The following is a 57671-nucleotide window of genomic DNA, read 5'->3' as shown; positions in this document are numbered from 1 at the left end:
GCATGGCGGTGTCGGCGCGGCGCAGCACGTCCATGCCGTTTTCGTGGCTTTGCAACTGGGCCACGCCCGCGCTGAAGCTCAGGGGCCGGGGCGCGGGCTGGCCGGGGGGCTGCGCAGATGCGGGCAAAGGCGCCTGCTCCAGCAACTGCAGAAGGCGCTGCAGTGCCTGGGCGCCCGCCGTCTCCGGTGTCTGCGGCAGCAGCAGCACGAAGGCCTGGCCTTCGTAGCGGCCCACCACGTCTTCCGGCCGCAGTCCCTGGCGTGCCAGCTGGGCCACATGCACCAGCGCGGCATCGCCCATGGCATGCCCCAGTTCGGCATTGAGGGCCTGCATGCCGTCCATATCGACCAGGGCAACGCTCAGCGGCTGGCCATGGCGCTGTGCGCGTGCCACCTCGCGGTCCAGCGCCTCGCTCACGCCCAGGCGGTTGAGCTGGCCGGTCAGCGGGTCGTGGCGTGCGCGGCGCGCGGCCTCGTCCAGCTCCTGCTGCAGTGTTTCGATGCGGGCCTCGCAGGCATCGACATGGGTGCGCAGCGCCTGCAGCTCCTCCTGGGCCACGCGGCTGCCGGCGGCCATGGTGCGCGTGGCCTCCAGCACCTGCTGCAGCAGCGGGGCTGCGTCTTCCAGGCGCTGGATGCCGTCCAGCTGGCGTGCCGCCTCTTCCATGCGGGCGCCCAGCGTTTCGTTGCTGCTCGTGATCTGCGCCAGGTGCTGGACGAAGCCGCCCAGCATGTCCCTGAGCGCCTGCTGCGCGGCGGCCATGCCGTCCTGCAACTGCAGGCGCCGGTGGATCACGGTCTGCAGCTCGCGCCGTGCATCGGCCAGGGGCGCGGGCGACAGCGGCGGGGTGATGGCCTGCTCGATGGCCGTGAGCTGCTGCACCAGCCAGCTGCCATGCGTGGGGTCCTGGGCCAGGTGCTGCACCAGGGTCTGCAGCAACTCCTGCATCAGCTGCAGGACCTGAAGCTGGTCGGCGATGGAGAACGTCAGCGGGTAGTGCTGGTCGTGCAGGCGCCGCGCCAGGGCCTTGGCATCCACGGGCGGCGACTGCAGTTGCTCCATCAACTGCTGGTGCAGTTGCCCGGTTTTGGCGTCCTGGGTGTCCAGCAGCGTGGACAAGGCCTCGAAGCGCCGCGCCAACTGCTGGGTCAGGTCGTCGGGCAGGGCCTGGACGGGCGGCGGCACGGGCAGTTCCACGGGCCTGGTCTCATGGGTGGGCGGCTGCAGGGCTGCGTTGGCATAGGCGGTGATGACCTGCTGCAGCCCTTGCCAGTCGCTGCGCTCTATGGCGGCACCCAGCTGGTCGCGCAACCGCTTTTGCCCGGGCGTCTGCGCAGGCAGCAGCGCGTGGACGTGGCGCAGCGGGCCCTGGGGAAAGCTGGCGGGGCCGGGCTCGCCGGCCGCCTGTTCATAAAGGCGGGTGTAGTTTTCCGGGGTGGGCGGCAGGCGGTTCAGCGCCAGCTGCCGCAGGGTTTCGCGTGCCAGTTCGGAAGCGGAGCGCTCGGCCATGGGTGGGCAGTTGTTTCAGAATGCAATGCCCTCCAGTGTGGCATGGCCAGCGCCCGGTTCACTGCTCGTTGACCATCACCAGCTTGCCCTGCACCTGGCGCGATCCCATGCGCGCATAGGCGGCGTGCAGCTCGGCCATGGGCATGGTGCGGTCGATCACGGGCTTGATCTTTCCCTGGCCGTACCACTGCGCCAGCTCCTGCATCATGGCCGCGTTGGCCTTGGGCTCGCGCCGGGAGAACTCGCCCCAGAAGACGCCCACCAGCGATGCGCCCTTGAGCAGCGGCAGGTTCAGCGGCAGGGCAGGAATCGGGCCTGCGGCAAAGCCCACGATCAGATAGCGGCCGCGCCAGGCGATGGAGCGGAAGGCCGGCTCGGCGAAGTCGCCGCCCACGGGGTCGTAGACCACGTCGGGGCCCTTGCCGTCGGTGGTTTGCTTGATGGCGGCGCGCAGGTCGCCCTGGCTGTAGTTGATGGTGGCGTCGGCGCCCTGTGCCTTGCACAGCGCGCATTTCTCGTCGGTGGAGGCCGCCGCGATCACACGCGCACCCGCTGCCTTGGCGATCTGGATGGCGGCCGTGCCCACGCCGCCCGCCGCGCCCAGCACCAGCACGGTCTCGCCCGCGCGCAGCTGGCCGCGGTCGATCAGCGCATGGTGCGAGGTGGCATAGGTCATGATGAAGGCCGCAGCATCGACGAAGCTGAAACCGTCTGGCAGCGGCATGCAAAGCGCGGCCGGCGCCAGCGTATGGGTGCCGAAGCCCCCGGTGCCCGACAGGCAGGCCACGCGCTGGCCCACGCTCAGGTGGCTCACGCCTTCGCCCACGGCCTGGACCACGCCCGCGTATTCCGAGCCCGGCACGAACGGCAGCTCAGGCTTCATCTGGTACTTGTTCTGCACGATCAGCAGATCGGGAAAGTTCAGGCTGGCCGCCTTCACTTCGAGCAGTACCTGCCCCGGGCCCGGCGTGGGCGTGGGCAGCTGCGTCCACTGCAGTTGATCGACGCCTGTGGGCGTGGTGCAAAGCCAAGCGTGCATGGTGGTTGTCTCCTGTGATTGAATGCCTGGCCGATGATAGGAGTGTGGTGGGAATGCCTCCTGTCCCTCGGGCGACGAGACGCCCGCCTACAATCGCCCGCAATCCCCGCTGTATCCATGAAGATTCTCATTTGTAACGACGACGGCTACCAGGCGCCCGGCATCCAGGCCTTGTACGAGGCGCTGCGCACGGTGGCAGACGTCGAGGTGGTGGCACCGGAGCACAACAACAGTGCCAAGTCCAACGCCCTGACGCTGAACGCGCCGCTGTATGTGCACCAGGCCCACAACGGCTTTCGCTATGTCAATGGCACGCCGGCGGACTGCGTGCACATCGCCCTGACCGGCCTGCTGGGCTACCGGCCCGACCTGGTGGTCTCGGGCATCAACAACGGCGCCAACATGGGCGACGACACCATCTATTCCGGCACCGTGGGCGCCGCCATGGAGGGCTTTCTGTTCGGCATTCCCTCCATTGCCTTCTCCCAGGTGGACAAGGGCTGGTCCGAGATCGAGGCCGCTGCCGCCGCCGCGCGCCAGCTGGTCATGGACATGCAATCGCAGGAACTGATCGGCCTGTCGCCCTGGCTGCTCAACGTGAACATTCCCAACATGCCCTTGTCCGCGCTCAAGCCCCTCAAGCTGTGCCGGCTGGGCCGCCGCCATGCGGCCGAACGCGTCATCACCCAGGAGAGCCCGCGCGGCGAAATGATGTACTGGATAGGCAGCGCAGGCGCGGCCAAGGATGACTCGGAGGGCACGGACTTCCACGCCACGGCGCACGGCCATGTGTCCGTCACGCCGCTGAAGGTGGACCTGACCGACCACGACAACCTGGGCTACTGGGCACAGACGGCGGCCAGGCTGGCGTCGGCCGGCCAGGGCGTGCAGGCAGCCCAGGGCGGGGCGGTGCAGCCGTGAGCGAGCGCCGTCCCGGAGTTCCCTCGTGGGTGGCGCGCTCGGTGCAAACCCCTGCGCCGACCTCGCGCGCGGCGCCTGCGCGCTCTGCGCTGGCGCCGGCCGGTGCCCGTGCCCCGCAACAGCCTTCGGGCATCGGCCTGGACTCGGCCGCCGTCCGCGCCCGCATGGTGCAGCGGCTGGCTGCCACCGGCATACAGTCGCCGGCCGTGCTGGCCGCCATGGGGTTGGTGGAGCGCCACCGCTTTGTGGACAGTGCCCTGGTCAATCAGGCCTATGAAGACACCAGCCTGCCGATCGGCCTGGGCCAGACGATCTCCAAGCCCAGCGTGGTCGCCCGCATGACCGAGCTGCTGCTGGGCTCGGAGGCCGCGAAGTCGGGGCTGGGCCGTGTGCTGGAAATCGGCACGGGCTGCGGCTACCAGGCGGCGGTGCTGGCGCGCGTGGCACGCGAGGTCTATTCGATCGAGCGCCTGCGCGGCCTGCACGAGAAAGCGCGCAGCAATCTGCGTCCCTGGCGGCTGACCAATGTCCATCTGATCTTTGGAGATGGCATGGAAGGCTATGGCAGCGGCGCGCCGTATGCGGGCATCATCTCGGCCGCTGGCGGCGAGAGCATGCCCTCGGCCTGGTGCGACCAGCTGGCCGTGGGCGGGCGGCTTGTCGCCCCCATGGTGGTTACGGGTGGTAAGCAGGCACTGCTGGTGATTGACAAGAGTTCACACGGGTTTACGCAGTCGATTTTGGAGGCCGTGAACTTTGTCCCCCTAAAATCGGGCATCGCCTAGAAGGGAATAACTTATGTTGGTATCGCGAAGTCTTGGGGCTTGGGGAACGGTGGTGCTGGCCGGCATGGTTCTGGCAGGCTGCACATCCCAAGTGAACAGGGCTCCCGTGGAGGACCGTGGAACGACCACCACCTCCTCCACCTCTTCCTCGCCATCGGCAGCCGTCAAGCCGCTGCCCGGCGTCGAAAACGCCGGCAAGCCCGGCTACTACACGATCAAGCCCGGTGACACGCTGATCCGCATCGGCCTGGAAACCGGCCAGAGCTGGAAGGACATCGCGCGCTGGAACAATCTGGAGAACCCCAACCTGATCGAAGTCGGTCAGGTGGTGCGCGTCGTGCCGCCGACCAGCTCGGACAGCGTCGGCACGCGCCCCTCGTCCACTGCCTCCTCCACGCCCAGCGGCTCGCCCGTGGTGGCGACGCCGCTGCCGCCCGTGGCATCGTCGGGCGGCTCCACTGCAACGCCTGCACCCGCACCGACCCCGGCACCCGCCCCTGCACCCGCAGCCGGCAAGGGCGCCGACGATGTGGACTTCATCTGGCCTGCATCGGGCAGCCTGATCGCCGGCTTTGACGAGGCGCGCAACAAGGGTTACGACATCGCAGGCAAGGCCGGCGATCCCGTGATGGCCGCTGCCGATGGCCGCGTGGTCTATGCCGGCGCCGGCCTGCGTGGCTATGGCAACCTGATCATCCTCAAGCACAACAACACCTACCTCACGGCCTACGCGCACAACCAGACGCTGCTGGTCAAGGAAGACCAGACCGTGCGCAAGGGCCAGAAGATCGCCGAGATGGGCAGCACCGACGCGGACCGCGTGAAGCTGCACTTCGAGGTGCGTCGCCAGGGCAAGCCTGTCGATCCTTCGCGCTACCTGCCTTCGCGCTGATGAGCCGCAGCACCAGGCAAACCGGACAAGCCCCTGCCCCGCAGGGGCTTGTTTCTTCTGCGCCCGGCGAATCGCCGTGGGAGCCGGTCGAGGACGAGGCCGAAGGCGGCGAGGTCGAGGCCGCCGCGGCCGAGCTGCGCGAGATCACCGTGCCCCCGGCCCAGCACGGCCTGCGCGCCGACAAGGTGCTGGCCGAATGCGTGGCCGAGTTCTCCCGCAGCTATCTGCAGCAACTGCTGGCGCAGGGCGCGGTCACGCTCAACGGGCGTGTGCTGGTCAAGCCGGCCACCAAGGTGGCCGCCGGCGACCGGATGGTGCTGGAGATGCGGCCCACGCAGCAGAGCATGGCCTTCCAGCCCGAAGACATGGCGCTGGACGTGGTGTATGAGGACGAGCACCTGCTGGTCGTCAACAAGCCGGCGGGCCTGGTCGTGCACCCGGCCCCGGGCAATTGGACGGGAACCCTGCTCAACGGCCTGCTGGGGCGCGACCCCAAGGCGCGCGAGGTGCCGCGCGCCGGCATCGTCCACCGCCTGGACAAGGACACCAGCGGGCTCATGGTGGTGGCGCGCAGCCGCGCCGCCATGGACGCGCTGGTGTCCATGATCGCCGCGCGCGATGTCAGCCGCCAGTACCTGGCACTGGCCCACAAGGCCTGGGGCCCGCGCAAGCGCCGCGAGGTCGATGCGCCCATCGGCCGTGACCCGCGCAACCGACTGCGCATGGCCGTTGTCGACCTGGCACAGCATGCGGGCAAGACCGCGCGCACCGACATCGACCTGCTTGCCGGCAACGAGGAAGTCAGCCTGGTGCGCTGCACGCTGCACACGGGCCGCACCCACCAGATCCGCGTGCACATGGCATCGCTGGGCCACCCGCTGGTGGCCGATGCCGTCTACGGCGGCAAGGAGGCAGGCGGCATGGCGCGCCAGGCGCTGCATGCCTTCCGGCTGGCCTTCACCCATCCCATGACAGGCCAGGCCCTGGTGCTGCGCGCGCCGCTGCCGCCCGATATGGCACAGGCGCTGGAAAATTGGGGGCTGAGCTACAATCCCGCCGAAAGCCTCTGACCATCTCTCGCATGGCATCCGTGGAGCGCTTGCTTCCTCTTCTTTGATTCGGCGCACCCTGGCTGCCACCTCTGGTGGCACGCGCGCCTTTGTTCCCGAGACGCTGAGCCATGAATACGGTAGATGCCAAGCGGGTCCTGGAAACTGCATTGATCTGTGCGCCGCAGCCTGTCACGCTGCGTGAGCTGCGCTCGCTGTTCGATGACGTGCTGGGCTCCGACACGCTGAAGGACCTGCTGCTGGACCTGCAAAAAGACTGGGCGCAAAAGGGTGTGGAGCTGGTGCAGGTGGCGTCTGGATGGCGCTTCCAGAGCCGGCCCGAGATGCGGGTCTATCTGGACCGGCTGCATCCCGAAAAGCCGCCACGCTACACCCGCGCGACCCTGGAGACGCTGGCGATCATCGCCTACCGCCAGCCAGTGACGCGTGGCGACATCGAGGACATACGCGGCGTGACGGTCAACAGCCTGCTGATCAAGCAACTGGAAGACCGAGGCTGGATCGAGGTGATCGGCCACCGGGAGACCGTGGGCCGGCCGTCGCTGTTTGCCACCACGCGCCAGTTTCTGGACGACCTGGGCCTGCAGTCGCTGGACCAGTTGCCCATGCTCGAGGAGCCCGAATCCCAGCAAAGCCTGTTCAAGGCGCTGGAAGAGTCGGGTGCGCAGGAATTGGTAGCGGACGAGGCCGCGCCAGCCGGTGACGCTCCTCTGCCCGAAGAGCCCCCGGGCGAGACAGATGCCACGGGATCGGACGGGGCAGATGCCGCAATGGCAGCAGATACGGCTCAAGCGGATACAGCAGACCTGGCGGATGCGGCAGACGCAGCGGACGCGGCAGAGACAACAGATACAACGGATACAGCGGATACAACGGATACGGACGGCGCTGCAAAGCAGGCCGAAGAAGGAAAGCCATGACGGGTAGTGATATCTCCAAAGACCAGGACGCCCAGCCGGCGTCCGATGAGGCCGGCGCGCAGCGCAAGGCCCGCCCCGCGCGCTCGCGCGCTCCCAAGGCCGGGTCGCGGCCCGGCGCCAAGCCTGTGCGCAAGCCGCGTCCGGCCGCCGAGGCGGTGCATGCCGAAGACACCGTGCAAGAGCTGGCGCCGGCTGATGCATCAGAGTCAAGCGACTCAGGGTCTGTCGAAGGCTACGGTTTTGCGGACGTCATCTCGGGCGAGCTCGACGCGGCCGAAGAGCGCGACGATGCTGCGCCTGCCAAGCGCGTGCTGCTGCCCCAGGTCGATTCGCCCAAGCTGCACAAGGTGCTGGCCCAGGCCGGGCTGGGATCGCGCCTCGAAATGGAGCAGCTTATTCTGGAAGGCCGCATCTCGGTCAACAACGAGCCTGCCCACGTGGGCCAGCGCATCCAGTTCGGCGACCAGATCAAGGTCAATGGCCAACCCATCCGTTTTCGCATCGACCCGCCGCCGGCGCGTGTCATCGCCTATCACAAGCCCGTGGGCGAGGTCGTCACGCATGACGATCCGCAAAACCGTCCCACGGTGTTCCGCAAGCTGCCTCGCCTGCAGCATGGCAAATGGCAATCGGTGGGCCGCCTGGACCTGAACACCGAAGGCCTGCTGCTGTTCACCAGCTCGGGCGAGCTGGCCAACTCCCTGATGCACCCGCGCTTCGGCCTGGAGCGCGAGTACGCAGCCCGCGTGCTGGGCGCGCTCAGCAAGGAAGAAAAGCAGCGCCTGACCGACGGCGTGCAGCTGGAAGACGGCGTGGCCGCCTTCGGCTCCATCGAGGACGGCGGTGGTGAAGGCGCCAACTGCTGGTACCGCGTGACCATTTCCGAAGGCCGCAACCGCGAAGTGCGCCGCATGTTCGAGGCGGTGGGCCATGCCGTGAGCCGGCTGATCCGCATCCGCTACGGCGCCATGGTGCTGCCGCGCGGCCTCAAGCGCGGCGCCTGGGTGGAGCTGGATCAGGCCGATATCCAGTCCCTGGCTTCGGCAGCCGGCATGCAGGCGCGTGCGCCCGCCGCACCCAAGCCACCGGCCGGAGGCCGCCGTGGTGGCCCGGCCGACCGCAATACCGTTCGCCGCGAAGGCGGCGGCCGCTACTTCGACGGCAATCGCCCGGCGCCCAACGCCATGCTCGACGGCCCGCGTGCCAAGCCTGCCGCCAAGGGCGGCAAGGCTGACGGCGGCCAGGGACAGGGCAAGGGGCAGGGCGGTGCAGGCGGTCGGGGCAAGGGCGGCGGCAGCCAGCAGCCCGATCCGATGCGTACATCGGTGGGCTACATCGGCTCCGACAGCCTGTCGCGTGCACGCCAGAACGCCAAGCGCAAGCCGGGAGGACGCCGCTGAAAGGCGGCCGGGCCGTCCGCCTTCTGGTTCATCCGGAGGTGGTCGGCCCGCCCTGTAAGCCTGCCATTTGGCAGCACCATGTCATCAAGGACTTTGATGGCACAGCTAGAATCAACGGTTTTGTCCAATTGACAAAAATCCATAGTAACCCTGATTAGGAACCATTCAAATGGCCATCGAACGCACTCTTTCCATCATCAAGCCCGACGCCGTTGCCAAGAACGTGATCGGCCAGATCTACGCACGCTTCGAAGGCGCTGGCCTGAAGGTCATCGCTGCCAAGATGGTGCACCTGTCGCGCGGCGAAGCCGAGCAGTTCTACGGCGTCCACAAGGAGCGTCCTTTCTTCAAGGACCTGGTGGACTTCATGATCTCCGGCCCCGTGATGATCCAGGCTCTGGAAGGCGAGAACGCCATCCTGAAGAACCGCGAACTGATGGGCGCCACCGACCCCAAGAAGGCTGAGAAGGGCACGATCCGCGCCGACTTCGCCGACAGCATCGACGCCAACGCCGTGCACGGCTCTGACGCCGCTGAAACTGCAGCCGTGGAAGTGGCTTTCTTCTTCCCCGGCATGAACGTCTACTCGCGCTAATCCCCGCGTCTTCCGCGGCCGTCATGGTCTGTCCGGTGCAGGCCGTGCCTGCCGCGGAAGAGCCGAGAGCGGCGTGGCACCGGCCTGCCGACATGAATACCAATTTGCTAGATTTTGATCTCGACGGACTGGCCGCTTACTGCGAGCAGCTCGGCGAGAAGCGTTTCCGCGCGACGCAGCTGTTCCGCTGGATCCACCAGCGAGGCGCCAGCGACTTCGACCAGATGAGCGATCTGGCCAAGTCCCTGCGCGAAAAGCTCAAGGCGTGTGCCCACATCACGGCCCTGCCGGTTCTGACCGAGCATGTGTCTGCCGATGGAACAGTCAAGTGGCTGTTCGACGTGGGGGGCGGCGATGCCGTCGAAGCCGTTTTCATTCCCGAAGATGACCGGGGCACGCTGTGCGTGTCGTCCCAGGCGGGCTGCGCCGTGGGCTGCCGCTTCTGCTCCACGGGTCACCAGGGCTTCAGCCGCAACCTCAGCACGGGCGAGATCCTGGCCCAGCTGTGGTATGCCGAGCATGCGCTGCGCAAGCGCCTGGGCACGGGCGGCGAGCGCGTCATCTCCAACGTGGTGATGATGGGCATGGGCGAGCCGCTGCAGAACTACACGGCCCTGGTGCCGGCGCTGCGCGCCATGCTCGATGACCATGGCTACGGTCTCTCGCGCCGCCGCGTGACCGTGTCCACATCGGGCGTGGTGCCGATGATCGACCGGCTGTCCCAGGACTGCGCCGTGGCCATGGCCGTGTCGCTGCATGCGCCCAATGACGAGCTGCGCGACCCGCTGGTGCCATTGAACCGCAAGTACCCCATCCACGAGCTGCTCGATGCCTGCGAGCGCTACCTGGAATTCGCGCCCCGTGACTTCATCACGTTCGAATACTGCATGCTCGATGGCGTCAATGACCAGCCTGAGCATGCGCGCCAACTGATAGAGTTGGTCCGCGCGCGTGGCGATGGCCGCAGCTGGTGCAAGTTCAACCTGATTCCGTTCAATCCGTTCCCGGCCTCGGGGCTGCTGCGTTCACCCGCAGCGCGGGTGACGGAGTTCGCCAGCCTGCTGAGCAATGCCGGCATCGTGACCACGGTGCGCAAGACACGTGGCGACGACATCGACGCAGCCTGCGGACAGCTGGCTGGCGATGTCAAGGACCGCACGCGCGCTGCCGAGCGCATGGCCAGGCAGCGCACCATTGTTCTCAAGCAGGTGCCTTGAGAAGACCTGGGGCATGCCTGGCATGCCCCGACGGAACAAAGGACAGTTCATGAAGTCAGTGGCTCGGCGGCTGCGAACGGGGGAAATCGGTACAGGCATGCGCTGGGCGGTGCCCGCGCTGGTTCTTGTCTTGGCGGGCTGCGCGGGCAAGCAGCCCTTGGTGCCTCCGGCGAATTCTGGCTCCGGCAACGCTTCCTCCGTCTCCAATGCCTCGATGGCTTCTGCCGCCGAGGTCGATCCTCGCCGCCGCGCGAGCATCCGCCTGGAGCTGGCGGCTTCCTATTTCCAGGCTGGCCGCATCGATGTGGCCCTGGAGGAGGTGAACCAGGCGCTGGTCTCCGACCCCGCTTCCGCCGATGGCTACGGCCTGCTGGCCCTGATCTACATGCGCAACCAGGACTGGGACCAGGCCGATGCCAGCCTGCGCAAGGCGATGTCGCTGCGACCCCAGGACGGCGACCTGCAGCACAACTACGGCTGGCTGCTGTGCCAGCGCAAGCAATACGTGCAAGCCCAGGAATGGCTGGACAAGGCCCTGGCCCAGCCCGGCTACCTGGAGCGCCCCAAGACCTGGATGGCCAAGGGCCTGTGCCTGCAGCAGGCCGGCCTTCTGGTCGAGGCCCAGCAGGCGCTGCTCAAAGGCTATGAACTCGATCCCGCCAACCCGGTGATCGCCTACCACCTGAGCAACGTGATGCTGCAGGGCGGGGACGCCAAGAGGGCGCAGTTCTACATCCGGCGCCTGAACAGCAGTCCCCAGTCCAATGCGGAAAGCCTGTGGCTGGGCGTCAAGATAGAGAGGGCGCTGCAGCAATCTGCAGCGATGCGGCAGCTGGCTGACCAGCTGCACCAGCGCTTCCCCGAGTCCCGCCAATGGCTGGCCTACGAGCGTGGAGCATTCAATGAGTGAGGTGTTGGCGGTGCATGACGAAGCAGGTACGCAAGGCGAGAATGCCCAAACTTCCATGACGGCGGGCACGCTGCTGCGCCAGGCGCGCGAGGCGGCAGGCCTGTCGCTGGCCGGGCTGGCGGCGGCGCTCAAGGTGCCGGCCCCCAAGCTGGAGGCCCTGGAGGCGGATGACTATGCCGCATTCCAGGACCATGTCTTCATGCGGGCCCTGGCGCAAAGCGTCTGCCGCACGCTGCGCGTGGACTCGGCCTCGGTGCTGGCCCTGTTGCCGCGCACCCAGCTCAAGAGCCTGGCCGACGATCGCGGCAGCATCAATGCCACGTTCAAGGAACGCTCCTTCAAGGTCACAGGAACACCGCTGGGCCGCGAAAACGGTTCGCGCAAGGTGGCCATCATCGTGCTGCTGCTGCTGGCCGCTGCCGCTGCCGTGTACTTCCTGCCCAGGCACGAAGGCGACGCCGAAGAGCCGCAGGCCGGCGCTTCCGATGCCGCAGCCCTGGTGCAGCCTGCAGGGGCTGGGTCCGAGCCCGTGGCGGTCCAGGAGTCCGTTGCGCCTGCTGCGACGGCGCCGGCCGATGTGCCTGATGCATCTGCATCTGCATCTGCATCTGTACCGGCAACTTCAGCTCCTGCAGCGGCAGCCGTTCCGGCCCCTGCGTCCACCACAACGCCTGCTGCCCCTGCTGCTGCGACAGCCCCTGCCGCCGATGCGCCTGCCGATGGCGCAGCAGCGACATCGACAGCCACCGCGGCGCAAACGCCTGGTGGCGTGCTGGTCATGAAGGCCAACGCACAATCGTGGGTACAGGTGAAGGATTCCGGTGGCCGCGTGGTGCTGCAAAAGACGCTGGCGGCCGGTGAATCCATTGGTGCCGAGGGCGCGCTGCCGCTGTCGGTCATCATCGGCAATGCCAGCGGCACCGAGGTGCGTGTGCGTGGCGAATTGCTGGAAGTCGCCAAGACCACCCGCGACAATGTGGCCCGCTTTGAGGTGAAGTGACCGTGCAAGATCTCCCCATCACGCAGCAGCCGATAGCGATTGCCTCGCCGCTGCCGCGCAAGTCCCGCCAGGCCCGTGTGGTCTGGCGCAACAACGTCGTCACCGTGGGCGGCGACGCGCCTGTGCGCGTGCAGTCCATGACTAACACCGATACGGTGGACGCGGTCGAGACGGCCATCCAGGTGCGCCAGCTGGCCCAGGCCGGCTCGGAGATGGTGCGCATCACCGTCAACACGCCCGAGGCGGCCGCCGCCGTGCCCTATATCCGCGAGCAGCTCGACCGCATGGGCGAGTACGTGCCGCTGGTGGGTGACTTCCACTACAACGGCCACCGCCTGCTCACCGAATATCCTGCCTGCGCCGAGGCACTGTCCAAGTACCGCATCAACCCCGGCAACGTCGGCAAGGGCGAGAAGAAGGACAAGCAGTTCGGCCAGATGATCGAGGCGGCGGCCCGCTACGACAAGGCCGTGCGCATCGGCGTCAACTGGGGTTCGCTGGACCAGGAGCTCATGGCGCGCCTGATGGACGAGAACTCGCGCCGCGCCCAGCCCTGGGATACGCGCCAGGTCATGTTCGAGGCGCTGATCTCCTCGGCCGTCGATTCCGCGCGCCTGGCCGAGTCCATGGGGCTGAACGGCGACAACATCATCCTGTCGTGCAAGGTCAGCGGCGTGCAGGACCTGATCTCGGTCTACCGGGCCCTTGCGCAGCGCTGCGACTATGCACTGCACCTGGGCCTGACCGAGGCCGGCATGGGTACCAAGGGCACGGTGGCCTCGGCCGCCGCGCTGTCCGTGCTGCTGCAGGAAGGCATTGGCGACACCATCCGCGTCTCGCTCACGCCCCAGCCCGGCGAGGCCCGCACCCAGGAAGTTGTGGTCGCCTCCGAAATCCTGCAGTCCCTGGGCCTGCGCATCTTCGTGCCCAGCGTCACGGCCTGCCCTGGCTGCGGCCGCACCACCAGCACCACCTTCCAGGAGCTGGCCAAGCAGATCGATGACTACCTGCGTGGCCAGATGCCGCTGTGGCGCATGAAGTATCCCGGTGTCGAGGCGATGAAGGTGGCCGTGATGGGCTGCATCGTCAACGGTCCCGGCGAGAGCAAGCACGCCAACATCGGCATCAGCCTTCCCGGCACGGGCGAGGCACCCGCCGCCCCCGTCTACATCGACGGTGAAAAGGCGCTCACGCTGCGCGGCGAGCGGATTGCCGAGGAATTCCAGGCACTGGTCGAGAACTATGTGGCGCGCACCTATGGCGCCACCGCCGCTGCGCCCGCCTGAGCGGCTGCGCCGGGCATTGCAGTTATTGCAAAATAGATAGCGCACCACGCTTTTCCTCATTGGCTCTCACGCGGAACAGACGTTGAGGGCATGGGGCGAAAAAAGCGGGGTCAGCGCCTGTTTCCGAGCATTCATCGAACGAGAACAACGTGGCCAAACCCGAAAAACTCTCCGCCGTCAAAGGCATGAACGACATTCTTCCCGCCGAGTCCGCTCGCTGGGAATGGCTGGAAGCGCAGGTGCGTGAATTGATGGCGCGCTTTGCCTACCGCAACGTGCGCACGCCCATCGTCGAGCATACGCAGCTGTTCGTTCGTGGCATAGGCGAGGTGACGGACATTGTCGAGAAGGAGATGTACTCCTTCGAGGACAAGCTCAACGGCGAGCGCCTGACGCTGCGCCCTGAAGGCACGGCCAGTCTGGTGCGCGCCACCATCGAGAACAATCTGCTGTACGACGGCGGCAAGCGCATGTGGTACATGGGCCCCATGTTCCGCCACGAGCGCCCGCAGCGCGGCCGTTACCGCCAGTTCCACCAGATCGGCGCCGAGGCCCTGGGTTTTGCCGGCCCCGATGTCGATGCCGAGCTCATCATGCTGGCCGTTTCCCTGTGGAAGCAGCTGGGCCTGACCCAGTGGCGCCTGGAAATCAACAGCCTGGGCCAGCCTGAGGAGCGCCAGGCGCATCGCCAGGCCCTGATCGCCTACCTGGAGCAGCACCAGGACGTGATGGACGAAGAGGCCAAGCGCCGCATGTACAGCAATCCGCTGCGCGTGCTGGACACCAAGAACCCCGCCATGCAGGAAATGGTCAACGGCGCGCCGCGCCTGCTGGACTTCCTGGGCGAGGGCTCGCTGGCCCACTTCGAAGGACTCAAGGCCATCCTGGACGCCAACGGCGTGCCATGGACCGTGAACCCGCGCCTGGTGCGCGGCCTGGACTACTACAACCTGACGGTGTTCGAGTTCATCACCGACATGCTGGGCTCGCAGGGCACCATCTGCGCCGGAGGCCGCTACGACTACCTGATCGAACAGGTGGGCGGCAAGAGCGCGCCTGCCGTGGGCTGGGCGTTGGGCGTGGAGCGCGTGCTGGAACTCGTCAAGGAGCTCGGCACCGACATTCCCGCACCCACGCTGCATGCCTACGCCATCGTCCCCGACGTGGCCGCCATGCCCGTGGCGCTGCGCACCCTGCAGCAGCTGCGCGAGGCCGGTGTGCGCGTGCAGATGCACGCAGCCAGTGCCGAAGGCATGGGCAGCATGAAGTCGCAGTTCAAGAAGGCGGATGCCAGCGGCGCGCATTTCGCGCTGATCTTCGGCTCCGATGAGCTGCAGCAGGGCCTGGTCACCGTCAAGTCGCTGCGCGACGGCGCAGGCCAGCAGGTGCAGCAAGCCCTGGCTGATGCGGCCCAATGGGCTGCCACCCTACAATCGGCGGTTTGACCAGCATCCGCAGCTTTTCAAGCGACCGCTCCAGCGGCGACCTCCATACATAAAGCGACACAGGCGATCCATGGCAAACCATTTCGATCTCGAAGAACAAGAGCAGATAGAGCAGCTCAAGCATTTCTGGAATACCTGGGGCACGTTGATCACCGGCGTGCTCGTGGTCATCTTCGTCGGCTTTGCCGGCTGGAATGGCTACCAGTACTGGGAAAAGCGCCAGGCCACGCAGGCCGCCGCGCTGGCGCATGCCGTTGACGTGGCGCTGGCCGGCAAGGACGCGGCGCGCGCCGGCCAGGCCTTCGCCGATCTCAAGGACAAGTACGCAGGCACCACACAGGCGGCCCAGGCCGGCCTGCTGCTGGCCAAGGCTGCAGTGGACGAAGGCAAGCTCGATGACGCCAAGGCAGCCCTGAGCTGGGTGGCCGACAAGGGCGACGAAGGCTACAAGGCCCTGGCCAAGCTGCGCCTGAGCGCCGTGCTGGAGCAGCAAAAGCAATACGACGAAGCCCTCAAGGCGCTGGAAGGCAGCATGCCCGAATCCTTTGCCGGCATCGTGGCCGACCGCCGTGGCGACATTCTCGCGGCCCAGGGCAAGCAGGCCGAGGCCATCGACGCCTACCAGCGCGCCCATGCCGCCCTGGACAAGGGTATGGACTACGGACGCCTGATCGAATTCAAGCTCAACGCCCTGGGCGCCGAGCCCACCGTGCTGGCACAGGCCAAGACGTCGACTTCGGAGAAGCAACCTTGAAAACCTCGGCTGATCAATTGATGGCGATTTCGCGCCCGCGCGGCGTGGCGCGCTGGATGGCTCTGGGCCTGCTGGCCGGTGCCCTGGGTGGATGCTCCACGGTGTCCTCGTGGTTCAGCAGCGACACCAAGCCCAAGCCCCAGGAGTTGGGTGCCAACCCCGGCCTGCTGGCCGTGCACCAGGCCTGGACGGCCAGGCTCGGTGCCGAAGTGCCACTGGCCACCGACATCCATGTGCAGGGCGATACGCTGCTGATCGCTGCCAAGGATGGCAGCGTCACGGCCCTGGACGCACGCAACGGCAGCCAGCTGTCGCGCTTCACCGTGGGCGAGCCGCTGACCGCAGGCGTGGGCGGTGATGCCGAGCGCCAGGCCGTGGTCACGCGCAGCAACCAGATCATCGTCTACTCGCAAGGCAAGCAGCTGTGGAAGCAGCCGCTGTCCGCAGCGGCCTACACGCCGCCTCTGGTGGCGGGAGGCCGCGTCTTCGTGCTGGCAGCCGACCGTTCGCTGGCCGCATTCGATGCCGCCAACGGCCGCAAGCTGTGGACCGCGCAGCGCCCGGGCGAGCCCCTGGTGCTGCGCCAGCCCGGCGTGCTGATCGCCGTGGGCAACACGCTGGTGGCCGGCCTGTCGGGCCGCATGGTGGGTATCGATCCCGACACCGGCGCCGTGCGCTGGGAGGCTCCGCTGGCCAGCCCGCGTGGCACCAACGACGTGGAGCGCCTGGTGGACCTCGTGGGCCGCGTCAGCCGTGTCGGTGACAGCGTCTGCGCGCGTGCCTTCCAGGCGGCCGTGGGCTGTGTGGATACGCAAAACGCATCGGTGCGCTGGACCCAGCCATCCAAGGGCGCCGATGGCATCGACGGCGATGGTGATTCCGTGTTCGGCGCCGAGAGCAATGGCACCGTCCAGGCCTGGCGCCGCGGCGACGGCTCGCGCGTATGGTCCATCGACCAGCTGCAGCATCGCCGCCTGACGGCGCCGTTGATGCTGGGCCGCTCGGTGGTGTTTGGTGATGACTATGGCGTGGTGCATCTGCTGTCCAAGACGGACGGACAGGCGCTGGCACGATTGAAGACGGACGACTCCGGCGTGGCCTCGCCCCCGGTATCGGCTGCCAATACGCTGGTGGTGGTAAGCCGCAGCGGAACTGTGTACGGCTTCAGGCCGGATTGATAGGTATTTTCGGGAATGAAGCCAGTTATTGCCCTGGTAGGGCGACCCAATGTGGGCAAATCGACGCTGTTCAATCGGCTGACCAAGTCGAGGGATGCAATCGTCGCGGATTTCGCGGGCCTCACGCGTGACCGCCACTATGGACAGGGCCGCCAGGGTAAGCACGAGTACATCGTGATCGATACCGGCGGTTTTGAGCCTGATGCATCCAGCGGCATCTTCAAGGAGATGGCGCGCCAGACGCAGCAGGCTGTGGCCGAGGCGGACGTCGTGGTCTTCGTTGTCGATGCGCGCCTGGGCATGTCCGCCCAGGACCACGACATCGCCAAGTACCTGCGCCGCCTTGGCAAGCCCTGCGTGCTCGTGGCCAACAAGGCCGAAGGCATGAAGGAAGGTGTGCAGCTGACCGAGTTCTACGAACTGGGCCTGGGCGATGTGCTGCCGGTTTCCGCGGCACACGGGCAGGGCGTGCGCGACCTGCTCGACCTGGCCCTGGGCCAGCTCAACCTGCCCGAGCCCGAGGAAGATGATCCGTTCGACGATGTGGCCCAGAAGCCCATCCGCCTCACCGTGGCAGGGCGCCCCAATGTCGGCAAATCCACGCTGATCAACACCTGGCTGGGTGAGGAGCGACTGGTCGCCTTCGACATGCCTGGCACCACGCGCGATGCCATCTCGGTGCCCTTCGAGCGGGCTGGCCAGAAGTTCGAGCTGATCGACACGGCGGGCCTGCGCCGCAAGGGGCGGGTGTTCGAGGCCATCGAGAAGTTCTCCGTGGTCAAGACGCTGCAGGCCATCGAAAGCGCCAACGTCGTGCTGCTGCTCATCGATGCCACGCAGGGCGTGACCGATCAGGATGCGCACATTGCCGGCTACGTGCTGGAAAGCGGCCGTGCCGTGGTGCTTGCCGTGAACAAATGGGATGCGGTGGACGACTACCAGCGCCAGATGCTGGAGCGCTCGATCGAGACGCGCCTGTCCTTCCTCAAGTTCGCCCCCATGCATTTCATCTCGGCGGAAAAGCGCCAGGGCCTGGGTCCGCTGTGGAACTCCATCATCCAGGCGCACAAGGCTGCCACCTGCAAGATGCCCACGCCGGTGCTCACGCGCCTGCTGATGGAGGCCGTGCAGTTCCAGACGCCCAAGAAGACGGGCATCTACCGCCCCAAGATGCGCTATGCGCACCAGGGTGGCATGAACCCTCCGGTCATCGTCATACACGGCAATTCGCTCGAGCATGTGACGGAGGCCTACAAGCGCTTCCTCGAAGGGCGATTCCGGAAGGAGTTCAATTTGGTTGGCACGCCGTTGCGGATCGAGTTGAAAACCTCTCATAATCCTTTTGCCGACAAGGACAAGTAACAAGCCATGGGATTTCGGGAAAACCCTTGTGCGAGCAAGGGCCCCAAAACACTGTGGTAAGGTGTCGGTTTACAACAACACTCTTCGAACACGGAGAATATCGTGAGCAACAAAGGCCAACTCCTCCAAGACCCGTTCCTGAACGCGCTGCGCCGCGAACATGTGCCGGTGTCCATCTACCTCGTCAACGGCATCAAGCTGCAAGGCCAGATCGAATCCTTCGACCAGTACGTGGTCCTGCTTCGCAACACCGTCACGCAGATGGTTTACAAGCACGCCATCTCCACCATTGTTCCCGGCCGCGCCGTGAACTTCTCCACGGCCGAAGCTGCCGGCAGCGACGCCAGCGCTTGAGCTCGCGGCGCCCTGATGCCTCCCCGCACAGCCGGGGAGCTTCCTCACCCTTCGGGAGAGGTTTTTCTTGAGTTCTGAATCTTTTGACCGGTCCACGCCAACGCCAGTGCTGCTGGTGGGCGTGGATTTCGGCTTTCCCCATTTCGATGGCGAGTTGGAAGAGCTGGGCCTGCTGGCCGGCACGGCCGGCCTGCGTCCCGTCGCGCGCCTGACCTGCAAGCGCAAGGTGCCCGATGCGGCGCTGTTCGTGGGCAGCGGCAAGGCCGACGAAATCCGCATGCTGGCCCAGATGCATGGCGCCCAGGAAGTGCTGTTCGACCAGGCCCTGAGCCCGGCCCAGCAGCGCAACCTGGAACGCCATCTGCAGATGCCGGTCAACGACCGCACTTTGCTGATCTTGGAGATCTTCGCCCAGCGCGCGCGCAGCCATGAAGGCAAGCTGCAGGTGGAACTGGCGCGCCTGCAATACGTGGCCACGCGCCTCGTGCGGCGCTGGACCCACCTGGAGCGGCAGATGGGCGGCATCGGCGGCCGTGGCGGCCCTGGCGAGAAGCAGATCGAGCTGGACCGCCGCATGATCGACGAGTCGATCAAGCGCACCAAGGAGCGGCTGCAGAAGGTCAAGAAGCAGCGCGCCACGCAGCGTCGGCGGCGCGAGCGCCATGGCATCTTCAATATCTCGCTGGTTGGCTACACCAACGCCGGCAAGTCCACGCTGTTCAATGCGCTGGTGAAGGCGCGTGCCTATGCGGCCGACCAGTTGTTCGCCACGCTGGACACGACCACGCGCCAGCTGTACCTGAATGAAGCCCAGCAATCGGTGTCCCTGTCGGATACCGTGGGCTTCATCCGCGACCTGCCGCACGGCCTGGTCGATGCATTCCAGGCCACGTTGCAGGAGGCGATCGATGCCGATCTTCTGCTGCATGTGGTCGACGCCTCCAATCCGAATTTCCCGGAACAAATCCAACAAGTCCAGAAAGTTCTGAAGGAAATCGGTGCCCAGGAGGTGCCTCTGGTACTGGTTTTCAACAAATTGGACGCCGTCGATCCGGAGCGGCGTCCAGCACAGTTGCAGGACCAGTACGAGCTTGACGGGCTGCCTGTTTCACGGGTGTTCGTCAGTGCCCGCTCCGGCGAGGGGCTGCCGCAGCTGCGGCAGTTGCTGGCCGAGCATGCGCTGCGCGCGGAGGCGGAACACGCCGACGCGCACGGCGATGATGAGCGGGATCAGGAGGAGGTGGATGGCGCGATGTCCCCTGGGCAGGACGCCGAATACTAGGGGCTAGCGCCCTGATTGGGCAAAATGCCGATTGGGTCCCTGTCTTTACTGAAGAAACCGAGACTTCTCGCATGAATCTTTCACAACGCGCCCATCGCTGGGCGATGCTGCCGCAGCGCCTTCGCGGGATGTTCAACCTGAATGATCCGCGATGGGGACGTGGCGACGACAAGAACGACGATGCTTCGCGCCCCAATGCCGACCGTCCCGCGCCGCCGCCCCCGCCTTCGGAACCCGCACGCGACAACCGCGACAGCCGTGACAACCGTCCCTCGTCGGGCGGCGGCCAGCCGCCTGATCTGGATGAGCTGTGGCGCGACCTCAATCGAAAGCTCTCGGGCCTGTTCGGCGGCAAGCCGGGCGGCGGCCGTGGCCAGCCGCCCATCCGCAATGGCGGTGGCAGCCAGCCGCCGGACATGCGCAGCGCCGGCATGGGCGTGGGCCTGATCGCCGGCATTGCCTTCATCATCTGGATGGGCACGGGCATCTTCATCGTCCAGGAAGGCCAGCAGGCCGTCATCACCCAGTTCGGCAAGTACAAGAGCACCGTGGGCGCCGGCATCAACTGGCGGCTGCCGTACCCGATCCAGCGCCATGAACTGGTGTTCGTGACGCAGATCCGCTCGGCCGACGTGGGGCGCGACACCATCATCAAGAGCACGGGCCTGCGCGAGTCGGCCATGCTCACCGAGGACGAGAACATCGTCGAGATCAAGTTCGCCGTCCAGTACCGTCTGAGCGACGCGCGCGCCTGGCTGTTCGAGAGCAAGAACCCGTCCGAGGCCGTGGTCCAGGCCGCCGAGACGGCAGTGCGCGAAGTCGTCGGCAAGATGAAGATGGACACTGCGCTGGCCGAGGAGCGCGACCAGATCGCCCCGCGCGTGCGCGACCTGATGCAGACCATCCTGGACCGCTACAAGGTGGGCGTGGAAGTCGTGGGCATCAACCTGCAGCAGGGCGGCGTGCGTCCGCCCGAGCAGGTGCAGGCGGCCTTCGACGACGTGCTGCGTGCCGGCCAGGAGCGTGAGCGTGCCAAGAACGAGGCCCAGGCCTACGCCAACGACGTGGTGCCGCGCGCAGCCGGCTCGGCAGCGCGCCTGCTGGAAGAGTCCAACGGCTACAAGGCCCGCATCGTGGCCCAGGCACAGGGTGATGCGCAGCGCTTCAGCTCGGTGTTCACCGAGTACCAGAAGGCTCCCCAGGTCACGCGCGACCGCATGTACCTGGAAACCATGCAGCAGATCTACGGCAACGTGACCAAGGTGCTGGTGGAGTCGCGCCAGGGCTCCAACCTGCTGTACCTGCCGCTGGACAAGATCATGCAAGGCGTGAGCGGCAATGTGCCGGCAGCCGACAGCTCGGCGGCCCCCAGCACCCAGGCGCCTGCGCCTGCCGCCATTCCCGGCCTTTCGAACGATGCGCGCAGCCGCGACAGCAGTCGCAGCCGTGACCGCGAAGCACGCTGAGGAGCAGCCCAAGTGAACCGAGTTGGATTTTTCATCACCAGCATTCTTCTGGCGCTCGCGCTGCTCAGCTCCATGCTGTTCGTCGTCGATCAGCGCCAGTTCGGCGTGGTCTATGCCCTGGGTCAGATCAAGGAAGTGATCACCGAGCCGGGCCTGAACATCAAGATGCCGCCGCCGTTCCAGAACGTGCGCTACATCGACAAGCGCCTACTCACGCTGGACAGCACCGACACCGAGCCCATGCTCACTGCCGAAAAGCAGCGCGTGGTCATCGACTGGTACGTGCGCTGGCGCATCTCCGATCCGTCGGAGTACATCCGCAATGTGGGCCTGGACGAGTCGGCTGGCGCCATGCAGCTCAACCGCGTGGTGCGCAATGCCTTCCAGGAGGAAATCAACCGCCGCACCGTGCGCGAACTGCTGTCCAGCAAGCGCGACGCGCTGATGAACGACGTCAAGCGCGAAGTGCTGGAGACCGTGCGCGGCGCCAAGCCCTGGGGCGTGGACGTGGTCGACGTGCGCATCACGCGCGTCGACTATGCCGAGACCATCACGGAATCGGTCTACCGCCGCATGGAAGCCGAGCGCAAGCGCGTGGCCAACGAGCTGCGCTCCACCGGCGCCGCCGAAGGCGAGAAGATTCGCGCCGAGGCCGATCGCCAGCGCGAGATCACCATCGCCAATGCCTACCGTGACGCCCAGAAGGTCAAGGGCGAGGGCGATGCGGAAGCCGCCCGGACCTACGCCGAAGCCTTTGGCAAGGACCCGCAGTTCGCGCAGTTCTACCGCAGCCTGGAGGCCTACAAGGCCAGCTTTGCCAAGAAGAGCGATGTGCTCGTGCTCGATCCTTCGCAGACCGATTTCTTCAAGGCCTACCGCAGTGGTGGAAGCTCTGGAAAGTAAGCGCGCCTGAGCGGCAATGCCGCCCGGCCCCTGCACGGCGCCCCTGTTGGGGCGCCGTTTTTCTTGGGCCGCCGCTGCCGCCTGGGCACCGAATCGATTCGGAATACCGAACGCCCTCCGCGGGCCTTGGGACACCCCCAATTTGGGCTGGCCCGCAACAGCCGGTAGAATCACGTTTTTAACAGCCTCCCCCTTTTTCCATGTCTGCTTGGGTCCTGCCGGATCACATCGCCGATGTCTTGCCTTCCGAGGCCCGGCACATCGAAGAATTGCGTCGAGGCCTGCTCGATACAGCGCGTGGCTATGGCTATGAACTGGTCATGCCTCCCATGCTGGAGTACCTCGAATCCCTGCTCACCGGCACAGGGGAGGCGCTGGACCTGCAGACCTGCAAGCTCATCGACCAGCTGACGGGCCGCACCATGGGTCTGCGTGCAGACACCACGCAGCAGGTGGCCCGCATCGACGCCCATCTGCTCAACCGCAAGGGCCTCACGCGCCTGTGCTACTGCGGCCCCGTTGTCCATGCCCGCCCTGACCGCCCCCGCGCCACGCGCGAGCCGCTGCAGTTCGGTGCAGAGATCTACGGTCACCAGGGCATGGAAGCCGACCTGGAGGCGCTGCACCTGGCGCTGGACTGCCTGCGCAGCGCAGGCGTCACCAATATCAACGTCGATCTGGCCGATGTGCGCATCGTGCGCAGCCTGCTGGCTGGCGTGATGGTGGACATGCAGGTGCTGCGCGGCGTGCACGCCGCGCTGGCTGCCAAGGATGCGAGCGAGCTCGAGCGTCTCACCCGCGGCTTCCCCGCCGCTTCGCGCGAAGGCCTGATGGCCCTGCTGCAGCTGTACGGCGGCATCGAGGTGCTGGACCGTGCCGAGAAGCTGCTGGCGCGCACCGCAGGCGTGCAGCCGCTGCTCGATCAGCTGCGCTGGCTGGCCCAGCGCCTGGAGGGCGTGAGCGTGAGCTTCGATCTGGCCGATCTGCGCGGCTATGCCTACTACAGCGGCACGCGCTTCGCCATCTATGTGCCGGGTGCCAGCGATGCGCTGGTGCGCGGCGGCCGCTATGACGAGGTGGGTGCGGTCTTTGGCCGCAACCGGCCCGCCGCCGGCTTCAGCCTGGACATCAAGCAGCTCGTCGCCGTCGTGCCCGAGCGCCCGCTCAAGGCTGCCATCCGCGCGCCCTGGGGCGACGATCCCCAGGTTGCGGCTGCCATTGCTGCATTGCGCCGGCAGGGCGAGACCGTGGTCTGCGTGCTGCCAGGGCATGAAAGCGAAGTGGACGAATTCCACTGCGACCGCGAGCTCGTGCAGGTTGCCGGGCAGTGGGCCGTGCAAGCCATCTGACGCATTTGTCAATTTCTTCGGATTTCATCGGATTTGAATATGAAAGCTACCAAAGGTCGCAACGTGGTCGTGGTCGGCACCCAGTGGGGTGACGAAGGCAAGGGCAAGCTGGTGGACTGGCTGACCGAAAGCGCCCAGGGCGTGGTCCGCTTCCAGGGTGGCCACAACGCTGGCCACACGCTGGTCATCAACGGCGTGAAGACCGCACTGCACCTGATCCCCAGCGGCATCATGCGCCCCGGCGTGAAGTGCTATATCGGCAACGGCGTGGTGCTCTCTGCCGCCAAGCTGTTCGAGGAAATCGAAGGTCTGGAGAAGGCCGGCGTGCAGGTGCGTGACCGTCTGCGCGTGTCCGAAGCCTGCCCGCTGATCCTGCCCTTCCACTCGGCGCTGGACGTGGCGCGCGAAGCTGCGCGCGAGCAGGGCGGCACCGAGAAGATCGGCACCACCGGCCGTGGCATCGGCCCCGCCTACGAAGACAAGATTGCCCGCCGCGCACTGCGCGTGCAGGACCTCAAGTACCCCGAGCGCTTCGCCACCAAGCTGCGCGAACTGCTGGCCCTGCACAACCACATCCTGGTCAACGTGCTGGGTTCGAAGAACTTCACCTTCGGTGACGCGCTCAAGCCGTACATCAAGGATGGCGAAGTGCAATTCGACGCGGTGTACGAAGAGGCCATGCGCCATGCCGAGCTGCTCAAGCCCATGATGGCCGACGTCTCCTGCGAGCTGAACGCCGCGCACGCCGAAGGCGCCAACCTGCTGTTCGAAGGCGCGCAGGGCACGCTGCTGGACGTGGACCACGGCACCTATCCCTATGTCACCTCGTCCAACTGCGTCGCCGGCAATGCGGCTGCAGGCTCGGGCGTGGGCCCCGGCATGCTGCACTACATCCTGGGCATCACCAAGGCCTACTGCACCCGCGTGGGCGGCGGCCCTTTCCCCACCGAACTGGATTGGGAAAAGGAAGGCACGCCGGGCTGGCACATGAGCACCGTGGGCGCCGAAAAGGGCGTGACCACCGGCCGCTCGCGCCGCTGCGGCTGGTTCGATGCCGCGCTGCTCAAGCGCAGCGCCCAGGTCAACGGCCTGTCGGGCCTGTGCATTACCAAGCTCGACGTGCTCGACGGCCTGCAGGAACTGCTGCTGTGCGTGGGCTACGAGCTCGATGGCGAGAAGATCGACCTGCTGCCCATGGGCGCCGACGAGATCGCCCGCTGCAAGCCCATCTACGAGTCCATCCCCGGCTGGACCGATTCCACCGTGGGCGTGACCGACTACGACAAGCTGCCGGCCAATGCCCGCCGCTATCTGGAGCGCATCGAGGAAGTGACGGGCGTGCCCATCGCCATGGTTTCGACCAGCCCCGACCGGGATCACACCATCCTGATGCAAAACCCCTACGCTGCCCAGTGAACTGCTGGCGGCTGAACCCCAAGATTGAACCAGGAGCCATTCCATGCTGACGGAAGACGGTCAACACCTGTATGTGAGCTACGACGAATACCACGGACTGATCGAAAAGCTCGCGATCAAAGTGCACCAGTCCGGCTGGGAATTCGACACCATTCTCTGCCTGGCCCGTGGCGGCCTGCGTCCCGGTGACATGCTCAGCCGCATCTTCGACAAGCCGCTGGCCATCATGTCCACCAGCTCCTACCGCGCCGAAGCCGGCACGGTGCAGGGCCATCTGGACATCGCGCGCTTCATCACCACGCCCAAGGGCGAGATCGCCGGCCGCGTGCTGCTGGTCGATGACCTGGCCGATTCGGGCCACACGCTGAACGCCGTGATCGCCATGCTCAAGACCAACTACCCGCCGATCACCGAGCTGCGCAGCGCCGTGATCTGGACCAAGGGCCTGTCGGCCTTCACGCCCGACTACTCGGTGGACTACCTGCCGACCAACCCCTGGATCCACCAGCCCTTCGAGCACTACGACACCTTGCGTCCCGAAAAGCTCATGGAGAAGTGGAAGATCTGATCGCCACTGCGCCTTTGGGCGCATGCCAGCGAAGGGAGCCTGTCGGCTCCCTTTTTCGTTGTGGCGGGTATTTCCATGCGCCGTCGTCATGCCTTGATGCAAGTCATGGATTGGCGCGCTTGCCGCGATATCTCGGGCCAACGTCGCGCAAATGTCGGTTTTTTGCACAGCAGCAAAAGCCGATGCCCCAGAGCGTCCGAGGGGCTGATTGGCGCAGCTACACTGCGCAGATTCTCAGAAGGTGGTGCTTTGTGAAACGTCTTTCCGTCGGGCGCTTGAGCGCGGCTGTGGCTTTGGTTGTGGGCGGCGGTGCGCTGGCCTGGCTGGCCGTGGCATCCCTGCCCGGATCCAAATCGGCCCGCGCGGCCTCGGCCACGTCTGCTGCCGTGCAGGCGCAAGCCGCATCGGCCCAGGCGGCCGCCGTTCCTGCCGCGCCTTCCGTTCCCTCGGCTGCGGCGGCTCCCGCGGCCCCGGTCGCGCGTGTCACGCCGCCCCCGCAGACCCAGGGCCCCACGCCCATCTTTGTGCTCAACTCGCTTGATGCCAACATCAGCATCGTGGACCCGGTCACCTGGCAGGAGACGGCACGCATTCCCACGGGCAAGGAGCCGCATCACCTCTACCTCACGCCGGACGAGAAGTCGCTGGTCGTGGCCAATGCGCTGGGCGACACCCTGACCCTGGTCGATCCGCGCACGGGTGAGGTGCAGCGCGTGATCCGCGACATCATCGACCCCTATCACCTGCGCTTCAGCCCGGACATGAAGTGGTTCGTCACGGCGGCCAACCGCCTCAACCACATCGACATCTACCGCTGGGATGGCCAGAATCCGCAGCTGGTCAAGCGCGTGCCCACGGGCAAGACGCCCAGCCATCTCTGGATCGATGCCAAGAGCACGACCATCTATTCCACCATGCAGGACAGCGATGCCCTGGTGGCCATCGACATCGCCACCCAGACCATCAAGGCCCGCGTGCCCACCGGCCCCATGCCGGCCGATCTCTATGGCAGCCCGGACGGTACCAAGCTGTTCATCGGCCTGACCGGCAGCGATGGCGTGGAAGTGTTCGACATCACCGGCCCCGAGCCGCGCAGCGTGGCCCGCATCAAGACAGCCGCTGGCGCCCACGCCATGCGCGCCGCCGGTGATGGACGCCACCTGTATGTGAGCAACCGCGTGGCCAACACCATCAGCAAGATCGACATGCAGACCAACCAGGTCGTGGCCAACTACCCGGCACCGGGCGGCCCCGACTGCATGGATGTCTCCGCCGATGGCCGCTACCTGCTGGTCAGCTCGCGCTGGGCGCGCAAGCTTTCGGTGATCGATACCGTGGAAAAGAAGGTGGTCCAGCAGGTCAAGGTCGGCAAGTCGCCTCACGGCGTGTGGACACTGGCCCACGCGCAGCGCTGATGGACCGCAGACTCTTTGCGCAATCGCTGGCCGGTGCGGCGGCTTTCGGCCTGCTGCGCCCCGCCTTGGCGGCGGGGCAGGGCACAGGCTGTGCCAAGACCGTGTACCTGACCTTCGACACGGGCCACATGGGCATTGCCGACCTGGTGGCCGAGGTGCTCGGGCGCCACGCGGTGCCAGTGACGTTTTTCGCGGCCAACGAGCCCACCCAGCAAGGCGATGGCAGCCTGGGCGAGACCTGGGCGCCCTGGTGGCGCGCACGCGCTGCCGAAGGCCATGAATTCGCCTCGCACACCTACGACCACATGTACTGGCGCGGTGATCTGCGCGCCTCGAAGAACGGGCCGGTCACGGGTTTTCGCGTGCGCCCCTCGGCAGGGCCGCGCGCCAACGAGAACTTCACGGTCGATGCGGCAGGCTATTGCGACGAGATCCGCCGATCCGCACGGCGGCTGCAGCAGATCACGGGGCGCAAGCCCCTGCCGCTGTTCCGTGCGCCCGGCGGCAAGACCTCGCCCGCGCTGCTGGATGCCGCGCGGCAGGGCGGCTACATGCATGTGGGCTGGGCCAGCGCGGGTTTTCTGGGCGATGAGCTGCCCAGCGACCGCTACCCGAATGCGCAGCTGCTGGCCCAGGCGCTCAAGAACATCCGCAGCGGAGACATCCTGCTGGCCCATCTGGGCATCTGGTCACGCAAGGACCCCTGGGCACCTGCCGTGCTGGAACCTTTGATCACGGGCCTGCTCAAGCAGGGGTTCTGCTTCCGCACGCTGCGGGAGCATCCCGACTATCGGGATTGGGTAGCAAAATTCGCATAGTGTCCGCGCGCGCAGCGCGGCGGGCGATGGGAGCGTGGTGTGGACTGGTGGATTCAGTGGTTCGGTAATGCGCAGCAGCGCCTGTTCGAGGGCGTTGTCCAGCCCCTGCTGTTCGGCCTGGGGCAGGCCAGCCTGCTGGAGGACGCCTATGGCGCCACGGGCTGGCTGCTGGTGGGCCTGCTGCAGATCTTCATCATGGTGGCGGTGATCGCGCCGCTGCAGTACTGGCGGCCCGTCGAGCCCGTCACCGACCGGCGCGCCATCCACGTGGACATCATCTACACCGTGGTCCACCGGCTGGGCCTGTTCCGGCTGGCCCTGTTCTTCACACTGGACCCGCTGTGGGACGATCTCATGGGCCGCCTGCATGTCTGGGGGCTGCCGAGCTTTCACCTCGACGGCGTGTGGCCCGGCGTCACCGATCTGGCCTGGGTCAGCCTGATCATCTACCTGCTGGCCTTCGACTTCCTGGACTACTGGATACACCGCGGCCAGCACAGCATCGGCTGGTGGTGGAAGCTGCATGCGCTGCATCACTCGCAGCGCCAGATGACGGTGTGGAGCGACAACCGCAACCACCTGCTCGACGATGTCATCCGCGACACCATCATCGTGCTCGTGGCGCAGCTCATCGGCGTGGCTCCGGGCCAGTTCGTGGCCATCGTGGCCTTCACCCAGCTCAGCGAGAGCTTCCAGCACGCCAACCTGCGCGTCTGGTTCGGCTCCATTGGCGAGCGGCTGTGGATCAGCCCGCGCTTTCACCGCCGCCACCACGCCATCGGCATCGGCCACGAGCCCATGGCGCCCGTGCGCAACAAGAAGGCGCATGGCAACAACTTCGGCGTGCTGCTGCCCTGGTGGGACATGCTGTTCGGCACCGCCAACTTCGAGCTGCGCTTCGATCCCACCGGCGTGCGCGATCAGGTCCAGCCCAATGCCCAGGGCCAGTTGCGCGACTACGGCCAGGGCTTTTGGGCCCAGCAATGGCGTGGGCTCCTAAGGTTGATGGGTCGCGCTTGAGGCTGGGCTCGGGGTATGCTTGCCGGCATGGGCTTGCTACTCGATTCCTTCTGGCGTGCGACGGCGTATTGCCTGCATAAGCGGGTGATTGCATGGTCGCTTTTTCCCTTGCTGTTCATGGCCATCACGGCCTGGCTGCTGGGCTACTTCTTCTGGGCCGATGCCGTCGTCTGGACGGAAGGGGTCCTGCAAGGCGTGGGCTGGCTGCACAGCGTCTGGTCCTGGATGGGCGTGCAGTCGCTGCCCGAGCTGGTGGCGCCGGTGCTGGTCGTGCTCTCGGTCACGCCGGTGCTGGTCGTGGTCTCGCTGCTGCTGGTGGCACTGTTCATGACGCCGGCCCTGGTCGAACTGGTGGCCCAGCGGCGATTTCCGTCGCTGGAGCGCAGGCAGGGCGCCACCATGGTCGGCAGCCTGATGTGGTCCGCAGGCTCTTCGCTGATTGCCTTGATCGCGCTGCTGGTGTCGGTGCCGCTGTGGTTCGTGCCGCCCCTGGTGGTGGTGATACCGCCGCTGATCTGGGGCTGGCTGACCTACCGCGTCATGGCCTTTGACGCGCTTTCTGCCCATGCCAGCAAGCCCGAGCGCCGCAGCCTGTTCCTGCGCCACCGCCTGGCGCTGATGCTCATGGGCGTGGTCTGCGGTTATCTGGGTGCGGCGCCGGCCATTGTCTGGGCCTCTGGCGTGGTCTTCATCGCGGCCTTCTGGATACTGATTCCGGTGGCCATCTGGATCTATGCGCTGATCTTCGCTTTCTCCTCGCTGTGGTTTGCCCACTTCTGCCTGGCCGCGCTGCAGCGCATGCGCGAGGAGGAACCCGCGCTGCCTGTCGCCCCCATCGTGCCCTATGCTCCCGACGCTCCGCTCGGAGCCGGCGCGGCCTCTCCTCCCTCCATCCCGCAAGAAAAGACCTCATGACCCTTCAAGTAGGCGCACTCATCATCGGAGACGAAATCCTGTCGGGCAAGCGTGCCGACAAGCACCTTCCCAAGCTGATCGAACTGCTGGGCGCGCGTGGCCTGTCCCTGGCCCATGCCGAGTACGTGGGCGACGACAGGGCGCGCATCACCGATGCCCTGCGCCGCGCCTTCGCATCGCAGGCCGTGGTCTTCAGCTTTGGCGGCATAGGTGCCACCCCCGACGACCACACGCGCCAATGCGCAGCCGAAGCCCTGGGCGTGCCGCTGGCGCTGCACCCGGAAGCCGTGGCCCTGATCCGCGAGCGCATGCGCGACGTGGCCGCCGAAGAAGGCAAGCCCTACGAACCCCAGCGCGCCGACAACCTGCACCGGCTGCAGATGGGCAACTTCCCCGAAGGCGCGCGCATCATCCCCAACGTCTACAACAAGATCCCCGGCTTTTCCTGCTCGGGCACAGCGGGCAAAACGGGCGCAGCGGGCACCGTGCACTTCGTGCCCGGCTTCCCGGTCATGGCCTGGCCCATGGTCGAGTGGGTGCTGGAGCAGCGCTACGCCAAGCATTTCCACAGCACGGTGCAGCGCGAGCATTCGGTCATCGTCTACGGCGGCATGGAGGCCACGCTGACGCCGCTGATGGTGGCCATAGAGCGCGACCACCCGGGCGTCAAGGTGTTCAGCCTGCCCAGCGTGGATGATTCCAAGCACGGCCGGCACATAGAACTTGGTGTCAAGGGCGAAGCTGGTGCCGTCACCAAGGCATGGCCCACCCTGCTGGAGGGTTTGCACTCATTTGGTGCAAGTCTTGGCCCTGAATTGGTGCGCAATATCTGATTTACGGGCCGGTCCCTGAATCTGCACCGATTTGGTGAAGATGCCGGGCGGTGGATCGAATGCGGGCAGAGGCCTCAATGTCATCCACAAGCCTGTCCCAAGGCGGCAGAATCACGGGGCTGGCGCGCCAAGCAGGTGCCAGACTGCAGGCATGCACTCAATGAATGCAGCCTGGCACGCAAACTGCTTAAGAGTATTTATCTTTTTTGATCAGCCAGATTGGCAGGAGAGATCTGATGGCAAAGACCGTTGCAGACGTGTTGAACATGGTGAAGGAGAACGAGGTCAAATTCGTGGACCTTCGTTTTACGGACACCCGTGGCAAGGAGCAGCACGTCACGGTGCCGGTGTCGCACTTCGACGAAGACAAGTTCACCTCGGGCCACGCCTTCGACGGCTCGTCGGTGGCAGGCTGGAAGGGCATTGAAGCATCCGACATGCAGCTGATGCCCGATCCCGCTACCGCGAACATCGACCCCTTCTTTGAAGAGACCACGCTGTTCCTGCAGTGCGATGTGATCGAACCCGGTGATGGCAAGGCCTACGACCGCGATCCCCGCTCGGTGGCCAAGCGCGCCGAAGCCTATCTGAAGGCATCGGGCCTGGGCGACACCGCCTACTTCGGACCCGAACCCGAATTCTTCATCTTCGACGGCGTGCGCTGGAACACCGAACCCGGCAGCACCTTCTACGAAATCGAAGAGTACGAGGCCCCCTGGAATTCGGGCGCCAAGTTCGAATCCGGCAACCGCGGCCACCGTCCGCGCAACAAGGGCGGCTACTTCCCCGTGCCCCCCGTGGACAGCACCCAGGATCTGCGCGCCGAAATGGTGCTGCTGCTCGAGCAGCTGGGCATTCCCGTCGAAGTGTTCCACCACGAAGTGGCAGGCGCCGGCCAGAACGAGATCGGCACCCGCTTCAGCACCCTGGTGGAGCGCGCCGACTGGACCCAGGTCATGAAGTACGTGATCTGGAACGTGGCCAACACCTACGGCAAGACTGCCACCTTCATGCCCAAGCCCTATCCGGGCGACAACGGCTCGGGCATGCACGTGCACCAGTCCGTCTGGAAGGATGGCAAGAACCTGTTCGCAGGTGACGGCTATGCAGGCCTGTCCGACTTCGCGCTGTACTACATCGGCGGCATCATCAAGCACGCCCGTGCCCTGAACGCCATCACCAACCCCGGCACCAACAGCTACAAGCGCCTGGTGCCCGGCTTCGAGGCTCCGGTCAAGCTGGCCTACTCGGCCAAGAACCGTTCGGCATCGATCCGCATCCCCTACGTGGCCAACCCCAAGGGCCGCCGCGTCGAGGCACGCTTCCCCGATCCGCTGATGAACCCCTACCTGGGCTTCTCGGCCCTGCTGATGGCAGGTCTGGACGGCGTGGAAAACAAGATCCATCCCGGCGAAGCCGCGACCAAGGATCTGTATCACCTGCCTCCGGAAGAGGACAAGCTGGTGCCCACGGTCTGCCACAGCCTGGACCAGGCCCTGGACGCCCTGGACGCGGACCGCTCGTTCCTGACCAAGGGCGGCGTGTTCTCGGACAGCATGCTCGATGCCTACATCGAGCTGAAGATGGGCGAAGTGACCCGTTACCGCCAGGCCGTGCATCCGGTCGAGTACGACATGTACTTCTCGCTGTAAGGCGAGTCGGCAAAAAAGGCGGCGCAAGCCGCCTTTTTTGCTTTCGGCCAGGACCTGGGTATGCTGGGCGCGGAACCAAAAGGGGTTGGCCCGCTCAAGAAATGACGTCCAGCCCGGAAGATGGAGCGATACTTGCCCGGATAAGCCGGGCCCTTCCGATCTGGCTACCCGAGGGAATGGAATGAAGAAACTGTTTGTGTCACTGCTGCTGCCCCTGCTGTCGGTGGGAGCCTGGTCCCAGGACGTGATCTACCGCTGCGGCAACGAGTACACCAACAACGTCAGCCAGGCCAAGTCCAAGGACTGCAAGCCGGTGGACGGCGGGCATGTGACGGTGATCCATGGCGGCAGCAAGCCGGCGGCCTCGGGCGGCAGCCAGCAGGCACCGCGCACCTCCGCCGCTCCGGCTGCAGGCTCGCCCGCTCCGGCCAAGGTCAACAGCAGCGCCCAGAAGGCCCGCGACTCCGACGCGCGGACCATTCTGGAAAGCGAGCTGGCCCGCGCCCAGGAGAAGCTGACACAGCTGCGTCAGGAGTACAACGATGGCAATCCCCAGCGCACCGCATTGGAGTTGCGCAATCCCCAGGGCTATCTGGAACGTGTCGAGCAGCTCAAGAGCAGCATCTCGCGGCAGGAAGGCGATGTCGCCGGCATCCGCCGTGAGCTGGATCGACTTCCCAAGAACTGACGGGCCCGCGCGGTCCACCGGAGCCCGGCCATGATCCAGGACGACCGGCCGGCGCCCCCGGCTTCCTATCAGGCCCTTGATCTGCTGTGCACGCTGATGACCGTGCTCGACGAGCAGGGTGCCGTGCTTTTCGCCAACGCAGCCCTTGAGAACGCACTGGGCCTGTCGCGCCGCATGCTCGAAGGCAGCGAGCTGGCGGCCTGCTTCACCGAGCCGGCCTTGCTGGACAAGGCCTTGCGTGGCGCCCAGGACAACGACTTCGCGGCCCTGCGCTTCGAGGCCAGCCTGCACCGCGTGGGCGGCGATGCGCTGCCCGTGCACGTCACGGTCTCGCTGGCCGAGCGGCCCGGCCATGTGCTGGTCGAGTTCTGGCCGCTGGAGCAGCAGGCCCGCCAGGACCGCGAGGAGCGGCTGCGCGAGCAGGCCCAGGCACACAAGGAGCTGATCCGCAACCTGGCCCACGAGATCAAGAACCCGCTGGGCGGCATCCGTGGCGCAGCCCAGCTGCTGCAGATGGATCTGGACGCCCCCGAGCTGCGCGAGTACACCGAAGTCATCATCCACGAGGCCGACCGGCTGCAGGCGCTGGTGGACCGGCTGCTGGCGCCGCACCGCCATCCGCATGAAGTGGGCGACGTCAACATCCACGAAGTCTGCGAGCGCGTGCGCTCGCTGGTGCTGGTCGAGCATCCTGCCGGGCTGACCATCACGCGCGACTACGACATCTCCATCCCGGAGTTCCGGGGAGACAGCGCCCAGCTGATCCAGGCCGTGCTCAACATCGTCCAGAACGCCGCGCAGGCGCTGCAGGAGCGCATCGCCGCCGGTGATGCCGAGATCATTTTGCGAACGCGCGTGGCCCGGCAGGTAACTTTTGGTCGCCAGCGCTATCGGTTGGCATTGGAATTGCATGTGATCGACAACGGGCCAGGCGTTCCCGATGCCATCAAGGAGCGGATCTTCTATCCGCTGGTATCGGGAAGGGATGGCGGTTCGGGACTGGGGCTGACGCTGGCGCAGACCTTCGTGCAGCGCCACCAGGGGCTGATCGAATGTGAAAGCCAGCCGGGCCGCACGGATTTCCGCATCCTCATTCCCCTGCCTTGAGGCCCACGGAAGTCAACACTGCAACAAGGGAAGGAAGCACCACCAATGAAACCGATCTGGATCGTGGATGATGACCCTTCCATCCGCTTCGTGCTGGAAAAGGCACTGGGCCGGGAAGGCTGGGCAACGCGCAGCTTCATCCAGGCGCGCGATGTGCTCACGGCACTGTCCGATGTCGATGCCGGCGACCCGGCGCGCCAGCCACCCCAGGTGCTGGTCAGCGACATCCGCATGCCCGGCGGCTCGGGGTTGGAGCTGCTCGAACAGATCCGCGCCCAGCAGCCGGGCCTGCCCGTCATCATCATGACCGCGTACTCCGACCTGGACAGTGCCGTCTCGGCCTTCCAGCGCGGCGCCTTCGAATACCTGCCGAAACCCTTCGACCTGCCCAAGGCCGTGGAACTGATCCGGCGCGCCGTCGAGGAAAGCCTGCGCGAGGACGTGGCCGAGGCCCAGGCCCCGCTGCAGGCCGAGATGCTGGGCCAGGCGCCTGCCATGCAGGACGTGTTCCGCGCCATCGGCCGGCTCAGCCAGAGCCAGGTCACGGTGCTGATCACGGGCGAGTCGGGCTCGGGCAAGGAACTGGTGGCGCGCGCGCTGCACAAGCACTCGCCCGTGGCGGGTGGCCCCTTCGTGGCCATCAACACCGCCGCCATCCCCAAGGACCTGCTGGAGTCCGAACTGTTCGGCCACGAGCGCGGCGCCTTCACGGGCGCCCAGACGCAACGGCGCGGCCGCTTCGAGCAGGCCGAGGGCGGCACGCTCTTTCTTGACGAAATCGGCGACATGCCCTTCGACCTGCAGACACGCCTGCTGCGCGTGCTGTCGGACGGGCACTTCTACCGCGTGGGCGGCCACCAGGCCGTCAAGGCCCATGTGCGCGTCATCGCGGCCACCCACCAGGACTTGGAGCAGCGCGTGCGCAACGGCGCCTTCCGTGAGGATCTGTTCCACCGCCTCAACGTCATCCGCCTGCGTCTGCCCGCGCTGCGCGAGCGCAATGAAGACGTGCCCATGCTGGCACGCCACTTCCTGCAGCAAAGCGCGCGGCAACTGGGCGTGGAGCCCAAGCGCATGGGGGTCGATGCCATGCAGCGGCTGCAGACCTTCGCCTTTCCCGGCAATGTGCGACAGCTGGAGAACATCTGCCACTGGCTTACCGTCATGGCCCCTGCCCAGGTCATCTCGGTCAAGGATCTGCCCCCCGAGGTGCTGGGCGAAGCCGCGCCGCCCGTGGGCGGTGGCAGCGCGCCCGTGCCGGCCGCGCTGCCTCATGGGTCGGCACCGGTGTTGGCGGAAGAGGGCCTTGGCCGACTGGCCGTGCCCGTATCCGCGCTGGCCCCGCCGAATGACGCCGCCCTGGCCACCTCCGACCTGGACTGGGTCCATCTGCTGGGACAACAGGCGCGCCAGCTGCTGGAGCACACCCATGCCCAGGGTCATGGTGAAGTCTGGGACCAGCTGTCCCGCCGCTTCGAGGCGCAACTGATCCGCTCGGCCCTGGCCGTCACCCACGGCCGCCGGGTCGAGGCAGCCCAGCGCCTGGGCATCGGCCGCAACACCATCACCCGCAAGCTGCAGGAGCTGGGCATGGACGAGGACGCCTTCGAGTAAGGCAAGCTTGCGGGTGGCCGACCCTTGCCTTGGCAAGGGTCCGGCTCCTACAGGCCGGCGCCCGGGGTGCTGACGGGCCGGGCCGCCCGGGCTTGGGACAATGGAGTCCTCTTCGCTGGAACGGCCTACGTCCCGACCTATCGTGCCCACAGTCCTCTCCAACCTCTGGCAAAAAGCCAAGCCCGCTCGTCCGGGGCTGATGTACCCATCGACACCACGCACGCTTGGCGAGCCGGTCGATGCGTACTGGCATGACCGATACTTCCTGGAGCCTTACTTCGTTGCGGGGCGCGGCTACGACCAATACCGTCCCGCCTACGCGCTGGGCTGGAAAGCATCACTCGAACCCGAGCACGCGCAGCAGGATTTCGACGATGTCGAATTCGAGCTCGAACAGCGCTGGGAGCAGGTGCGGGGCAGCAGCCTGCTGCACTGGAGCCAGGTGCGCGATGCCGTCGAGGCCTCATGGCTGCAGGCGCGCCAGCGTACGCCCGCACAGCCAGTAGCTGCCAAGCTGGAGTTGCAGAGCACGGCCCTGCTCAATGCCGTGCTGGCCCTGGGTCGCCAGGCCCACGCACGGCTGGGGGAATGCATGAATCCCATGCCCCAGGGGCTGATCGGGCAGGTTCTGGCGCGGCACTTCAATGCCAGCCAGATCCTGGTCGAGGACCTGGAGCGTGCCATCGGCTCCAGCGGCGGCGTGGTCCTGCCCGTGCGGGACAGCCGTGCCGCACTGCGTCGCAACGCTTTCTGGGACGGGCTGCTGGGCAGGGAAGAGGGGTCAGACTACATGCTGGACCAGGCAGAGTCCTGCCAGCAGCAATGGCTGAGCGCCTATGAAGCCGCCGAGCAGTCCAGTCTGCCTGGGCCGCTCAGCGAAGTGCTGCATCGCCAGTCCCTGATGCTGCGCGGGCAGATCGAGGCCATCCACTGGCTGCGCCGGTACATGCTGTAGCCGGCTGGCTGGAATTCAGCCCAAGGTCACGACCACGGGTGCGTGGTCGCTGGGCTGCGGGTTCTTGCGCGGCGCACGGTCCACGCTGCAGGCGGTGACGCTGGGACGCAATGCCTCGCTGACCAGGATGTGGTCGATGCGCAGGCCCCGGTTCTTCTGGAAACCCAGCATTCGGTAGTCCCACCACGAATAGCTCTTCTCGGGCTGGTCGAACATGCGGAAGGCATCGGTCAGGCCCAGCTGCAGCAGCGCCTGGAAATGCGTGCGCTCTTCCACCGTGTGGTGGATCGTGTCCTTCAGGCCGATGGGATCGTAGGAGTCGCGGTCTTCGGGCGCCACGTTGAAGTCGCCCACCAGCACCAGGCGCGGGTGCGCCGCCATCTCGCTTTTCACCCAGTCCTGCAGCGCCTGCAGCCAGCGCATCTTGTAGGCGAACTTGTCGGTGCCCGGCGCCTGCCCATTGACGAAGTAGCCGTTGATCAGGCGCACCGGACCGCCTTCGGCATCGACGGTGGCCGCAATGATGCGGGCCTGCTCGTCATCCAGGCCCGGGATATTGCGCACCACGTCGCGCACGGGCGTGCGCGTCAGCCAGGCCACGCCGTTGTAGGTCTTTTGCCCATGGCTGACCGCGTGGTAGCCGGCCTCCTGCAGCGCCTGCAGCGGAAACTTGTCGTCGGTGAGCTTGAGTTCCTGCAGCGCCAGCGCATCGACAGGATTGGCCTGCAGCCAGGCCAGCACCTGCGGCAGGCGCACGGACAGGGAATTCACGTTCCAGGTGGCGATTTTCATTTTGAAGGGAGTCCTTTTGATTCAATGGCTTGCGGGTGAGAGGCTCTCGATGGGCCACTCCGCAGCGGGTATTTCTGGCGGTGATCCTATCAATCTGCAAAGCCTTGTCGGCGGTGCTGGTTCCGAAACCGCTGCCGTTCGCATTCTTCGATGCCCCGTTGCAACGGCAAGTACCAGGCCCAGCCCGCAGAATACGCAAATGCTTGATCTACTCGTCGTTCACGCCACGCTGCCCGACGGCCGCCAGGACATGTCCATCGCCGTGAAGGGCGAGCGCATCGTCGAGGTCGCGGCCGGTTTTTCGGCGCCTGCCCATCAGGTCATCGATGCGCAGCACCAACTGGTGTCGCCTCCCTTCGTCGATCCGCATTTCCACATGGATGCCACGCTGAGCCACGGCCTGCCGCGCGTCAACCGCAGCGGTACGCTGCTGGAGGGCATTGCGCTGTGGGGCGAGCTCAAGCCGCAGCTCACGGCCGAGGCGCTGATCTCGCGCGCGCTGGAGTATTGCGACTGGGCGGCGGCCAAGGGGCTGCAGGCCATACGCAGCCATGTGGATACCAGCGATGCCCGCCTGCTGGCCGTCGATGCGCTGCTGGAGGTCAAGCGCCAGGTGGCGCCCTATATCGACCTGCAACTGGTGGCATTTCCGCAGGATGGCGTGCTGCGCTCCGCGGGCGGTGTCGCCCATCTTCGGCGTGCGCTGGACAAGGGGATGGACGTGGTCGGAGGCATTCCGCACTTCGAGCGCACCATGGCCGAGGGTGCAGACAGCGTCAGGCTGCTGTGCGAGCTGGCGGCCGAGCGCGGCCTGCTGGTGGACATGCACTGCGACGAGTCCGACGACCCGCTGTCGCGCCATATCGAAACCCTGGCCTTCGAGGCGCAGCGCCTGGGATTGCAGGGCCGCGTCACGGGATCGCACTGCACCTCCATGCACAGCATGGACAACTACTACGTGAGCAAGCTGCTGCCGCTGATCGCCGAAAGCGGCGTGGCCGTGATTGCCAATCCGCTGATCAACATCACGCTGCAGGGCCGCCAGGACAGCTACCCCAAGCGCCGCGGCATGGCGCGTGTGCCAGAGCTGCTGGCCGCAGGCGTCAACGTGGCCTTCGGCCATGACTGCGTGATGGACCCCTGGTACGGCATGGGCTCGGGCGACATGCTGGAGGTGGCCCACATGGGCCTGCATGTGGCGCAGATGACCAGCCAGGACGGCATGCGCGACTGCTTCGATGCCGTGACCACGCGCGCGGCGCGTGTGATGCACCTGGACGGCTATGGCATCGAGCCCGGCTGCGATGCCAGCTTCGTGCTGCTGCAGGCGCGCGATGCGGCCGAGGCGATACGGCTGCGCGCCACGCGCCTGAAGGTGTTCCGCAAGGGCCGGTTGCTGGCCGAGGCGCCTGCTGCCACGGCTGCGCTGCATCTGCCGGGGCGCCCGGCAAGAATCGACTGGCGCCGCTGAACCGGCGCCGGCCTCAGGCGCCGGCCAGGCTGGCCTCGCGCACGATGGTCTGCAGGGCCACCAGATCCCTGACCACCAGGCCCTGGGCTTGCACGCGGATGCAGTTGTCGCGCTCCATGCGCTTGAGCTCCTGGTTCACGCGCTGGCGCGAGGCGCCCAGCAACTGGGCCAGCTCCTCCTGCACCAGTTGCAGGCCTATGCGCAGTTCGCGCGGATCGTCCAGTGCCTGCGTGCCGTAGCTGCGCGACAGGTGCAGCAACTGCTTGGCCAGGCGTGCGCGCAGGGGCAGGGTGTTGAGGTCCTCCACCAGTCCGTAGGTCTGGCGAATGCGGTGGGCCTGCAGGCGCAGCAGGGCGTCGTAGAACTCCACATGCGTTGCCAGGATGGCGTGGAAGCTCTCCTTGTCCACGCACAGCAGCGTGGTGTCGCCGTGGGCATAGGCATCGCGCGTGCGCGGCTCGTCCAGGAAGGTGGACATGGCGCCGAACCAGGCGCCGGGCTCCACATAGGCCAGCGTGGTCTGCCGACCCGACAGGCTGGTCGAGCTCATGCGCACGGCGCCCTGCGCGCAGGCATACCACCTGTGCGGCACGTCGCCGCGTGCATAGATCAGTGCCCCGTCCTTGAGCCGCCTGACCGTGGCCTGGCGCAGGATGTCATGGCGCAGCGAGGGCGAAAGGCTGCAGAACCACTGGCCGGAATTGATGGCCTCGCGCTCGGCGGGGGTGAGCATGGGCTCGTGGGTACTCGTTTGCAAACCGCTTGTCTCCAATCGGCCGCAATTTTAGGGCGTGCGGGCCGTGGGCAAGGCCTGTGCAGGCCTGGGCTGCGGCGCGATCACGGTGCGGAGGTGTTGGAGCGGCCGCCTGCGGGCTGCAGCCGCTCCATGCAGATCAGTGTGACTTGCTGCGTGGCCGGGGTCTGTGCATTGTCAGGGCGGCTGCTGCCAGCATCAGTGCCAGCAGCATCCACTGGCTCCATTGAGAGAGCGTGGGAATGGCGGCAGGGCTGCCACCCGCAGCGGCCGTTACCACGGCGATGCCGCCTGGGTCGCTGATGAAAGCATTCACATCCATGTCGTCATCGCCGCGCTTGCCGTCCTCGATGGTCAGTGTCACGGTTTTCCCCGAGAACTGCGCACCGGTGAAGCGGTACCAGTGCGGCGTGGGATTGTCGGACGTGGCGCCGTACTTCCAGTATTGGGCGCCGGCAGGCAAATCGTTCGGGAAGGTCAGCGTGAGGCTGAGTGTGGACCCCGGCGAGCCATTCATCACGGTGAAATCGAACAGACCGAACGGGAATTGCAGCTGGGCTGGTGGTGCCTCTGCAGGAGACCTGATATGTCCCTGCAGCGGGATGAAGCCCGGCGTTTGCGACGGCCCCGTGCCCAAAGGCGTGAACACCCAGTGGCTTCCTGTCGCGATCTGCGCGGTGGCTGTCGCGCTGCCCGCGGCACCCGTCAGGGAGCTCACGGTGTGAGGCGGCAAGGTGATCTTGAAGGTCTGGTTCACGGGCGTTGCTGCGGCGTACTCCGCATCGCCTGCCTGGCTGGCCTGCAGCGTGCACTCGCCCGTGCGTATCAGCCGCAAAGAGTTGCTGTTGACCACGCAGGTCTGAGGGGTGAGGCTGCTGAAGCTGATGGGCAGGTTGGAGCTGGTGCCGGCGGCGTTTGCCAGCGACAGGGCCTGGGGACTCAGATAGCGCTCGGACGAGAAATCGAAGGTGATGTTCTGCATCGCCTTGCCGACTGCAATCTGTGCCGAGCCGATGGCCTGTGCATGATTGGCATCGGCCGCCTTGGTCGCCGTCACCGTGCAGCTGCCTACGGCCGTGCCGGTGACGGTGTTGTCGAACAGCGAGCATTTGTCTGCGCCTGCTGTCAGAGCCAGCGTGAGCGCACCGCTGCCGCTGCCGCCAGTGACGGTGACCGTGCTGGAGCTGCCTTTGGGAATGCTGGCGGGTGATGCCACCACGGAAAGGGCCACCTGGCTTGCCTGGGACACCGTCACCGAAGTGCTGGCCGTGGCATCTTCATGGTCGGCATCCGCCGCCTTGGTGGCCGTGACCGTGCAGGTTCCGACACCCAGCCCGGTGAGCGTGGAGCCCGTGATGCCGCAGGGGCCGATGACGCTCAAGCCGATGGCGCCTGCGCCCGAGCCGCCCGTGGTGCTCAGTTGCGCAGTGCCACCAAAGATGATGGCTGCCGGACTGGCCTGCACCGACAGCGCTGTCTGTCCTGCCTTGGTCACGATGACGGTGGTGCTGGCGCTGGTGGCCTGGTGGTTGGTGTCTCCAGCCTTGGTGGCCGTGATGGTGCAATTGCCTGCGCCAATGGCGCTCAACTGGTTGCCCGTCACCGCGCAGAACTGGGCACCACCCGTCACGGCGTAGGTGACGGCGCCGCTGCCCGACCCCCCCGTGGTCGCCAGCATTGCCGTGGCGCCGAAGGCCAGCGTCGAAGGCGTGGCCTGCACGCTCAGGGTGGCCTGGGCTGCAGGGGTCACGGTCACCACCGTGGTGGCCAGCGTGTCCTGGTAGTTGGCATCGCCCAGCTTGATGGCGGTCACTGTGCAGGAGCCCGTACCTTCAGCGGTGAGCGTGTTGCCGTTGATGGAGCAAAAGGCGGCTCCATCCGTGATGGAAAAGCCCACGGCACCGGACCCTGTGCCGCCACTGGTTGACAGCGCGGCCGTGCTGAAGGCCACCAGCGTGCTGGGCGTTGCCGTCGCCGTCAGAGCAGGCTGCTGGGCCTTGACCACCGAGATGTCCACGGTGGCCGTGGCGGCCAGGTAGTTGGCGTCTCCAGCCTTGGTTGCCGTCACGGTGCAATCGCCCACGGCCGTGGCTGTGACCGCGTCGCCTGCCACGGAGCAATAGGCCGCGCCTGCGGTTACCGCATAGCTGATGGTGCCTGAGCCAGAGCCGCCGTTGGCGCCCAGCATGGTGGTGCCGGCATAGGGCAGGACCTGGAGGGCTGCACTTGCCGTCAGTGCAGCCTGCGGGCTCTTGTCATTGGTCAGCGAGAACGAGGTGCTGGCCGCACCTGCCTGCGCCGTTACGGTGTAGCTGCCGGCGAACAGGTTGGCCGTGGCACTCAGCGATGCGATGCCCTGGGCATTGGTCGTGACCGAGGTTCTTGTGGCAAAGGTCGTGGATGGCCCCGTTGCGGCAGGCGCGGTGAAGTCCACCATGATGCCGGCAAGCGGCTGGTCGTCGATGTCGGTGACCTTTACCGCCAACGGTGTGGCAAAGGGCTGCTGGATGCGGGTGGACTGTGCAGAGCCGGAGAGCGCAACCATGGCCGCAGGAGGGCCGAAAGGATCGATGCGAAACACCAGGCCATTCGAAAGGCCGGGGTTTGCGCTGAGGGCACCGGCCGCAGGATTGGTCAGGCCGTTGGTGCCCGATGTGGTGGTGGCGCCGCCCACGGAAAGAAGGGTCCTGCCCTGCACATTGGTCGCGGCCAGGCTGCGCATGGCCTCGTTTTCCGAGGTGCCGAGGAACCCGGCATAGTCCCAGCTGTTCGGATTGCTGGTTGCGATGCTGACCAGGAAGCCGTCCTGCTTGCCTCCTGGCGTGGTGGACAGTCCGCTTTGCGCCTTGACGGGAAAGCCTGCGCCATTGCTGGTGCTGCCCGTGGCGAACCAGTTCATGCCGTCGCTGGCCAGCCCTTCCACGCTGTCGTAGCCATTGCCACCCAGGTAGGTGGCGTCCAGCACCCCATCTCCCGATGCATTCAGGCGCAGCACAAAGCCGTCCATGCCGGTGCCGCGCACGGCCTGCGGCCCTAGGCCCTTGCGCAGGCCGCCGTTGTCGGCGGGAAAGTTGTCGGACCCGGTCTCCCCGCCCACGAGCAGTGAGCCGTCATGCATCAGGTTCAGGGCCAGTGCACGGTCCGCACCGGCCCCGGAGCCTGTCAGCAGTGTGAAGTAGTCGAAGGCGCTGCCGTCGGCCAGGATCTTGGCGACGAAGCCGTCTGATCCGTCGATGGCGCGCGAATTGATTTGTGTCCTGAGGCCTGTGGCGCCCGGCAGTCCCGAGACAGAGTCGGTAGCGCCAGCCACATAGGCTGCGCCAGCGTTGTCCACGGCAATGGCATATCCGATGTCGGCGCCGCCATCGCCGCCTATGTATCCCGCGTACTCCAGCGTGCCTCCCGAGGCGTCGACGCGGGCCACGAAGGCGTCCAGCCTTTCGGACTGCGCCGGGCCGGAGCCGTAGTTGACGCTGGGGCCGCCTCGGACGGGGAAGCCATTGCCTGCCGTGAATCCGGTCACATAGGCGCGGCCCAGGTTGTCCAGGGCCAGGGCATTGGCCTGATCATCACCTGTTCCACCAATCAGGCCCGAATACAGAATGCCGGCACCGTCTGGTGTCAGGCGCATGACGAAGGCATCCCTGTCTGTCGTGCTCTTGCTGCGCCGAAAGCCCTGGCTGTCATCCGTGCCGACCATGGGAAAGCCGGTGGATTCCGTGCTGCCTGCCAGGTGGATGCGGTTCTGTATGTCCACGGCCAGGCCGTTGCAGGCGTCGTCTCCCGATCCGCCCACATAGGTCACGCTCAGGGGGATGCCCTTGGCATCGAATCTGACGACGAAGGCATCCTCGCCACCTTTGCTGCTGCCCGCGCGGGGCAGGTCGGACGATTGCGTCACGCCGCACGCATAGGTGTTGCCGTCGCTGTCTCGCACCACGGCGTTGACCTGGTCGGCCGAGTTGCCTCCGACCAGGCCCGAGTAGCCGGTCCAGGCGGGATCTATGACCAGCGGCAGGCCTTTGTCATGGCTGCCCAGCACAAAGCCCACGCGCCAGCTGGTGGCGTCCAACTGCTCCAGGCGGTAGCTGGCTGCCACGTTCACGCGGCCATCGCCCCGGGGCTGGTAGACCAAGGGCGCATCGTCGGTGAAATGCTCGGTGCCAATGCTCCATTGCAGCGCTCCCGAGGGCAGGATGCGTGCATCCGTGGCACCTTCCACGCGCAGCCAGACCAGCGTGGCGTCGGCGCCAGGCGCCAGTTCGAACTGGTACTTGAGGCCACCGGGCTCACCCTGGAAGACGGCATCGATGCCGGGCCAGACACTGCGGTAGCCCAGCGCACCGAAGCTGCGCAGGCCCGTGCGCCATTGCGCGGTTTCGCCGACCAGCCAGTGGTACAGCGTGGGCGAAGGCTGCATGCCCTGCGGCGCCGACATGGTCCCGTTCTCGAAGCTGTAGCGCAGGCGCGAATCCGGGTGCAGGCTCAGGCTCCGGGCCATGCCGGATGCGGCCACCGACCGGCCTTGCACGCTGGTGGCCTGGCCGGGCAGGTCGATGCTCATGCCTTGTGCATCGAAACTGATGCGCTTGCCTGCGGCCATGGCGCGAAAGCCGGCACCGGGTATCTCTATGAAGCGGTTGTCCCTGCCGGAGAATTCGCGTTGGACCAGGGGGGCGGCCTGGACCCCCGTGGTCAAGGCCAACAGGGTCAGGGCCGCAATGGAACTGCGCATAGGTGTACTCAGCTCCGAGAGGGAAAGACGCCCTGCAAGGCGATGATGAAATTCATGACCAGGAAGGGCGGAAGATTGTTATGCGGCAGGCTCCCGCCCGCAGGCTGCGCAGGTGCCATGCTGACCGCCGACGTGCTGGAGCCTGGCGCAATGTAGGGGCGCGTGGGTGCAGCGCCCAGGGTTGCGCCGGCCGGGCTTGCCGCGGCAGGATCGGCCGGCGAAGCAGCCAGCGCCTGATGGGTGTGCCTGGGAATTTCCGATTCCAGCAGCGTCACGGTTTCAGTACCGCCGGTTTCGCCCAGGTCATGCAAGGACAGCCCCGGCCCCTGGCCTGGATGCATGGGCATGCGCCCTCGAAGGTCGGGAAGGGAAAAATTGGATTTTCCATCGCCACCATAGGTTGTTCCCAGCAGCGAAAACAGCGCCGTGTTCTGAGAAAGCGGCATGAGCTGACCATCGCAAAAGGCCCAGCCCTTGGGTGCGAAGTTGAACCCGCCAAGGCGGATTTCGGCGACGAAGGGATCAGACATGTTCTTCAGTTCTGGGAAGGAAAGAAGCCTTGCATCGCCATGCAGAAGCTCAGCGTCAGGTAGGGAGGCATATTGATGTGTGGCTGGCTGCCGCCCACATTGGCCAGCAGGGCGGGCATGGCCGTATTGCCGCTTTGCGCATAGTGGCCGCGCGCCGCTGCAGGCAGGTTGCCGTTGCCCGATGTCGCCTGGCCCGTGGTGCCGGAAGCGGCCAGTGCGTGGCTGTGCTGCGGCATCTCTGACAGGTTCAGGGTATGGGCTTGCTCGCCTGCTCTCTCTCCCAGCGTATGGCCGGCTCCCATGTGCATGGGCATGCGGCCGCGCAGGTCGGGCAGTGCAAAGTTGGTCTGCCCGTCGCCGCCGTAGGTGGTGCCCAGCAGCGAGAACAGTGCCTGGTTCTGGTTGATGGGCAGCAGTTGCCCATTGCAGAGGGCCCAGCCTTTGGGTGCGAAAGCGAAGGAGAAGACGCGAACCTCTCCGATAAAAGGGGTAGACATCAGGTGGGGGAGGGATAGATGCCGAACAGCGAGATGATGAAGTTCACGCAAAGGTAGGGCGGCATATTGGTATGCGGCTGCGAGCCACCGGCTGCGCTCACCATCGATAAGGACATGGGCAGGCTGGGCGCGCCGTTCGCAAAGGCCTTGTGGTCCCTGTGCTTGGCAAACACCGCGTCGGCGGGCGATGCCAGAAAACCGGTGCCGGAGGACGCGGGAACAGCATGCGTGTGGGCTGGAATCTGATTGACGGTCAGCGTGACCTCTTCGACTCCACCGGCCTCGGCCAGCGTGAATTCGTTGCCTGCGTGCAGGGGGATGCGGCCACGCATGTCTGGCAGGGCAAAAGTGCTTTGACCATCACCACCGTATGTCGTGTTGATCAAATTGAAAAGGATGTCATATTCCGAGATGGGCAGAAGCTGCCCTTCGCAGAACATCCAGCCTGCCGGCGCGAAGTTGCCGGCAAACATGCGGATTTCCCCAACGTAGGGTTGAACCATGGCAAAGTGGGGTGAGGTTAGTAAACGTTAATAATTGCAAAATAGTTTAGTATGCCAACCTGTTGTGCAGCAAGAATATTTGCTGCTGTTGCTTTGGCAGGAAAGGCCACAATGAAGACAGAACGCCGCGCTTTCATGCAGGTCGTGGGCGCGTTGCCCGCCGCGGTGGCTGCCTCCAGCATTCCGATGGGTGGCAGCGCGGCAGGCGCTGAGTTGCGCAGAAGCCACTTTCAGCCGCTGCTCGGTCAGAACTTCTCGGTCGCTGGCGAAGGCACGCAGTTACGTTTGGTTTCACTGAGTGCGCTGCCGCACGCGCTGCAAAGTGACCGGTCTTTCAGCGCCCTGTTTGAGCTGTCCCGTCCCGGTGCCTTGCCACAGAACACCTGGGAAATCGCTCACCCGGCTCTGGGAAGCCACGCCGTCTTCCTGAGTCCCAGCGACGCGCAAGGCGGTCTGCTGGAAGCCGTGTTCAACCGCGGCTGAGCGCTGCAGTCCTGCGCATGCGCAGGTAGATGCCTTCCTGGTCCTGCTCGACAAAGCCCAGGCGCTTGTACAGGCGTCGGGCCGGATTGTTGGCTTCCACGAACAGCTGCATGTCGCGCCCGTCCTGATCCGCCCAGCCTGCCAGCCATTGCATGAGGGCCGTGCCCAGTCCCTGGCCCTGGACAGCGGCTCCGAGCGAGATGTCCATCACCCCCAATGGCCCGGGTGCGAGATTGAGGTAGAGCCGGCCTACAGGCAGACCTGCCTGCTCGATCACGAAAAACGCGCTGTGTGCGTAGTGCTTGCGGTAATGCTGGTCCTGCAAAGCGAACTGCGAATCGCAGAAGGCATGCTTTTGGGCCTCGCTCCAGGGCACGGGAGCCAGTTCGGCAGCGCGTACCTCGCGGTACAGGGTCCGGAGAAAAGCGTAGTCGGCTTCTTCGGCCAGGCGCAGCCGCACATCCTCCAGATACAGCGGCGGCAGTTCGGGCACCAACGGCTCAGACGGCATGGGAAAAGCAGGCCTCGTAATCGACATGGCCGGCCGACTGCGCAATGGGCGTGATGAAGATGGCGTAGTCACCTAGCTGCGTATGGCGCACGCGGTAAGTGCGCTGCGGCAACTGCGGCTGGCGCGGACCGCGAAACACCAGGGAGAACTGCAGCATGCCGGGTGTATCGGCCGATGTCTGCGTTGCGCCGAGCACTTGCATATCGATGCCGAGGGTGTGCTCGCCTTCGCGCATGAAGAAGCTCACGGTCTGCTGGGCCAGGGCCTGGGCGTCGCTCCACTGCAGGATTCGGGCGTAGAGCGCGTCGTCAATTTCGAAGTTCGCAGAGCTGGGTGCAGTCATTGGTGTTGAGGGGGCATGTCGTTGGCGGCTGCCAGCATAGCCCAGGCTTTCGTTTGATGGTGGCGGAACCCGCTGCTGTAACTGATTTTGGTGACTTGTTAAAAAGTACGGGTGCATGCAACATCGCGTTCAATAGCCATTGCGGCATTTTCTCCATTCATTTCCGTTTCCCCCTTTTTATGCACCAAGCCTTTCGAGTCTTTTCATTGAGTGCGCTTGCCTGCGCGACTTTGTTTGCTTTCCCTCAAGTGCAAGCGCGGGAACTTGCCTCCATTGATGCCTTGGCGGACGCGCCGCTGCTTGTGCACGCCCAGTCTGCCCGCGCGACTGTTCTGCCTGAGCGAGTGCAAAAGCTCTCACGAGAGGAGCGTCTGGGCTTGCCAACCTTTGTTCAGTTGCGTACGGATCGCACGGGTCGCAGTGGCGAGGTACGGGCCCAGGCTGCGGCAGTCGACGCGGAAGGCGCGGCACGGCGTGAACTCAAAGCCGTGGCGGATCTCTACGGTCTGACTTCCCAGGAGGTGGATGCAGCGCCGCTTGGCCATGTGCAGGCTCTGCGGGGAGGTGCACGCTTGGTGAGCCTGGGCAACCAGCGCGATGGCATCGAGGTCTTTCGAGACCAGGCTACCGTCTTGCTCGATGGTCAGGCCCGGGCTGCGGCCATTGGGGGATATCTGGGAAGCACCGCACTGGCGGCGGCCTCGGGCTCGGCCAAGCTGGGCGCACCTGAGGCCGTGGCGAGGGCGTTGCAGGACTATGGTTTTGTGGCCGAGGTGGCATCCTCGCTGCACGAGGTGGCTCCTCCCGCCGAATCAGAGGTGGGTCCCTACAAGTGGCTGGCGTTGCCGAAGGGGGTGAAGGGTGCGGATGGTGCCGTGCTTGAGGGCCCCGTGCGCGTCAAGCCTGTCTGGTTCCGCCTGCCCCAGGGCCTGAGTGCTGCTTTCTACGTTGAATTGCTGGTGCATGAGCACGGTGAGGAGTACGGCTTCGCCTATGTGGTGGCTGCCGATGATGGCCGGCTGCTGCTGCGCAACAACCAGTCTGCCCATGCCCACGACTACCGGGTTTGGGCTGACCCTGTCTCGGGTGTGCCGCATCCCGGTCCTCAGGGGCGCAATGGCTCCCCACACCCCACGGGTCTGGCCGATGGCTATGCGCTGCCTCTGGTGCAGCCCAGCCTGGTGAGCGGTGGAGGGGGCGTCAACCCCTGGCTGGCTTCAGGGGCTACGCTGACCGACGGCAACAATGTTCAGGCCTTTGCCAACCTGGTCTTGCCAGATGGCCTCGGTCCCGTGGATGCCAACGAATGCGCCGGAGGTCCTGTTGCGGCGGACTTCCGCGCTTGCGTCACGGCCCCCGGGGTTTTTGACCATTACTACGATGTGACTCGGGGGGCCTTGGCAGACAAGACCCAGGCTGCAGCCTCCGTGGTGCAGTTGTTCTATGTGACCAACTGGCTGCACGATTGGTTTTATTCCGCTGGCTTCAACGAAGCGGCGGGCAATGCGCAGAACGACAACTTTGGGCGAGGTGGCCTGGGTGGCGATGCCCTGCTGGCCCAGGCCCTGGATTTCAGTGGGACGAACAATGCCAACATGCTGACGCGCGCTGATGGCGCGCCGTCACGCATGCGCATGTATCGGTTCAACAACCGGGGCGTCAGCGCATCGGTACTGCCTCCTTCTTCGTTGGCTGGAGGTGTGTCCGTTGCAGGAGCTGCGTTCGGCCCGGGGCAGTTCGAGGTGGCCTCCGACCTTGTGTCCGCTCAGCCTGCCATTGCGTGTTCGGCGCTCACCAATGCGGCGGAAGTGGCTGGCAAGATTGCGCTGGTTGAGCGTGGTTCCTGCTCCTTCGATGCCAAGGTGGCTCAGGCGCAGAACGCAGGTGCTGTGGGTGTGGCGGTGATCAACAACGTGGCAGGCGTGCCATCCCAGATGGGGGCCAACGATTCTTCGCTGAATATCACCATTCCCTCTGTTCATGTTGCACAGTCCGACGGCAATGCATGGAGGGCCCGGCTGACGGCTGGTGAGGCTGTGCCGTTGCGTCTCACGGGCATTGCTGCGGAGCGCAGCAGTGCGCTGGACGGCAGCATCATTGCCCACGAGTGGGGGCACTTCATCAGCAACCGCCTTATCGGCAATGCCAATGGCCTCGGGAGCAACCATGCGTCGGGCTTGGGCGAAGGCTGGGGAGACTTTCATGCCCTGCTGATGATGGTTGCCGACCAGGACCGCAACCAGGCCGGCAATCACCAATTCCAGGGCGCCTACAGCGTCGCCGCGTATTCGCTGGGAGCTGTCGAGGGCCCTGCAGATGCCGACATCCGCAATACGGCACTGTATGGCATGCGCCGCTATCCGTACTCCACGGACATGGCCAGGAATCCGTTGACGTTCAGGCATATACAGAATGGCATCTCTCTGCCTCCCAGCCCGGCGCCCGCCTTTGTGTCTGGCAATGCCGAGGTTCACAACATGGGGGAGGTATGGGCCTCCATGCTTTGGGAATGCTATGTGGCCCTGCTCAATGTTCATCCATTTCAAGAGGCCCAGGATCGCATGAAGCGCTACCTGGTCTCCGGCTACAAGCTCACCCCTGTCAATCCGCTGCTGACCGAGGCGCGCGATGCACTGCTGGCTGCCGCTTTGGCCGAGGATCCTGCCGATCACCAGCGCTTTGCCCAGGCCTTTGCCAAGCGCGGAGCAGGCACCTGGGCCCGGTCCATGGCCGATCGCTATTCAGAAACCAATGTGGGCGTGGTTGAAAGCTTCAGCCTCAGTGGTGCCTTGGAGCTCGATGCCATGGCCTTGAGCATGGCCGATGCCAGCAGCCAGCGCTGCGATGCCGACGCCATCCTCGACAACGGCGAAACCGGTGTGCTTCGCCTTACCTTGCGCAATCGCGGCGCTTTGCCGGTGACAGGGGCACAGTTGCAGTTGTCGTCCAGCATGCCGGGACTGTCATTTCCTGACGGTGCAGCAGTCGCCGTGCCTGGCATCGGTGCAGGGCAGAGCCTGGTGGTCACGGCAAGTTTGAAGCTCGACGGCCTGTTGGTGCCCGCCAATGCACGCATCACGGCCATGCTCAGCCATGCGGAGCAGGAAAACGGCCCGGTGCAGCAGCAATTGGATCTGCCTCTGAATATCGATGTGTTGCCGGGGCGACTGGCATCGGACGATGGGCAGGCTGTTCCCAGTGTCATGCAGATGGGCAGCAGCCTGCCTGTGTTTGCAGACAACTGGAGAGTGCGCGCCGATGGCGCCTCCAACCGTCTCTACGGCGGCGGCTCCCCCGAAGCGGCTGGCTCGCACTGGTTGATGACGCCACCGCTGCAGGTTGCCACCACAGGCAACTTCACCGTGTCGTTCAATCACCGCTATCGTTTTGAGCAGGATGGCCAAAACAACTACGACGGCGGGCAATTGATGCTTTCCGCGGACGACGGTGCGACATGGGCTCGCATCATGACTCCCGGCTATTCGGATTTGCTCTATGTGGGTTCCGGCAATCCTGCAGAAGGCCAGCCCGCCTATGTCGGCCAAAGCCCGCATTGGCCTGTGGCGGAAAGCGAACACGTGAATCTGGGTCCCCTCTATGCCGGGCGGACTGTTCGGCTGGCCTGGGTCATCCAGACCGACATGGGGGGAGGCGAGGAAGGCTGGGAGGTTGACGACATCGTCATCTCGGGAATTTCCAACACGCCGTTTCCCGAAACCGTTGCCGACGCCCAGACCTGCGCTGCGCCAGGCGTATTGAGCACGGCAGCGGGCACGCCTCAATCGGCGCCTGTAGGGACAGCATTCGGGCAGAGCTTGCGTGTCCGCTTGTTGGGCGCGGGTGGCGCGGCACTCGCGGGACGTCCTGTGAGCTTCACTGCGCCCGGGGCCGGTGCTTCGGCAAGCTTTGCCGGCGGGCGGGTGCAGACGCAGGTCAGCACCGATGCCAACGGCTATGCGGAGACTGCAGTCACTGCCAACGGCTTGATGGGCGACTATGCGGTGACTGCCACGGCAGCAGGTGGTTCGGCCAGCTTCACCCTGCGCAATACAGTTGCGCCAGTTGGCACGGGTGGGTTGGCGGGTGGTGGCGGGCTCTTGTCCGTCAGTGGTCCTTCGCCCAGCGGTGCGGGCACGGTGACGGCCACGGTTCAGTCGGCCGCACAGGCCTTGCCCGCGCATGCCTATTTCTCACAGGCCGGATTCAACACCACAATCGACGCCGGCGTGCCGCCACTGGCAGGCCGCAGCTTCCCTTTCGGGCTGGTGAGCTTTGTGCTTGAGAACGTGGGTGCGGGCAACTCCGTGCGCATGCGCCTCGACTATCCGTCTGCCGTGCCGGCCGGCGCAACCTACTGGAAATATGGCCGCAGCACCCCTGCGGGGGTGTTGCACTGGTACCAAATCCCGATTGTTGGCACCGGTTCATCCTGGGTGGAAATCGATCTCATTGACGGTGGTCAGGGCGATAGCGACGGCTTGAAGGACGGCCGTATCACCGACCCGGGCGGCTTGGCCATCCTGGCCGCACCTGTGGCGCCCGGGGGTGCCGCACCGATTCCCTTGCTTTCGCCTTGGTCACTCGGTTTGCTGGTCCTGTGCATGGCCTGGCTAGGCGGGCGGCGCGGACGGCGCGGATGAGGCCGGTTGCGCGCGATTCTTGGGCCATCGACTCCCTCGGCGCCCCCAGCGCAGCACCAGCGGATCGAGCTGCCGTGCAATGTCCAGCAACTGGCGGCGCACCTCGGGGTGCATGGGCGGCCAGGGCGCGCGCGGCGCGTCGCAGGTGATCACGCCGCCAGCCTTCATCAGCGCCTTGGCTGCCAGGAAGCCGGCCTGGCGGTTTTCGTGGTTGATCAGGGGCAGCCAGCGCTGGTACAGCGCAAAGGCCCGGTCCCTGTCGCCGCTGCGGTGCGCTTCGATGATGGGGCGTATGCCATCGGCAAAGCCGCCGCCTGTCATGGAGCCCGTGGCGCCGGCCTCCAGGTCGGCCAGCAGGGTGATGGCTTCCTCGCCGTCCCATGGGCCTTCGATGGCCTCGCCGCCCAGCGCGATGAGTTCGCGCAGCTTGCCGGCGGCGCCTGCAGTTTCCATCTTGAAGTAGCAGACCTGCTCGATCTCGCGGGCCATGCGCGCGAGGAAGGCGGGGGACAGCGGCGTGCCTGCGGCCGGCGCGTCCTGGACCATGATGGGAATGGCGATGGCATCGGACACGGCCTGGAAGAAGCCGTGGACCTGGGCCTCGCCGAAGCGGAAGGTGGCGCCGTGGTAGGGCGGCATGACCATCACCATGGCCGCGCCCATGTCCTGCGCGCGGCGGCTTCGCTCGGCGCACACGCGCGATGAGGTGTGCGTGGTGGTGACGATCACGGGCACGCGGCCCGCCACATGCTCCAGCGCCGTGCGCGTGAGGACCTCGCGCTCGTCATCGGCCAGCAGGAACTGCTCGGAGAAGTTGGCCAGGATGCACAGGCCGTCCACGCCCGAGTCGATCATGAAGTCCAGGCAACGCTTCTGGCTGGCCAGGTCCAGCGTGCCGTCCTCGTGGAAGGTGGTGGGTACCACGGGAAAGATGCCGCTGTAGCGCGGCCGAGAAATTCCGGGCATGGCGTGCTCCCTCATTCGACGATGCGGAACTGGTCCAGGTACTCGGTCTTGAGCGTGAGGCCCAGGCCCGGCACATCGTCCCTGAGCTGCAGGAAGCCGTTCTCGGCCACGGGCTCGCCGTCGAAGATGTACCAGAACAGCTCGTTGCCCACCTCCACGTCGAAGATGGGGAAGTACTCGGCCATGGGCGAGGCCAGCGTGCTCATGGTCAGGTGGTAGTTGTGCATCTGGCCCGCATGCGGGATCACGGGCACGCTGAACGCCTCGCACAGCGCGTTGATCTTGTGCGCCGCCGTGATGCCGCCCACGCGGTTGGTGTCGTACTGCACGACGCTGACGGCCTTCTTGTCCAGCAGCTGCTTGAAGCCGTAGAGGCTGAACTCGTGCTCGCCGCCCGAGATCGGAATGCTGCTGAGGCGGCTGAGTTCGGCGTAGCCGTCGATGTCGTCGGCGATCACGGGCTCCTCCAGCCAGCGCGGCTCGAACTTCTCCAGCTTGGGCAGCATGCGCCTGGCGTACTCCAGGTTCCAGCCCATGTAGCACTCCAGCATCAGGTCGCAGTCGTAGCCTATGACTTCGCGCACGGCCTCGACCGAGCGCAGGTTCTCGCGCACGCCTTCCTGCAGATGGGCCGGGCCGTAGCCGAAGCGCATCTTGAAGGCCTTGAAACCCTGGTCCAGGAACTTTTGCGCCTCTTCCTGCATGGCCTTGAGGTCGGTGCGGTAGAGCTTGCTGTAGTAGCAGGGAATCCTTTCCTTGGTGCGCCCGCCCAGCAGCTTGAACACAGGCTTGTTCACGCTCTTGCCCAGGATGTCCCAGATGGCCAGGTCCACGGCCGAGATGGCGGCCATGGTCACGCCTACGGCAGCCTGGTGCGCCGCGACCGGCCGCTGAGCCAGGCGGCTGCCAGCTTTCTGGCGCTGTTGCACGGGCAGGAGCCGCCGCCGGCATCCGCGCCCTAGCCGATGTATTGCGCCAGATGCGGGCTCACCCGCTTGCAGTAGCCCTTGCAGACCCGGCGCAGCACCTGGGCGGTGCCGGTGACGCCGGGCGACGGGCTCTTGGGGTACCAGGTGACATCCCGCTCAACGCCGGCTGCCTCAAGCCTTTGAAGGTCATCATCCCCCAGGGCTGCATGCATCAACCCCGCAGCACCGGCCGCCGCGCTGTCAGTAGCTGCCCATGTAGTCGCGCTTGCCGACCTCGACACCGTTGTGGCGCAGCAGGGCATAGGCGGTGGTCACATGGAAGAAGAACTGCGGCAGGCCGTAGTGCAGCAGGTAGGCGCTGGCGCTCAGCTTCTTTTCCTTGGGCGTGCCGGGGCGCAGCACGATCTCGCGGGACTCGCTTTGCGCGAACTGCTCGGGCGCGAACGAGCCCACATGGTCCAGCGCCTTGGTGATCAGCGCCTGCAGGTCGGCAAAGCTGGTCTGCGTGTCGGGCCAGGAAGGCACCTCGGCGCCGGCCAGGCGCGAGGCGATGCCCTTGGCGAAGTCCGAGGCGATCTGCACCTGGCGCACCAGCGGGAACATGTCGGGGAACAGGCGGGCCTGCAGCAGGGCGTCTGGGTCGATGTTCTTCTGCGTGGCGTGTTCCTCGGCCTTCCTGAGCACGTCGGACAGGGCGCGCAGCATCTGCTGCAGGACGGGGATGGAGGCGGTGTACAGGGGACTGGTCATGAAAGGATCGCTCGCTCTTGGGGGTTGGCTCGATGGGGATGCAGGCGCGCGCAGCGCGCGCTGGCGAAGGAAGGCTAACAGCAATCGACCCTGGCCCGCGGCCGGGCTGCGCCGGGCCACGGGCGCGTGGGGGAACTATGGTGATTGCAGATGCAGGCGCAGGATCCGCCGAATCTCGACGATGGCCTGGGGAGCTTCCTGCACGCTGTGCTTGAAAGGGATCACCAGCTCCGACGCGGCCCCCGGCAGATGGGCGCTGCGGTAAGGTACCAGGCCGTCGTCGGAGTCCTGCAGCGGCACGTCGGTCCTGTCGTTGGCAACGATGCTGTGATAGGGCACCTGCGGCGAGATGGCCATGCCTGCACTCAGCTGGATGAAGGGATCGTTCTGGCTCAGGTTGTCCACGCCGTTCGGAATGTAGAACGGCCCGCTGTCCTGCCGGTCGCTGCCTCGGGGCGTCAGGTGCAGCCGGGAGAATTTGTGCAGCACGGTTGCCGGCAGCGTGATCAGATTGGACAGCCAGCGCGACAGCCGGTTCTCGGCGAACGGCGTGCCGCGATGCGGGGCTGCGATGAAGACCGCCCGGCCTATGCCCGCAAATGGCTCGAAGCTCAGCATATCGCCGGCCTGCTGCTGCACCTGCTCGATCTGTCGGACGCTCAAGTCGTGCTTTTCCTGCAGCGCATTCCACAGTACATCTCCCGAAGAGGACACCATCAGCCGGCTCAGCACGCCACCCATGCTGTGCCCGATGACGACCATGTCGCGTGAAGCCCGGGCCCGGCCCTGCGGATCGAAATGGGCCAGCGTGTCCTGCAGGGCCTTGCGGATCTCTGCATGGTTGTAGGCCATGGGTGCATTCGTGGGGTAGTACACCTGCCAGATCTGGTAGCCGCGCCGCAGGATCTCGTCGCCCAGCACCTCGTTGGCCAGGTTGATCCAGGCTTCCGGGCTGCTGGCCAGGCCGTGCAGCATGACCACGATGCGGCGGTCGGGATCGTAGGGTTGCAGCAGATAGATGCGCGGATGCGCAAGGGCGTCGCCGCGGCCCAGTACATTGCGGATCGCCTGGGTGGCGAAACCCGAGCGCGCCAGCCACAGGCCATAGCCCGAGGTGAAGTTGGCCGCCAGTGGGACGGAGGCGCCCCCCAGGTTGATGCGGTCACGGCGGTAGGGGTCATAGACGGTCAGGCGGGCCTCGTGCGTGGCCAGCACCTGCTCCAGGCTGGCGCCGTGGAAAGTCAGGATCGCCGTCAGGGCAGGGAACGGTGCCTCGCTATAGGGTTTGCCGGGGCTTTCTCCGTCGATCGCTCGGCGGGCCATCACCGCCACCAGTTCGGCGCCAAAGCCGTCGCGGCGGTACATGCTGCGCAACCCCCGGAAGGTCAGAGTGGAGGCGGGAATCAGTTCCTGGGGCAGCGGAGTGCCGGCCGGCAGCCGCATGCCGTCGATCACCGGCACGATACGCCAGTCGCCGACCTGTAGCGGCGTGCCGTCGTCGGCCTGCGCTTGTGCGGTGCGGTCGCGCTCGAACAGGCCGGTGACGGCCTGCTGCACGGCGTAGTTGTAGTAGTCGCGCACCTGGGTCTGGCGCTCCTCGAAGGAACGCTCGCCCGGGGAGCGCGGCGAGAAGAACAGATAGGCATAGGCGTAGCGCGAGCTTTGCAGATAGGCATCGAGCAGCATGTCGCGCCCATGTGCGTCCATGGGGCCGCGGCCTTGTAGTGCAAGGGCATGCAGCAGCCATATCTCGGACAGCGTGGCGAGCCTGCGCTCGCTGTCCAGGCCGCCACCGTTGCGCAATGCGCTGATGCACGAGGGGGTGGCGGTGCGGCAGCCCTTCACGTCCAGGCCCAGCACGGCCAGGGTGTCGCTGGCCGCGGCACTGGGCTCGCCGGTGGTCAGCACATCGCCGCGGCGCTGGGCGATGTAGTCCTGGGTGCTGACCGACGACACCTTCACTCCCGCGCAGCCCGCGCACGCGAGGACCAGCAGCATCATGGCGCAGCGCGCCACCGTTGGGGGAACGCGGTTCATGGAGGGGGCGGCCGGGTCTGGCGGATGTCTGTGGAAAAATTGGGCGTGTTGCCGGCCTGGCGCGCGCGCTCACCGATGTCGGCATCGCGCCGCAGCGCCGCCAGTGGCCGGCTGGTATCGAGCCCTCCATGCTCGTACAGGTACTCGGGCAGAAGGCCCGACAGCACGATGCGGTAGTCTGCCGGCAGGCCCGGCACGATGGCCCGTACCATCCGATAGACCAGCGTGGTGCAGTTGGCGGTGAGCGTATGGTAGAAGCGCGGCGCCCGGTGCAGCGAATTGGCGGTGTCCACGTAGGACAGGAACAGTGCGCGCATGGCCGGGACAGGCATCTGCACGGGGTAGAGGAAGACACGCTCGCCGCGCACCCCGGTGCGCACGAAGACAATGTCCCGCTCGTCGGCCGCGACCACGCTCAGCTCGAACTGCTTGAACAGGCCGCCCAGTTCCGAGAACGCCTCCGTGCGCTCCTTGCGGATCTCCACTGAAAAGACGAGATGGCGGCCGTCGTCGAATCCGAAGGACACCAGGGTGTGGGCAATGGCGGGCATCCCCCAGGTGGACAGGATCATGTCCACCGAGCGCAGGTGCTCCAGATCGTAGTTCCGGGTCTCCCAGCGCGCCGTGTAGTCGGTGTCGCTGCGCCACTCGAAGTTGCGCACGTTGTCCAGCCTGACCCGACCTGCTTGCACCGAGCCTTGCAGCATGCGCTGGACATCGTCGGCCCAAAGGCGGTCATTGGAGGGCTGCAGCGTATGCCACCACCCCAGCAAGGTGATGGCGGCCAAAGCGTAACCCGCAGCCCAGGCGCGGCGGCCGCGACGCCCGGGCCCGGCCAGGGCCGGCCACGCCAGCACGGCCAGACTGAACGCGCCCCAGGCCGCAGCTGCGGCGCCGCGGCCGACGGCGCCTGCGGGAAACTGGAACCACAGAGCGCCACAGCCCCAGGCGGCCAGCGGCAGCAGGGCCAGGTGCGCAACCCGGGCCCAGAAGCGCGGGCCCGCAGATGCGCCGGGGGTGGAGGTTTTCATGGGAGGAGGCACGGCGAATGGCGATGCGATGGATGATAATGTAATGGACATTACTCTTTT

General features: G+C 66.0%; 50 protein-coding genes and 1 pseudogene (1 of these 51 running past the window's edge). 35 read left to right on the top strand and 16 right to left on the bottom strand.

The features are described 5' to 3' along the window. Positions 1-1510, bottom strand: partial view of a GGDEF domain-containing protein gene (locus A9976_RS27605; protein WP_183021617.1) — the 5' portion only. It extends 89 nt beyond the left edge of the window; the window shows 1510 of its 1599 coding nt (coding positions 1-1510); the start codon lies at positions 1508-1510; its stop codon lies beyond the left edge, outside the window. Between the two features lie 58 nt (positions 1511-1568). Further along, positions 1569-2549, bottom strand: a complete 981-nt coding sequence (locus A9976_RS27600; RefSeq protein ID WP_183021616.1) for an NADPH:quinone oxidoreductase family protein — start codon at positions 2547-2549, stop codon at positions 1569-1571. A gap of 117 nt (positions 2550-2666) precedes the next feature. Between A9976_RS27600 and surE the strand changes: the two genes are divergently transcribed. The 32 genes from surE to A9976_RS27440 all read left to right on the top strand — a co-directional run bounded on the left by surE (position 2667) and on the right by A9976_RS27440 (position 36639). Beyond that, positions 2667-3470, top strand: a complete 804-nt coding sequence (gene surE / locus A9976_RS27595) for a 5'/3'-nucleotidase SurE (protein WP_013801165.1) — start codon at positions 2667-2669, stop codon at positions 3468-3470. Continuing rightward, positions 3467-4255, top strand: a complete 789-nt coding sequence (locus A9976_RS27590) for a protein-L-isoaspartate(D-aspartate) O-methyltransferase (RefSeq protein ID WP_183021615.1) — start codon at positions 3467-3469, stop codon at positions 4253-4255. The genes surE and A9976_RS27590 overlap by 4 nt, the downstream gene beginning before the upstream one ends. A 13-nt stretch (positions 4256-4268) precedes the next feature. Beyond that, positions 4269-5147, top strand: coding sequence for a peptidoglycan DD-metalloendopeptidase family protein (locus A9976_RS27585; RefSeq protein ID WP_012206826.1), 879 nt, complete (start codon positions 4269-4271; stop codon positions 5145-5147). Beyond that, positions 5147-6217, top strand: coding sequence for an RluA family pseudouridine synthase (locus A9976_RS27580; RefSeq protein WP_183021614.1), 1071 nt, complete (start codon positions 5147-5149; stop codon positions 6215-6217). Before A9976_RS27585 ends, A9976_RS27580 begins: the two co-directional genes overlap by 1 nt. A 110-nt stretch (positions 6218-6327) precedes the next feature. Continuing rightward, positions 6328-7137: an SMC-Scp complex subunit ScpB gene (scpB, locus tag A9976_RS27575; protein WP_183021613.1), complete on the top strand. Its 810-nt coding sequence runs from the start codon at positions 6328-6330 to the stop codon at positions 7135-7137. After that, entirely contained in the window at positions 7134-8537 is a 1404-nt protein-coding gene (locus A9976_RS27570; protein WP_183021612.1) for a pseudouridine synthase, read from the top strand. Before scpB ends, A9976_RS27570 begins: the two co-directional genes overlap by 4 nt. Before the next feature lie 169 nt (positions 8538-8706). Continuing rightward, a complete protein-coding gene (gene ndk / locus A9976_RS27565; RefSeq protein WP_183021611.1) occupies positions 8707-9132 on the top strand; it encodes a nucleoside-diphosphate kinase in 426 nt (141 codons plus the stop codon). Positions 9133-9224: 92 nt separating this feature from the next. Next, complete coding sequence (rlmN, locus tag A9976_RS27560; protein ID WP_034396288.1) at positions 9225-10349, top strand: 23S rRNA (adenine(2503)-C(2))-methyltransferase RlmN; 1125 nt, start codon at positions 9225-9227, stop codon at positions 10347-10349. A 49-nt stretch (positions 10350-10398) separates the two neighbouring features. Continuing rightward, a complete protein-coding gene (gene pilW, locus A9976_RS27555) occupies positions 10399-11259 on the top strand; it encodes a type IV pilus biogenesis/stability protein PilW (RefSeq protein ID WP_183021610.1) in 861 nt (286 codons plus the stop codon). Continuing rightward, the gene (locus A9976_RS27550; protein WP_183021609.1) at positions 11252-12259 is read left to right on the top strand and encodes a RodZ domain-containing protein; all 1008 of its coding nucleotides are present in this window, start codon (positions 11252-11254) and stop codon (positions 12257-12259) included. Before pilW ends, A9976_RS27550 begins: the two co-directional genes overlap by 8 nt. Before the next feature lie 2 nt (positions 12260-12261). Next, entirely contained in the window at positions 12262-13545 is a 1284-nt protein-coding gene (gene ispG, locus A9976_RS27545; protein WP_183021608.1) for a flavodoxin-dependent (E)-4-hydroxy-3-methylbut-2-enyl-diphosphate synthase, read from the top strand. Positions 13546-13730: 185 nt separating this feature from the next. After that, complete coding sequence (gene hisS, locus A9976_RS27540; protein ID WP_220808920.1) at positions 13731-14990, top strand: histidine--tRNA ligase; 1260 nt, start codon at positions 13731-13733, stop codon at positions 14988-14990. A gap of 70 nt (positions 14991-15060) precedes the next feature. Beyond that, positions 15061-15744: a tetratricopeptide repeat protein gene (locus tag A9976_RS27535; RefSeq protein WP_183021606.1), complete on the top strand. Its 684-nt coding sequence runs from the start codon at positions 15061-15063 to the stop codon at positions 15742-15744. A 20-nt stretch (positions 15745-15764) separates the two neighbouring features. Next, positions 15765-16922: an outer membrane protein assembly factor BamB gene (gene bamB / locus A9976_RS27530; protein ID WP_183021640.1), complete on the top strand. Its 1158-nt coding sequence runs from the start codon at positions 15765-15767 to the stop codon at positions 16920-16922. Between the two features lie 15 nt (positions 16923-16937). Continuing rightward, a complete protein-coding gene (gene der, locus A9976_RS27525) occupies positions 16938-18284 on the top strand; it encodes a ribosome biogenesis GTPase Der (protein ID WP_012206814.1) in 1347 nt (448 codons plus the stop codon). Between the two features lie 102 nt (positions 18285-18386). Further along, positions 18387-18638 carry an RNA chaperone Hfq gene (hfq, locus tag A9976_RS27520; RefSeq protein WP_012206813.1) on the top strand — a complete coding sequence of 84 codons (252 nt, stop codon included), beginning with the start codon at positions 18387-18389 and terminating at the stop codon, positions 18636-18638. A 67-nt stretch (positions 18639-18705) separates the two neighbouring features. Then, positions 18706-19920: a GTPase HflX gene (gene hflX / locus A9976_RS27515; protein WP_220808909.1), complete on the top strand. Its 1215-nt coding sequence runs from the start codon at positions 18706-18708 to the stop codon at positions 19918-19920. A gap of 71 nt (positions 19921-19991) precedes the next feature. Then, on the top strand, positions 19992-21386 hold the full coding sequence (hflK, locus tag A9976_RS27510; RefSeq protein WP_183021605.1) for an FtsH protease activity modulator HflK: 1395 nt from the start codon (positions 19992-19994) through the stop codon (positions 21384-21386). Between the two features lie 12 nt (positions 21387-21398). Beyond that, positions 21399-22289: a protease modulator HflC gene (gene hflC, locus A9976_RS27505; protein ID WP_063325331.1), complete on the top strand. Its 891-nt coding sequence runs from the start codon at positions 21399-21401 to the stop codon at positions 22287-22289. Between the two features lie 200 nt (positions 22290-22489). Next, positions 22490-23638: an ATP phosphoribosyltransferase regulatory subunit gene (locus tag A9976_RS27500; RefSeq protein ID WP_180319041.1), complete on the top strand. Its 1149-nt coding sequence runs from the start codon at positions 22490-22492 to the stop codon at positions 23636-23638. 39 nt (positions 23639-23677) lie between these two features. Beyond that, a complete protein-coding gene (locus tag A9976_RS27495; RefSeq protein WP_183021604.1) occupies positions 23678-25054 on the top strand; it encodes an adenylosuccinate synthase in 1377 nt (458 codons plus the stop codon). Positions 25055-25097: 43 nt separating this feature from the next. Beyond that, positions 25098-25622, top strand: a complete 525-nt coding sequence (locus tag A9976_RS27490) for a phosphoribosyltransferase (RefSeq protein ID WP_012206807.1) — start codon at positions 25098-25100, stop codon at positions 25620-25622. A gap of 287 nt (positions 25623-25909) precedes the next feature. Next, positions 25910-27037, top strand: coding sequence for a YncE family protein (locus A9976_RS27485; protein WP_409049559.1), 1128 nt, complete (start codon positions 25910-25912; stop codon positions 27035-27037). Beyond that, positions 27037-27855 (top strand): polysaccharide deacetylase family protein, encoded by an 819-nt coding sequence (locus A9976_RS27480; RefSeq protein WP_183021602.1) that lies wholly within the window; start codon positions 27037-27039, stop codon positions 27853-27855. The genes A9976_RS27485 and A9976_RS27480 overlap by 1 nt, the downstream gene beginning before the upstream one ends. 39 nt (positions 27856-27894) lie before the next feature. Further along, positions 27895-28875, top strand: a complete 981-nt coding sequence (locus tag A9976_RS27475) for a sterol desaturase family protein (RefSeq protein WP_183021601.1) — start codon at positions 27895-27897, stop codon at positions 28873-28875. A 15-nt stretch (positions 28876-28890) separates the two neighbouring features. Then, the gene (locus A9976_RS27470; RefSeq protein WP_183021600.1) at positions 28891-29790 is read left to right on the top strand and encodes an EI24 domain-containing protein; all 900 of its coding nucleotides are present in this window, start codon (positions 28891-28893) and stop codon (positions 29788-29790) included. Beyond that, the gene (locus A9976_RS27465; RefSeq protein WP_183021599.1) at positions 29787-30623 is read left to right on the top strand and encodes a molybdopterin-binding protein; all 837 of its coding nucleotides are present in this window, start codon (positions 29787-29789) and stop codon (positions 30621-30623) included. Before A9976_RS27470 ends, A9976_RS27465 begins: the two co-directional genes overlap by 4 nt. 236 nt (positions 30624-30859) lie before the next feature. After that, entirely contained in the window at positions 30860-32275 is a 1416-nt protein-coding gene (gene glnA / locus A9976_RS27460) for a type I glutamate--ammonia ligase (RefSeq protein WP_183021598.1), read from the top strand. Positions 32276-32456: 181 nt separating this feature from the next. Continuing rightward, the gene (locus tag A9976_RS27455; protein WP_183021597.1) at positions 32457-32963 is read left to right on the top strand and encodes a hypothetical protein; all 507 of its coding nucleotides are present in this window, start codon (positions 32457-32459) and stop codon (positions 32961-32963) included. A 30-nt stretch (positions 32964-32993) separates the two neighbouring features. Continuing rightward, positions 32994-34070 carry a nitrogen regulation protein NR(II) gene (glnL, locus tag A9976_RS27450; protein WP_012206799.1) on the top strand — a complete coding sequence of 359 codons (1077 nt, stop codon included), beginning with the start codon at positions 32994-32996 and terminating at the stop codon, positions 34068-34070. 45 nt (positions 34071-34115) lie between these two features. After that, a complete protein-coding gene (gene ntrC, locus A9976_RS27445) occupies positions 34116-35684 on the top strand; it encodes a nitrogen regulation protein NR(I) (RefSeq protein ID WP_183021596.1) in 1569 nt (522 codons plus the stop codon). 142 nt (positions 35685-35826) lie between these two features. Beyond that, on the top strand, positions 35827-36639 hold the full coding sequence (locus tag A9976_RS27440) for a hypothetical protein (protein ID WP_310889427.1): 813 nt from the start codon (positions 35827-35829) through the stop codon (positions 36637-36639). A 15-nt stretch (positions 36640-36654) separates the two neighbouring features. On the opposite strand, the gene xth is transcribed toward A9976_RS27440, so the two are convergent. Beyond that, the gene (gene xth, locus A9976_RS27435) at positions 36655-37431 is read right to left on the bottom strand and encodes an exodeoxyribonuclease III (RefSeq protein WP_183021594.1); all 777 of its coding nucleotides are present in this window, start codon (positions 37429-37431) and stop codon (positions 36655-36657) included. Positions 37432-37630: 199 nt separating this feature from the next. Between xth and A9976_RS27430 the strand changes: the two genes are divergently transcribed. Then, a complete protein-coding gene (locus A9976_RS27430; protein WP_183021593.1) occupies positions 37631-38902 on the top strand; it encodes an amidohydrolase family protein in 1272 nt (423 codons plus the stop codon). 13 nt (positions 38903-38915) lie between these two features. Here the strand turns inward: A9976_RS27430 and A9976_RS27425 are convergent, their stop codons facing one another. The 5 genes from A9976_RS27425 to A9976_RS27405 form a co-directional block, all read right to left on the bottom strand. Continuing rightward, positions 38916-39635, bottom strand: coding sequence for a Crp/Fnr family transcriptional regulator (locus A9976_RS27425; RefSeq protein ID WP_183021638.1), 720 nt, complete (start codon positions 39633-39635; stop codon positions 38916-38918). 160 nt (positions 39636-39795) lie between these two features. Continuing rightward, complete coding sequence (locus A9976_RS27420) at positions 39796-44391, bottom strand: S-layer family protein (protein WP_183021592.1); 4596 nt, start codon at positions 44389-44391, stop codon at positions 39796-39798. An 8-nt stretch (positions 44392-44399) separates the two neighbouring features. Further along, a complete protein-coding gene (locus A9976_RS27415; protein ID WP_183021591.1) occupies positions 44400-44921 on the bottom strand; it encodes a phage tail protein in 522 nt (173 codons plus the stop codon). A gap of 5 nt (positions 44922-44926) precedes the next feature. Beyond that, the gene (locus A9976_RS27410) at positions 44927-45418 is read right to left on the bottom strand and encodes a phage tail protein (RefSeq protein WP_183021590.1); all 492 of its coding nucleotides are present in this window, start codon (positions 45416-45418) and stop codon (positions 44927-44929) included. Continuing rightward, positions 45418-45891 carry a phage tail protein gene (locus A9976_RS27405; protein WP_183021637.1) on the bottom strand — a complete coding sequence of 158 codons (474 nt, stop codon included), beginning with the start codon at positions 45889-45891 and terminating at the stop codon, positions 45418-45420. Before A9976_RS27405 ends, A9976_RS27410 begins: the two co-directional genes overlap by 1 nt. Before the next feature lie 141 nt (positions 45892-46032). Between A9976_RS27405 and A9976_RS27400 the strand changes: the two genes are divergently transcribed. After that, positions 46033-46404, top strand: a complete 372-nt coding sequence (locus tag A9976_RS27400; RefSeq protein WP_183021589.1) for a DUF6916 family protein — start codon at positions 46033-46035, stop codon at positions 46402-46404. Here A9976_RS27400 and A9976_RS27395 read toward each other — a convergent pair. Together A9976_RS27395 and A9976_RS27390 are read right to left on the bottom strand one after the other, a co-directional pair. Continuing rightward, positions 46391-46915, bottom strand: coding sequence for a GNAT family N-acetyltransferase (locus tag A9976_RS27395; protein ID WP_183021588.1), 525 nt, complete (start codon positions 46913-46915; stop codon positions 46391-46393). The genes A9976_RS27400 and A9976_RS27395 overlap by 14 nt on opposite strands. Continuing rightward, entirely contained in the window at positions 46905-47258 is a 354-nt protein-coding gene (locus A9976_RS27390; RefSeq protein ID WP_183021587.1) for a DUF6916 family protein, read from the bottom strand. The genes A9976_RS27395 and A9976_RS27390 overlap by 11 nt, the downstream gene beginning before the upstream one ends. Positions 47259-47437: 179 nt before the next feature. On the opposite strand from A9976_RS27390, the gene A9976_RS27385 reads away from it, so the two are divergent. After that, on the top strand, positions 47438-51898 hold the full coding sequence (locus A9976_RS27385) for an XrtH-dependent M36 family metallopeptidase (protein ID WP_183021636.1): 4461 nt from the start codon (positions 47438-47440) through the stop codon (positions 51896-51898). A 39-nt stretch (positions 51899-51937) separates the two neighbouring features. Here A9976_RS27385 and A9976_RS27380 read toward each other — a convergent pair. The 6 genes and pseudogenes from A9976_RS27380 to A9976_RS27355 all read right to left on the bottom strand — a co-directional run. Then, positions 51938-52864: pseudogene (locus A9976_RS27380) on the bottom strand (dihydrodipicolinate synthase family protein); the annotation flags it as partial. Between the two features lie 11 nt (positions 52865-52875). After that, positions 52876-53763 (bottom strand): enolase C-terminal domain-like protein, encoded by an 888-nt coding sequence (locus A9976_RS27375; RefSeq protein WP_259649340.1) that lies wholly within the window; start codon positions 53761-53763, stop codon positions 52876-52878. Between the two features lie 59 nt (positions 53764-53822). Beyond that, the gene (locus A9976_RS31600) at positions 53823-54005 is read right to left on the bottom strand and encodes a hypothetical protein (RefSeq protein WP_232245744.1); all 183 of its coding nucleotides are present in this window, start codon (positions 54003-54005) and stop codon (positions 53823-53825) included. Between the two features lie 28 nt (positions 54006-54033). Continuing rightward, positions 54034-54543, bottom strand: a complete 510-nt coding sequence (locus A9976_RS27365) for a DUF1993 family protein (RefSeq protein ID WP_183021586.1) — start codon at positions 54541-54543, stop codon at positions 54034-54036. Between the two features lie 135 nt (positions 54544-54678). Next, on the bottom strand, positions 54679-56580 hold the full coding sequence (locus A9976_RS27360) for a triacylglycerol lipase (protein ID WP_183021585.1): 1902 nt from the start codon (positions 56578-56580) through the stop codon (positions 54679-54681). Beyond that, the gene (locus tag A9976_RS27355) at positions 56577-57611 is read right to left on the bottom strand and encodes a DUF4105 domain-containing protein (RefSeq protein ID WP_183021584.1); all 1035 of its coding nucleotides are present in this window, start codon (positions 57609-57611) and stop codon (positions 56577-56579) included. The genes A9976_RS27360 and A9976_RS27355 overlap by 4 nt, the downstream gene beginning before the upstream one ends. Positions 57612-57671 lie beyond the last annotated feature (60 nt).

Source organism: Delftia sp. UME58, assembly GCF_014170385.1.
Taxonomy (GTDB): domain Bacteria; phylum Pseudomonadota; class Gammaproteobacteria; order Burkholderiales; family Burkholderiaceae_C; genus Comamonas; species Comamonas acidovorans.
This window is presented reverse-complemented; position numbering and strand designations above follow the sequence as displayed.

Coding starts and splice junctions, on each gene's coding strand:
- A9976_RS27365 (WP_183021586.1), bottom strand. CDS start 54,543: ATGACCAGTCCCCTGTACACCGCCTCCATCCCCGTCCTGCAGCAGATG.
- A9976_RS27430 (WP_183021593.1), top strand. CDS start 37,631: ATGCTTGATCTACTCGTCGTTCACGCCACGCTGCCCGACGGCCGCCAG.
- scpB (WP_183021613.1), top strand. CDS start 6,328: ATGAATACGGTAGATGCCAAGCGGGTCCTGGAAACTGCATTGATCTGT.
- ndk (WP_183021611.1), top strand. CDS start 8,707: ATGGCCATCGAACGCACTCTTTCCATCATCAAGCCCGACGCCGTTGCC.
- A9976_RS27470 (WP_183021600.1), top strand. CDS start 28,891: ATGCTTGCCGGCATGGGCTTGCTACTCGATTCCTTCTGGCGTGCGACG.
- A9976_RS27425 (WP_183021638.1), bottom strand. CDS start 39,635: ATGCTCACCCCCGCCGAGCGCGAGGCCATCAATTCCGGCCAGTGGTTC.
- A9976_RS27550 (WP_183021609.1), top strand. CDS start 11,252: ATGAGTGAGGTGTTGGCGGTGCATGACGAAGCAGGTACGCAAGGCGAG.
- xth (WP_183021594.1), bottom strand. CDS start 37,431: ATGAAAATCGCCACCTGGAACGTGAATTCCCTGTCCGTGCGCCTGCCG.
- A9976_RS27390 (WP_183021587.1), bottom strand. CDS start 47,258: ATGACTGCACCCAGCTCTGCGAACTTCGAAATTGACGACGCGCTCTAC.
- A9976_RS27415 (WP_183021591.1), bottom strand. CDS start 44,921: ATGTCTGATCCCTTCGTCGCCGAAATCCGCCTTGGCGGGTTCAACTTC.
- A9976_RS27480 (WP_183021602.1), top strand. CDS start 27,037: ATGGACCGCAGACTCTTTGCGCAATCGCTGGCCGGTGCGGCGGCTTTC.
- A9976_RS27410 (WP_183021590.1), bottom strand. CDS start 45,418: ATGTCTACCCCTTTTATCGGAGAGGTTCGCGTCTTCTCCTTCGCTTTC.
- A9976_RS27405 (WP_183021637.1), bottom strand. CDS start 45,891: ATGTTTGCCGGCAACTTCGCGCCGGCAGGCTGGATGTTCTGCGAAGGG.
- rlmN (WP_034396288.1), top strand. CDS start 9,225: ATGAATACCAATTTGCTAGATTTTGATCTCGACGGACTGGCCGCTTAC.
- A9976_RS31600 (WP_232245744.1), bottom strand. CDS start 54,005: ATGCATGCAGCCCTGGGGGATGATGACCTTCAAAGGCTTGAGGCAGCC.
- der (WP_012206814.1), top strand. CDS start 16,938: ATGAAGCCAGTTATTGCCCTGGTAGGGCGACCCAATGTGGGCAAATCG.
- A9976_RS27465 (WP_183021599.1), top strand. CDS start 29,787: ATGACCCTTCAAGTAGGCGCACTCATCATCGGAGACGAAATCCTGTCG.
- A9976_RS27535 (WP_183021606.1), top strand. CDS start 15,061: ATGGCAAACCATTTCGATCTCGAAGAACAAGAGCAGATAGAGCAGCTC.
- A9976_RS27455 (WP_183021597.1), top strand. CDS start 32,457: ATGAAGAAACTGTTTGTGTCACTGCTGCTGCCCCTGCTGTCGGTGGGA.
- A9976_RS27360 (WP_183021585.1), bottom strand. CDS start 56,580: ATGAACCGCGTTCCCCCAACGGTGGCGCGCTGCGCCATGATGCTGCTG.
- A9976_RS27495 (WP_183021604.1), top strand. CDS start 23,678: ATGAAAGCTACCAAAGGTCGCAACGTGGTCGTGGTCGGCACCCAGTGG.
- A9976_RS27580 (WP_183021614.1), top strand. CDS start 5,147: ATGAGCCGCAGCACCAGGCAAACCGGACAAGCCCCTGCCCCGCAGGGG.
- A9976_RS27355 (WP_183021584.1), bottom strand. CDS start 57,611: ATGAAAACCTCCACCCCCGGCGCATCTGCGGGCCCGCGCTTCTGGGCC.
- hisS (WP_220808920.1), top strand. CDS start 13,731: ATGAACGACATTCTTCCCGCCGAGTCCGCTCGCTGGGAATGGCTGGAA.
- ntrC (WP_183021596.1), top strand. CDS start 34,116: ATGAAACCGATCTGGATCGTGGATGATGACCCTTCCATCCGCTTCGTG.
- glnL (WP_012206799.1), top strand. CDS start 32,994: ATGATCCAGGACGACCGGCCGGCGCCCCCGGCTTCCTATCAGGCCCTT.
- surE (WP_013801165.1), top strand. CDS start 2,667: ATGAAGATTCTCATTTGTAACGACGACGGCTACCAGGCGCCCGGCATC.
- A9976_RS27600 (WP_183021616.1), bottom strand. CDS start 2,549: ATGCACGCTTGGCTTTGCACCACGCCCACAGGCGTCGATCAACTGCAG.
- A9976_RS27570 (WP_183021612.1), top strand. CDS start 7,134: ATGACGGGTAGTGATATCTCCAAAGACCAGGACGCCCAGCCGGCGTCC.
- pilW (WP_183021610.1), top strand. CDS start 10,399: ATGAAGTCAGTGGCTCGGCGGCTGCGAACGGGGGAAATCGGTACAGGC.
- A9976_RS27490 (WP_012206807.1), top strand. CDS start 25,098: ATGCTGACGGAAGACGGTCAACACCTGTATGTGAGCTACGACGAATAC.
- A9976_RS27420 (WP_183021592.1), bottom strand. CDS start 44,391: ATGCGCAGTTCCATTGCGGCCCTGACCCTGTTGGCCTTGACCACGGGG.
- A9976_RS27395 (WP_183021588.1), bottom strand. CDS start 46,915: ATGCCGTCTGAGCCGTTGGTGCCCGAACTGCCGCCGCTGTATCTGGAG.
- A9976_RS27500 (WP_180319041.1), top strand. CDS start 22,490: ATGTCTGCTTGGGTCCTGCCGGATCACATCGCCGATGTCTTGCCTTCC.
- hflK (WP_183021605.1), top strand. CDS start 19,992: ATGAATCTTTCACAACGCGCCCATCGCTGGGCGATGCTGCCGCAGCGC.
- bamB (WP_183021640.1), top strand. CDS start 15,765: ATGGCGATTTCGCGCCCGCGCGGCGTGGCGCGCTGGATGGCTCTGGGC.
- A9976_RS27585 (WP_012206826.1), top strand. CDS start 4,269: ATGTTGGTATCGCGAAGTCTTGGGGCTTGGGGAACGGTGGTGCTGGCC.
- A9976_RS27400 (WP_183021589.1), top strand. CDS start 46,033: ATGAAGACAGAACGCCGCGCTTTCATGCAGGTCGTGGGCGCGTTGCCC.
- glnA (WP_183021598.1), top strand. CDS start 30,860: ATGGCAAAGACCGTTGCAGACGTGTTGAACATGGTGAAGGAGAACGAG.
- A9976_RS27385 (WP_183021636.1), top strand. CDS start 47,438: ATGCACCAAGCCTTTCGAGTCTTTTCATTGAGTGCGCTTGCCTGCGCG.